Source organism: Streptomyces sp. NPDC056738 (genome assembly GCF_042790435.1).
GTDB lineage: Bacteria > Actinomycetota > Actinomycetes > Streptomycetales > Streptomycetaceae > Streptomyces.
Genome location: NZ_JBHTZF010000004.1, coordinates 130,704 through 187,824, shown reverse-complemented (window position 1 = coordinate 187,824; position 57,121 = coordinate 130,704). Strand labels below are relative to the sequence as shown.

The following is a 57,121-nucleotide window of genomic DNA, read 5'->3' as shown; positions in this document are numbered from 1 at the left end:
TCCGGCCGGTCGGGCCGGGCGAGGAGCCGGTCGGCGGCCACCGCTCCGGCGCACGGATCGTGCGCCGGATACGCCTCGTACACCGGATCCTGGCCCACGCGCTCGCACCAGCGAAGGTACGCGGTGGTGGAGAGGCGGGTGTACGTGTCCGTGGTGGTGCCGGTGAGGAGGCCGATGCGGCGGGCGCCGGCGTCGGCCAGGTGGTCGAGGATGCCGAGGACGGCGGCCTCGTGGTCGTTGTCCACCCAGGCGGTGACAGGGAGCGATCCCACGGGCCGGCCGTCGGAGACGACGGGCAGCCCCTGGCGGACCAGCTCGCTGACGACCGGATCCTGGTCGGACGGGTCGATGACCACGGTTCCGTCCAGGGCGACGTTCGACCACACGTCGTGGCGGGACGTCGCCGGGAGGATGACCAGGGCGTATCCCCGGGCGAGCGCGGCCGAGGTGGCGGCTCTGGCCATCTCGGCGAAGTACGCGAACTCGGTGAAGGTGAAAGGTTCATCCCCGTACGTGGTGACGGTCAGGCCGATCAGGCCCGACTTGCCGGTACGGAGGGTTCGGGCCGCGGCCGAGGGGCGATACCCCAGCCGGTCGGCGACTTCGCGGACATGGCGTCGGGTGGCGTCCGGGAGCCGTCCCTTGCCGTTGAGGGCGTCGGACACGGTTGTGATGGAGACCCCTGCTGCCGCGGCCACGTCTCTGATGCCCGCCCGGCCCGGCCGACCGCCTCGGCGGGAGGTCTCCGCCCGGCTCACCTGGTGCTTCCCTGCTGCTGTCATGGCGAGCCGATAGTAGGGCTCATGCGGTGGGGTAGTGCGGACGCATATGCACGCGTTGACAGGCACGTTTCTGCATGATCGAAATGCGCTAACTCCCTGCGAAGCGAAGGTAGTTGAACAATCCCATCCCGATACGTGACTTGTCGGCGCGTGCGAGCCTGCCAAGCGGGCCATGTTTCGAAGAGGTCTCAACTCACCTGTACGAGGGATGCGCGCCACGGCGCGAGCCACCGGCGCATGTGGTAGCAGTCGACGCGCCCCCTTTTCGTACGACTTCGTACGAGGAAGACCTCCCGGCGGGCGTCCGCGACGGCCCGGGCCGGTGTCGCCGGCGTCCGCGGACGATCACCCGGCGGGCACGTGGCGGTGTCGGGTTGTCCACAGGCCATTCGCAGGGGAGCGGAATCCTCATAAGGTGAGAAGCATTGGTAGCCGGTGGTGGTCATGAGCCGCTGGTGGTCACGAGGAGGACTGCGGTGAGCGACACGAACCCCAAGCTGCGTGCCGAGCTGGCGGGTATCCCCACCTACAAGCCCGGGAAGCCGGCCGCCGCCGGTGGCGCCGTGGCGTACAAGCTGTCCTCCAACGAGAACCCGTATCCGCCGCTTCCGGGTGTGGTGGAGAGCCTGACCGCGGCGGCCGGTTCGTTCAACCGCTACCCGGACATGGCGTGCACGGGTCTGATGAACGAGCTGGCGGACCGTTTCGGCGTGCCCGTCTCGCACCTGGCGACGGGCACTGGCTCGGTCGGTGTGGCGCAGCAGCTCCTGCAGTCCACGAGCGGCCCTGGTGACGAGGTCATCTACGCCTGGCGCTCCTTCGAGGCGTACCCGATCATCACGCAGATCAGCGGGGCGACCTCGGTGCGGGTGCCGCTGACCCCGGGCGAGGTGCACGACCTGGATGCGATGGCCGACGCCATCACCGACCGGACGCGGCTGATTTTTGTCTGCAACCCGAACAACCCGACCGGCACGGTGGTCCGCCGGGCCGAGCTGGAGCGGTTCCTGGACCGGGTGCCGAGCGATGTGCTGGTCGTCCTGGACGAGGCGTATCGCGAGTTCATCCGTGACGTCGAGGTGCCGGACGGTGTGGAGATCTACCGTGACCGGCCCAACGTCTGTGTGCTGCGCACGTTCTCCAAGGCGTACGGACTGGCCGGACTCCGGGTCGGTTTCGCGATCGCTCACGAGCCGGTGGCGGCCGCGCTGCGCAAGACGGCGGTGCCGTTCGGTGTGAGCCAGCTCGCCCAGGACGCCGCGGTGGCGAGCCTGCGGGCCGAGGACGAGCTGATCGGCCGGGTCGGCTCGCTGGTCTCCGAGCGCACCCGGGTGGTCGGCGCTCTGCGCGGTCAGGGCTGGACGGTGCCCGAGACGCAGGCCAACTTCGTGTGGCTGCGGCTGGGGGAGCGCACCCTCGACTTCGCCGCCCACTGCGAGCAGGCCGGGGTCGTCGTGCGTCCCTTCGCGGGCGAGGGCGTCCGCATCACGATCGGTGAGACCGAGGCGAACGACATCTTCCTGAAGGCGACCGAGAGCTTCCACAAGGAGCTGTAGTCGCCCGATCGACAACCGCCCTCCTTCCCGGACGGGCTCGTCCGTCGCCCGGGAAGGCGGCCGTCGCCGAGTGCGCAGGGGCCCGTACGCGTTGATCGCGTACGGGCCCCTTGGCGTTGGGGCCGTTCGGCCCCGGCTTAAGGACCCCCCACCCCTCCTCCGTCGAACGGGCATGCGTCATAATTGCTTGTGAATGTGAACGCGTTCACAAGCGTGTCCTGTTGCTCCCATGTTGTCCGGGATAAAGCGGGCACACTGCCGCTGTGACAACGGCGACGTAAGGAGACTGACGACGTGGAATTGGCTTTGGCGCCAGAGACCATGGCGCGATGGCAGTTCGGAATCATCACCGTCTACCACTTCTTCTTCGTGCCCCTGACGATCTCGCTCGCGGCACTCGTCGCAGGCCTGCAGACCGCCTGGGTACGCACGGAGAAGCCGAAGTACCTGAGCGCCACCAAGTTCTGGGGCAAGCTGTTCCTGATCAACATCGCGATGGGTGTCGTCACCGGCATCGTCCAGGAGTTCCAGTTCGGCATGAACTGGTCCGCCTACTCGCGCTTCGTCGGTGACATCTTCGGCGCTCCGCTCGCCTTCGAGGCCCTGCTCGCCTTCTTCTTCGAGTCCACCTTCATCGGGCTGTGGATCTTCGGCTGGGACAAGCTGCCGAAGAAGCTCCACCTCGCCTGCATGTGGATGGTCTCCATCGGCACCATGCTGTCCGCGTACTTCATCCTCGCGGCCAACTCGTGGATGCAGCACCCGGTCGGCTACCGCATCAACAAGGCGAAGGGGCGCGCGGAACTCACCGACTTCTGGCACGTGCTGACGCAGAACACCGCGCTCGCCCAGGTGTTCCACACCCTGACCGCCGCCTTCCTGACCGGTGGCGCCTTCATGGTGGGCATCGCCGCCATCCACCTGGCCCGCAAGCGGCACGTCGCCGTCATGAAGACCTCGCTGCGCCTCGGCCTGGTCACCGTCGTCATCGCCGGTCTCCTCACGGCGATCAGCGGCGACACCCTCGGCAAGATCATGTTCAAGCAGCAGCCGATGAAGATGGCCGCCGCCGAGGCGCTCTGGGACGGCCAGGACTCAGCGCCCTTCTCGATCTTCGCCTACGGAGATGTCAGCAAGGGCCACAACACCGTCGAGCTGTCGATCCCCGGGATACTGTCGTTCCTCGCCGACGACGACTTCAACTCCTACGTCCCCGGCATCAACGACACGAACAAGGCCGAGCAGGAGAAGTACGGTCCCGGCGACTACCGCCCCATCATCCCGGTCACCTTCTGGGCGTTCCGCTGGATGATCGGCTTCGGCATGGCCTCCTTCGTGATCGGCATCATCGGACTCTGGCTGACCCGCAAGAAGTTCATGCTGCCGCAGCACCTGAGGGTCGGCGAGGACGAGGCACCGCATCTGGTCCTGTTCAAGAACAAGGCGCTGGGCCCGAAGCTCACCAAGTGGGGCTGGCGCATCGCCATCTGGACCCTGGCCTTCCCGCTGATCGCCAACTCCTGGGGCTGGATCTTCACCGAGATGGGCCGTCAGCCGTGGGTCGTGTACGGCGTTCTGCAGACGCGGTACGGGGTCTCCCCCACCGTCTCGCAGGGCGAGGTCATCACCTCCCTGGTCGTCTACTCGCTGATCTACGCGATCCTCGCCGTCATCGAGGTCAAGCTGCTCGCGAAGTATGTCAAGGCAGGACCGCCCGAGCTCACCGAGTCCGACCTCAACCCGCCCACCAGGATCGGCGGCGACTCCAGGGACGCCGACAAGCCGATGGCCTTCTCCTACTAGGCTCGGGGAGCTGCTGAGTCATGGAACTTCACGACGTCTGGTTCGTCCTCATCGCGATCCTCTGGATCGGATACTTCTTCCTGGAGGGCTTCGACTTCGGGGTCGGCATCCTCACCAAGCTGCTGGCCCGCGACCGCGTCGAGAAGCGGGTGCTGATCAACACGATCGGCCCCGTGTGGGACGGCAACGAGGTCTGGCTGCTCACGGCCGGCGGCGCGACCTTCGCGGCCTTCCCCGAGTGGTACGCCACGCTCTTCTCGGGCTTCTATCTGCCCCTGCTGATCATCCTGGTCTGCCTGATCGTGCGGGGCGTCGCCTTCGAGTACCGGGCGAAGCGGCCCGAGGAGCACTGGCAGCGGAACTGGGAGACGGCGATCTTCTGGACCTCGCTGATCCCGGCGTTCCTGTGGGGTGTGGCCTTCGGCAACATCGTGCGCGGGGTGAAGATCGACCGGAACTTCGAGTACGTGGGCAACTTCTGGGATCTGCTCAACGTGTACTCGATCCTCGGCGGTCTGGTGACGCTCACTCTGTTCACCTTCCACGGAACGGTGTTCGTCGGGCTCAAGACGGTCGGAGACATCCGGGAGCGGGCCCGCAAGCTCGCGTTGCGGGTCGGACTGGCGACCGCCCTGCTGGCGCTGGCCTTCCTCATCTGGACGCAGATCGACAATGGCGACGGCGCATCACTGGTGGCGCTGATCGTGGCCGTGGTCGCGCTGGTCGCGGCGCTGGCGATGGTCAACGCCGGTCGGGAGGGATGGGCGTTCATCCTCTCGGGGCTCACCATCGTGGCCGCCGTGGCGATGCTCTTCCTGTCGCTCTTCCCGGACGTCATGCCGTCCTCGCTCAACGAGGACTGGAGCCTCACGGTCTCCAACGCCTCGTCGAGCCACTACACCCTGACGATCATGACCTGGTGTGCCGTGATCGCCACCCCGATCGTCCTGCTCTACCAGAGCTGGACCTACTGGGTGTTCCGCAAGCGCATCGGCACGCACCACATCGCCGTGGACGCGTCGCACTGAAACCGATGGATCGGCATGTTTCACGTGAAACGTGCCCTGATGGGCCAAAGGTGTGTTTCACGTGAAACCTATCGATCCGCGCCTCCTCCGGTACGCCCGGGCCACCCGCCGTTTCCTTGTCGCGGTCGTGGTGCTGGGCGTCGCCGGAGCGGCTCTGGTCATCGCTCAGGCGATGCTCATCGCCGACGTGGTGGTCGGCGCCTTCCAGCACGGACACTCCGCCGCCGAACTGCGCACCCCGCTGATCCTGTTGACGGTCGTGGCGCTCGGGCGGGCGCTGGTGGCCTGGCTCACCGAGCTCGCCGCGCACCGCGCGAGTGCCGCGGTCAAGTCGGAGCTCAGGGGACGGCTGCTGGAGCGGGCCGCGTCGCTCGGACCCGGCTGGCTCAGCGGCCAGCGAACGGGCTCCCTCGTCGCCCTCGCGACCCGCGGTGTCGACGCGCTCGACGACTACTTCTCGCGCTATCTGCCGCAGTTGGGTCTCGCGGTGGTGGTCCCGGTCGCCGTGCTCGCGCGGATCGTCACCGAGGACTGGATGTCCGCGGCCATCATCGTCGCCACCCTGCCGCTCATCCCCCTGTTCATGGTGCTGATCGGCTGGGCCACACGCAGCCACATGGACCGCCAGTGGCGGATGCTGTCCCGGCTCTCCGGACACTTCCTCGACGTGGTCGCAGGACTGCCCACGCTCAAGGTGTTCGGCCGGGCCAAGGCGCAGGCCGAGTCGATCCGGAAGATCACCGGTGAGTACCGGCAGGCGACCATGAGGACGCTCCGCATCGCCTTCCTGTCGTCCTTCGCCCTGGAACTGCTCGCCACCATCTCGGTCGCCCTGGTCGCGGTGACCATCGGCATGCGGCTCGTCCACGGCGAGATGGATCTGTACGTGGGGCTGGTCATCCTCGTGCTGGCGCCCGAGGCCTATCTGCCGCTCAGGCAGGTGGGAGCCCAGTACCACGCCGCCGCCGAGGGGCTCGCGGCCGCCGAGGCGATCTTCGAGGTGCTGGAGACCCCCGCGCCGCGGTCCGGTTCGCGGATCGTGCCCGCGGGGGAGATCGTCTTCGACGGCGTGACCGTGTGCTACCCGGGACGCACCACCGACGCGGTCTCGGACGTCTCCTTCACCGTCGAGCCCGGTGAGACGGTCGCCCTCGTCGGCCCCAGCGGCGTGGGCAAGTCGACCCTGCTGAACGTTCTGCTCGGGTTCGTGGAGCCCACCGCCGGCCGCGTGAGCGCCGGGGGAGCCGATCTCACGGACGCCGACCTCGTCGCATGGCGCTCGCGGATCGCCTGGGTGCCGCAGCGTCCCCACCTGTACGCCGGAACCATCGCCGAGAACGTACGGCTGGCACGGCCCGACGCCGACGACGCGGCGCTGCGCCGGGCGCTCGCCGACGCCGGCGCGGCGGAGTTCGTGGACGCCCTGCCCGCCGGGGTGGACACGGTCCTCGGCGAGGAGGGCGCCGGCCTGTCGGCCGGGCAGCGCCAACGCCTGGCCCTCGCGCGGGCGTTCCTCGCGGACCGGCCCGTGCTGCTGCTCGACGAGCCGACGGCCTCGCTCGACGGGGCGACCGAGGCCGAGGTCGTCGCGGCGGTCCGGCGGCTGGCCGTGGGGCGGACCGTCCTGCTGGTCGTGCACCGGCCGGCCCTCCTGGACGTCGCGGACCGGGTGGTCCGCCTGGAGGCCGCCGTCGTCGGCGCGCCGAGGCCCGCGCCCGAGGCCGACCCCTCCGGCTCCCCGAAGCCGACGGACAGCACCCAGCCGACCGCGCCGGAAAGCCTGTCCCCGGCCGAGGCACCCGTCGTGATGCCCCGGGGCCGCGACGGCGTGCTCGCCCGGGTCCGGGCGATGGCGGCACCCCGGCGGGGGCCGCTCGCGCTCGCCCTGTTCCTCGGCAGCCTCGCGCTCGGGAGCGCCGTCGGCCTGATGGCGACCTCCGGCTGGCTCATCTCACGAGCCTCCCAGCAGCCGCCCGTCTTCTACCTGATGGTGGCCGTCACGGCCACCCGGACGTTCGGCATCGGCCGGGCGGTGTTCCGGTACGCGGAACGGCTCGTCTCGCACGACGCCGTGCTGCGGATGCTGGCCGACACCCGGGTCGCCGTCTACCGGCGCCTGGAACGGCTCGCGCCCGCCGGGCTGCGGACCACCCGGCGCGGCGACCTGCTGTCGCGACTCGTCGCCGATGTCGACGCCCTCCAGGACTACTGGCTGCGCTGGCTGCTGCCGGCCGGAGCCGCGGTCCTGGTCTCCGCCGCCTCCGCTGGGTTCACCGCCTGGCTGCTCCCCGAAGCCGGCGCCGTGCTCGCCGTCGGTCTGCTGGCCGCCGGAGCCGGAGTCCCCCTGGTGACCGGTGCCGTCGCGCGCCGCGCCGAACGCCGGCTGGCCCCCGCCCGCGGGGCGCTGGCCACCCAGGTGGCCGATCTGCTCACGGGGACCGCCGAACTGACCGTCGCGGGCGCGCTGCCCGCCCGTACCGCCCAGGCGCGGCAGGCCGACGGCGTCCTCACGAGGATCGCCTCCCGCGCCGCCACCGCGACCGCTCTCGGCGACGGACTCACGGCACTGGTCTCCGGGCTCACCGTCGCGGCCACCGCCCTGGTCGGCGCCCAGGCGGTCGCCGCGGGCCGCCTGAACGGCGTGCTCATGGCCGTCGTCGTCCTCACCCCGCTCGCCGCCTTCGAGGCCGTCATGGGACTGCCGCTCGCCGTCCAGTACCGGCAGCGGGTGCGCAAGAGCGCCGAGCGCGTGTACGAGGTGCTGGACGCCCCCGATCCCGTACACGAGCCCGTACAGCCGCGGCCGGCGCCCGCGTCGCCGTTCCCGCTCCGCGTGTCCGGGCTGCGGGCCCGGTACGCGGGCCAGGACCGGGACGCGCTGGCCGGACTCGACCTGACCCTCGAAGAGGGCCGCAGGATCGCCGTGGTCGGCACCTCCGGAGCCGGCAAGACGACGCTCGCGCAGGTGCTGCTGCGGTTCCTGGACCCCGGAGCCGGGACGTTCACGCTCGCGGGGGCGGACGCGTACGGCATGGACGGGGACGCCGTGCGCCGGCTGATCGGGCTGTGTGCCCAGGACGCGCACCTCTTCGACAGCACCGTGCGCGAGAACCTGCTGCTCGCCCGCAAGGACGCGAACGGGGCCGCGCTGCGCGACGCGCTCGGGCGGGCCCGCCTCCTCGACTGGGTGGACGCCCTGCCCGCCGGGCTCGACACCCCGATCGGAGAACACGGGGCACGGCTGTCCGGCGGTCAGCGCCAGCGGCTCGCCCTGGCCCGTGCGCTGCTCGCCGACTTCCCCGTGCTCGTCCTCGACGAACCGGCGGAACACCTCGACCTGCCGACGGCCGACGCGCTCACCGCGGACCTGCTGGCCGCGACCGAGGGCCGTACGACCCTGCTGATCACGCACCGGCTGGCCGGACTCGACGCCGTGGACGAGGTGATCGTGCTCGCGCGCGGGCGCGTGGTCCAGCGCGGTCCGTTCGCCGAGCTGGCGGCCGTCGAGGGGCCGCTGCGGGAGATGGCGGAACGCGAGACGGCCGCGGACCGGCTGGTGGGCGTTGTGGCCCCCCACTAGGCTCGAGGCATGTCAGCGGCGAGGGGCTCCCCCGTCCCGGGCGACGACACGGGCGCGGCGTCTCGTGCTCCGGGAGGGCCGGCCGGCGAGCCGGACGCCCGGGTCCCACGGCTGCTGGAGGCCGTGCGGTCGGTCGGATCGGGACTGGAACTGCACTCCAAGCTCGGCCGGATCTGCGAGACGGCCGCCGAACTCACCGACGCGCGGTACGCGGCCATCGGAGTCGTGGACGAGAGCGGCGAGGGCCTCTCGGACTTCGTCCAGCGCGGCGTCGACGAGGAGACCGCCCGCCGGATCGGCCGGAGGCCCGACGGCCACAAGGGGCTGCTGGGCGCGCTCATCCGCGACCCCGATCCGGTGCGCCTGGCGAACCTGACCGACGACCCGCGCTCCTGCGGCTTCCCGGCCGGCCATCCGGCGATGCGCAGCTTCCTCGGCGTACCGATCCGGGTCCAGGGGGAGATCTTCGGAAACCTGTACCTCACCGAGAAGCGCGACGGCGGCGCCTTCGACGACGACGATCTCCACATGGTCCGGGTGCTCGCCACGGAGGCGGGTATCGCCATCGGCAACACCCGCCTGTACGAAGCGGCCAAGCAGCGGGAGCGCTGGATCGACGGCTCGGTGGCCGTCACCACCGCGCTGCTGGCGGGCGGCGACGCCGAGGACGCGCTGCAGATCGTCGCCGAACAGGCCCGCCGGCTCTCCGGCTCCGCGGCCGGGATCGTGCTGCTCCCCGCCGAGGAGGGCGGCCTTGAGGTCGTCGCGGTGGCCGCGGACCACCCGTCCGACGCGCTGGGCGTGATCGTTCCGCCGGAGAGCGAACTGGTCGCCGAACTCCGCGACGGGAACCCGGTGTTCCTGGCGGACGCGTCCGCCGACCCGCGGCTGCGGACGGATCTCACCCACGGCTACGGGCCCGTCATGATGCTCCCCCTGGAGAGCGACGGCAGGGTCCTCGGCGCCCTCCTGACCCCGAGGCCGCGCGACGGACGCCAGTTCACCGAGACCGAGCGGACCGTCGCCACGCAGTTCGCCTCCCAGGCGGCCCTGGCGCTGATGATGGCCGAGACCCAGCGCGACCGGGAACGGCTCGCGGTGTACGAGGACCGCGACCGGATCGCCCGCGATCTGCACGACCTGGTCATCCAGCGGCTGTTCGCCACCGGCATGATGCTGGAGAGCGCGCAGCGCCGGTCGAACGTGCCCGAGGTGCGGCGCGGTGTCGGCAAGGCGGTCGACGAACTCGACGTCACCATCCAGGAGATCCGCACCGCGATCTTCGCGCTCCGGCAGGGCCCAGCCGAGACGCCGTCCGGGCTGCGCACCCGCGTCCTGCGCGAGATCAACATGGCCGCCGTCCCCCTCGGGTTCCACCCCGGACACCACTTCACCGGGCCGGTCGACACGCAGGTCGGCGAACTCACCGCCAAGAACCTCATCGCCGCGCTGCGCGAAGCCCTCTCCAACGCCTTCCGGCACGCGGGGGCCTCCCGGATCGAGGTGTCCGTCGACGCGGACGTCCCGTTGCCGGACGGGCGGCCCGGTGTGCGTCTCGCGGTCGCGGACGACGGGGTCGGCATTCCCGAGGGCGGCCGGCGCAGCGGTCTGAAGAACCTCAAGCGGCGGGCCGAGTCGCTGGGCGGGGAGAGTTGGTACGGGCCCGGGCTCGGCGGGGACGGCGGCGGTACGACGGTGGTGTGGCAGGTGCCGCGCTGAATCGCCTTGCGCGGGTGCCTCGTTCATGATCGGTGGTGCCCGACGCGGCCCGCTCGCTGGGCCCGCATCAATCCGAACTCAACTCGTCGAGATCGGCCCCTGAGGAGCCGTCAGGCCCGGCCGCTGGGCCATTCGTGACGTCCTGTCCCCCAGGTGTACCCCTTGAACGGGCCGGGCCCGAAGGCGCGGGCCACGATCGCTGTCATGCGCTCCTCTCGCCGCCATCCCCTTCTCGTACCCGCTCTGCTGTCCGCTCTCGTGACCCTCGCGGCCTGGCCGGCGGTGGCCGACGGTGACGGCGACGGCGCGGACCTCGACATCAGCGCCCAGGTGGCGCGGCTGTACGAGGACGCCTCGGTCGCGACGGGACAGTACGAGGCGGGGCGGCAGGACGCCGAGGCGCAGCGGGGCCGGGCGGAACAGGCCGAGCGCCGTCTCGTCCGGGAGCGGCAGGAGATCGCGGTGCTGCACGAGGACCTGGGCCGTATCGTGCGCGCCCAGTACCGGCAGGGCGGCGGGCTGCCGTACACGGCACAGATCCTGTTCGCGAAGGACCCCGACGGTCTGATGCGCGGTCAGCACGCCGTGCGACGGGCCGATCTGGCCGTCGCCGGCGCCGTCGCGAAGAGCAGGCGTGCCGAGGTGCGGCTCGCGGCGGACGAGGCGAAGGCCCGCTCCGAGTGGCAGGTGCTGGAGAAACGGAGGGGGGAACTCGCCGCGGTCAAGCGGACCATCGAGGCCAAGCTGGACGAGGCGAGGTCGGCGCTGCAGAGCCGGGCGGACGCCTCCGTGGCGGCCGGTTCCTGTCGCGGGGCGGTCCGTCTCGACCAGCCGCCGACGGCGTTCACGAACGCGTGGGTCGCGCCGGTGGAGACGTACGAACTCTCCGCGGGATTCGGCAGCGGAGGCGAGCACTGGGCGCACCGGCACACCGGGCAGGACTTCGCCGTGCCCATCGGCACCCCGGTGCGGGCTGCCGGGGCCGGCCGGGTGGTGAGGGTGTCCTGCGGCGGCGCGTTCGGCATCGAGGTCGTGGTCGAGCACCCCGACGGCTACTACACGCAGTACGCGCATCTCGCGTCGGTCGCCGTCGACCAGGGGCAGCGGGTCGCGACGGGCGAGTGGATCGGCCAGTCGGGCACGAGCGGCAACTCGACCGGTCCGCATCTGCACTTCGAGGTGCGGGTGACGCCGGACATGGGATCGGCGGTCGACCCGGTCCCGTGGCTGGCGGAACACGGGGTCGTCGTCTAGGGCCGGGCCCGTCGAGTCCTCCGGCACGGATGCCGGAGGACCTCCGTCGGATCGGGCCAGGGCTACGCGCGGTCCGCCAGGATCCTCTCGATCACGACCGCCACACCGTCCTCGTTGTTCGCGACCGTGCGGCCGGAGGCGGCGGCGATCACGGCGGGGTGGGCGTTGCCCATGGCGTACGACCGGCCCGCCCAGGTGAGCATCTCGACGTCGTTCGGCATGTCGCCGAAGGCGACGACCTCCTCGGGCGTGATGCCCCGCTCGGCGCAGCACAGCGCGAGGGTGCTGGCCTTGGAGATGCCGGGACCGCTGATCTCCAGCAGGGCGCTGGGGCTCGACCGGGTCACGTTCGCCCGGTCCGCGATGGCGGGGCGGGCGACGGCGAGGAATTCGTCCGGGTCCATCTCCGGGTGGAACGCGAGCACCTTGAGCACCGGCTGATCGGCGTCCAGCGCGTCCTCGGCGAGGAGCTTCTCGGCGGGCAGGACGATCTCCGGGGGTTCCATGTGCATCAGGGGGTAGCCCGGTTCGAGGTGGAGGCCGTACGTCCGCTCGACGGCGCACACCGTGCCGGGCGCGGCGGTCCGCAGGATCCGGATGACGTCCAGCGCGGTGTCGGGCGTCAGTTCACGGATCTTGACGAAGCGGTGGCTGCCGGGGCCGCCGTGCAGGTCGACCACGGCGGCGCCGTTGCCGACGATGGCCAGGCCGTGCCCGTGGACGTGGTCGCTGACGACGTCCATCCAGCGGGCCGGGCGGCCGGTGACGAAGAAGACCTCGATGCCGGCCTGCTCGGCGGCGGCGAGGGCGGCGATCGTGCGGTCGGACACCGATTTGTCGTCGCGCAACAGGGTGCCGTCGAGGTCCGTGGCGATCAGCCGGGGCGGGACGGTGGAGGCCGGAGTCTCGGGCCGGCGAGTCGCTGAGGTCACGTGGTCATTCTCCCGCATATATGCGCACGGCCGTGCGGCGGTCCGCACACTTGAGTGGTTACCGTCCTCACCCCGGTTCACGCCGACTCATCCCGGCTCACCTCGCGTCACCCTCGCCCCGCCCGGACCGTCACGGCCCGGGTGTCGTCCCGCTCGTCCCCTCGCCCCGCCCCGCCGTGCCGTCGCATCGGCGGGACCACGGGCACGGCGGCCGGGTTCAGCGGAGCTGGGCCACCGCTTCCATGGCGATCCGCTCGAAGACCTTGGGGTCGGCGGCGAAGTCCGAGTCGGGGATCGGCCAGTGGACGACGATGTCCGTGACGCCCAGTTCGGCGTGCCGGCCGGCGAAGTCGACGAACGCGTCGACGGACTCCAGGGGCCGGCCACGGTCGGGGGTGAAGCCGGTGAGCAGGATCTTGTCGAGCTCCGCCACGTCCCTGCCGATCTCGGCGCAGGCGTCGGCGAGCTTGCCGATCTGTCCGCGAATGGCCTGAACCGACTGTTCGGGGGTGCCCGTCTCGTACAGCTTCGGGTCGCCGGTCGTCACCCACGCCTGCCCGTGCCGGGCGGCGAGCTTCAGCCCGCGCGGGCCGGTGGCGGCCACGGCGAACGGCAGCCGGGGGCGCTGGACGCAGCCCGGGATGTTGCGGGCCTCGTGCGCCGAGTAGAAGTTGCCGCCGTAGGAGACGGAGTCCTCGGTGAGGAGCCGGTCGAGCAGGGGCACGAACTCGGCGAAGCGGTCGGCGCGCTCCCGCGGGGTCCACGGCTCCTGGCCGAGCGCGGTGGCGTCGAAACCGGTGCCGCCGGCTCCGATGCCCAGCGTGATCCGGCCGTCGGAGATGTCGTCGAGGGAGATCAGATCCTTGGCGAGGGTCACCGGGTGCCGGAAGTTCGGCGAGGTCACGAGTGTGCCGAGGCGCAGCCGGTCGGTGACGGCGGCCGCGGCGGTCAGTGTCGGCACGGCCCCGAACCAGGGGCCGTCGCGGAAGGTCCGCCAGGAGAGGTGGTCGTAGGTGAACGCGGTGTGGAAGCCGAGCTGCTCCGCGCGCTGCCATGCGGAACGCCCGCCCTCGTTCCAGCGGACGTACGGCAGGATCACGGTGCTCAGACGCAGACTCATGCGTCGAGCGTAGACGGATCCGCGGCGCGCTCGCCTCAGGGCGGTCCGGGGGCCTGCCCGAGGGCTTGCCTAGGGGCCCGCGCGGCGTCCGGTCCCGCGTCCGGCGGCGGTACCGCCCGGAGTCCGGGATCAGTGCGGAGCGGGAAACCGCAGATAGCGCGGGGGTACGGCCGCGGTCAGCCAGACTCCGTTGGCGCTGACGTGGAAGACATGGCCGTCACGGTGCATGGCGGCGGCGTCCACGGAGAGGATGACCGGCCGGCCGCGGCGGGCGCCGACGCGGGTGGCCGTCTCCCGGTCCGCCGAGAGGTGCACGTCGTGCCGGTTCATGGGGCGCAGGCCCTCGGCGCGGATCGCGTCCAGGCTGCGGGCCACGGTCCCGTGGAAGAGGTACGCCGGCGGGGTCGCCGGGGGCAGTCCGAGGTCGACCTCGACGGAGTGGCCCTGGCTGGCCCGGATCCGGGTCCCCTCGACGGCGAAGCGCCGCTTGTCGTTCGTGGCCACCACGTGGTCGAGCTCGGCGCGGGTGATCCGGAAGCCGTGCGCGGTGGCCGCTGAGAGCAGCGTGTCGATCTCGACCCAGCCGCCCTCGCCGAGCGTGAGCCCGATCCGCTCGGGCTGGTGCCGCAGATGCTTCGAGAGGTACTTCGACACCTTCACGGTGCGTCGTTCGTCCATCGGTTCATCGGCCCGTCTGTCCGTCCGATCATCCGCCTGCTCATGTTCTTTCATCCTCCCAGCGTGCCTGGAGAGAGGCGGATCACGCATTTGATTTTGAGTCGGAGGTTTGATCCACAACCAAGTGACGTTATCCACAGGCGAATTGACGAATCTGTGGACAACGAGCCCGCGATTTACGGTGTTTCGTCAACAACTGCGGACAGAGGCCCGTTTGCCGCCAGTCGGTCCAACGTCCGCGTCTGCAGCTCCCGTTCGGTCGCGGCCGTCACGAACTCCGCCGCCTGCTCGACACCAACCAGGCGCTCCACGGCTCGCATTGTCCCGGCGGCCACCTCCACCGCACGCGTGCCTTCGGGCTCCACCGGCGACTGCCCCGCCACGAGATGGTTTCTCAGATGGCGGGTGGCGAACATCCTCATGGCTCGGGCCAGTTCGGCGTCCACCGTCTGCTGTGCGAGCGGTCGCAGCCGTCGTACGAGCGAGGCCGCCTCGGCCGCGTCCGCGTCGCTCGGCGGACGTTCCTCCAGATAGCGCGCGAAGACGTGCTCCGTCGTGAACTCCAGGAAACGGGAGGCGATGTGCTCGACCTGGCCCCTCAACTCCCGCAGATGGCAGGTGATCGCGGACAGCGGAACACCCGCACGGTGCAACTCGACCGCGGCGGACAGCTCTTGAGGGCTCGGGACGAGGAAGGTGTCCTCGTCGCCCGGAACGGGCTCCAGCACACCCAGCTCCACCGCCTCCGCCACCGCAGCGTCGTCGGGTCGGCCCCCGAACCGCTCCACCAGCTCGGTCCGCGAGATCCGGGCCGCCTCCTCGTCGGTCCACGGCCCGTGGACCTCCGCGACCAGGCCGAGTATCCCGCCCAGCCCCCGGCCCGCGTCCCAGGCCTCCAGCAGCTCCTTGATCGAGGCCAGTGTGTAGCCGCGGTCCAGGAGGTCGGCGATCTGCCGCAACCGCGCCAGATGGGCGTCCGCGTACACGTTGGCGCGCCCGCGCCGCTCGGGACGGGGCAGCAGCCCGCGGTCCTGATAGGCACGGATCGTCCGGACCGTGGCACCGCTGCGGTGCGCCAGGTCCTCGATGCGGTACGCGACACCGCCGGGTTCGTCGCTCATCTCTCCCGCCCTCCCGGCTCCGCGCAGCGGCCGCCCGCCCGATCGCCCCTGTCGCCGACGGCGGGCCGCCCGCTCACGGGCGCGGTTCCACGCGTGCGGTTCACAAGGGTGGCTCCATGCGGGCGATCGCGCGCAGTGCCCGGGGCGCGAAGCGGTGCAGCAGATGGGCGCCGCGCGCCTCCGGGGTGACCGGAACCACCGCCTCGTCGCGGACGACCGCGCGCAGGATCGCGTCGGCGACCTTCTCCGGAGGGTAGTTGCGCAGTCCGTAGAGCCGCGACGACTTCTTCTGGCGCCGCTTCTCCTCGGCCGCGTCGACCCCGGCGAAACGCGTGGTCGCGGTGATGTTCGTGTTGACGAAGCCGGGACAGACCGCCGAGACGCCGATGTCCTTCCCCGCCAGCTCCGCGCGCAGACACTCGCTGAGCATCAGCACGGCCGCCTTGGAGGTGCTGTAGGCGGGCAGCGCCTTCGAGGGCTGGTACGCCGCCGCCGAGGCGATGTTGACGATGTGTCCGCCCTGCCCGCGCTCGGCCATCTGCTTTCCGAAGAGCCGGCAGCCGTGGATCACCCCCCACAGATTGACGTCGAGGACCTTCCTCCAGTCCTCCGCCGTGGTGTCGAAGAACGAACCGGAGAGTCCGATGCCGGCGTTGTTCACCAGCACGTCCACCACGCCGTACTCGCCGGCGACCTTGTCGGCGAGCTTCTCCATGGCCTGCTCGTCGCCGACGTCGGCCGTCTCCGGCCAGGCCGCGGGCGAGCCGATCAGCCGGGCCATCTCCGCCGTGCGGGCCGCGGCCTCCGCGTCCCGGTCGACGGCCACCAAGCGCGCGCCCGCCTCGGCGAACGCGAACGCCGTGGCCCGGCCGATGCCGCTGCCGGCGCCGGTGACCAGCACGAGCTGTCCGCCGAACCGGTCCGCGTACCTGCCGGTGGCCGTCGGCTCGGGTGCGGGCACCCCGGCCTCGCGGCCCTCGTGGACGGTCACGAACTCGGATATCCAGGAGGCCAGTTGGTCGGGCCGGGTCCGCGGGATCCAGTGCTTGGCCGGGAGCGTGCGCCGCACCGCGTCGGGGGCCCACTTCTCCAGTTCGTCGTAGAGCCGCTCGGAGAGGAAGGTGTCCCCCAGCGGCGTGACGAGCTGCACGGGCGCGTGCGCGTACGCGTCGTCGCGGGGGCGGCCGAGCCGGGACCGGACGTTGTCGCGGTAGAGCCACGCTCCGTGCGCCGCGTCGGACGGCAGCGACGCGGTCGGGTAGTCGCCCGCGGGCACCTTCTCGATCCGCTGGAGGATCTTCGGCCACCGCCTGCCCAGGGGGCCGCGCCAGGCCAGCTCGGGCAGCACCGGCGTGTGCAGCATGTACACGTACCAGGACTTGGCGCCCTGCCCGAGGAGCTGGCCGATCCTTCGCGGAGTGGGCCGCCGCACCCGCCGCTTGATCCAGTGGCCGAAGTGGTCCAGGGACGGACCGGACATCGACGTGAAGGACGCGATCCGGCCCTGGGTGCGGGCGACCGTGACGAACTCCCACGACTGCACCGAGCCCCAGTCGTGGCCCACGAGATGCACCGGCTCGCCGGGGCTGACCGCGTCGATCACCGCCAGGAAGTCGTCGGTCAGCTTCTCCAGCGTGAACCCGCCGCGCAGGGGCCGCGGCGCCGTCGACCGGCCGTGCCCCCGTACGTCGTACAGCACGACGTGGAAGCGGTCGGCGAGCCGCTCGGCGACCTCGGACCACACCTCCTTGGAGTCCGGATAGCCGTGCACGAGCACCACCGTCGGCTGCCTGTCGTCACCCAGCTCGGCGACACACAGGTCGACCCCGCCCGTCCGTACCCGGCGCTCGCGCGCGCCCACGAGACTCACTTGTCCTCCGCCCAGCGCCGCACGTGCGGCAGATCGTCGTCGAGCCAGAACGCGCTCTGTTCGGGGTCCCGGGAGTCCGTGACGACCAGGAGCTCCTCGAACTTCGCGCCCGTACCCCGGAATCCGAGATGCGGTTCGACCGCCCACAGCCCCGGCCGGGGCGGGTGGTCGGAAAACGTGTACGGCGACCACAGCGGGGATCAGCCCTCCCGGTGCCCGCGCAGAGCGTCGCCCGCCAGCCCCTTGAGGGACTGGACCCCGAACCCGAACAGACGCGGCGACCAGGGCCGCTCCCGCACCCGGTCCACCTTGTGCGCGATCACGCCGAACGGATACGCCCGGTGCCGGTTGGCGTGGCCCTGCCGCACCATCAGCCGGTCCACGTCCTCGTAGATCTCCCGCAGCGACCGCCGCTCGCGCACCTCGCGCAGGATCAGCTCGCGGTGCGCCTCCAGGTCGGCCATGAGTCTGTCCTGGACGGGGTTCGGACCCAGCGAGCCCGAGTAGCCGATGTCCGCGGTGAAACCCCCGTGCACCGGCGCCATGTCGAGGATGAACGGCATCCCCGGCTCCAGCCGGCGATCGGTGGGGAAGAACTGCAGCGGGATCCGGAAGCCGGCGAAGGCCGTGCGGTCGCCGAACCAGGCGAACGGCAGATGGAACCAGTCCCGCACCCCGCGCTCCCGCAGCCACACCCGCTGCATACGCGCCGCCTCCCGCTCGGTGACGCCGGGCTTCAACTGCGCCGCGACCGCCTCCGCGCAGGCGTACGCCAGACGCTGGACCTCCCGGAACCCCCGCAGCTCCGCCGAGAGTTCACCCGTCATTGCCGTCGTCATGCCACCGCCCCACCTACTCCGCACCGACTGCGGTACGTGCCCGTAACGTGACACTGGCGAATGTGACAGTTGTTAGAGGCTGCGTCAATAGGCCCGGACCGCCTGTGGACGACCCGCCCGGACGGGACCGCGCGGCACGCGGAAGCCGTACCTGAGGCTGACCCCTACGGGCCCGTACGACTGGAGGCTGACGCCGATCCACCTCCGTGGGCTGACGACCCCTGTGGTGTGCGCCACTACCGTCGAACCGTGACTGTGATCGCGACCGAAAGCCTGAGCAAGCGGTACCCCCGGGTGACCGCGCTTGACCGGCTCTCCGTGGACGTCGGGCCCGGTGTGACCGGACTCGTCGGAGCCAATGGAGCCGGCAAGTCCACACTGATCAAGATCCTGCTGGGTCTGTCCCCCGCCACCGAGGGCCGCGCACACGTGCTCGGTCTCGACGTCGCCACCGAGGGCGCCGCCATCCGCGAGCGGGTCGGGTACATGCCCGAGCACGACTGCCTGCCGCCCGACGTCTCGGCCACCGAGTTCGTCGTCCACATGGCGCGGATGTCCGGACTGCCGCCGGCCGCGGCCCGCGAACGCACCGCGGACACCCTGCGCCACGTCGGTCTGTACGAGGAGCGCTACCGCCCCATCGGCGGCTACTCCACGGGCATGAAGCAGCGCGTCAAACTCGCGCAGGCCCTCGTCCACGACCCCCAGCTCGTCTTCCTGGACGAGCCGACCAACGGCCTGGACCCGGTCGGCCGCGACGACATGCTCGGACTGATCCGCCGCATCCATACGGACTTCGGCATCTCGGTCCTGGTCACCTCGCACCTCCTCGGCGAACTGGAACGCACCTGCGACCACGTCGTGGTCGTCGACGGCGGCAAACTCCTGCGCTCCAGCTCCACCACGGACTTCACCAAGACCACGACGACCCTCGCCATCGAGGTCACCGACAGCGACGAGCACCCGAACGGCACGAGCGCCGTGCGCGAGGTGCTCCACGCGCGCGGGATCGAGACCCACGACGGCGGCGGACTGCCGGGCGCCGGACACATCCTGCTGCTCACCACCGAGAGCGAGGACACCTACGACCTCGTCCGCGACGTGGTCGCCGACCTCGGCCTCGGGCTGGTCCGCATGGAACAGCGCAGGCACCACATCGCCGAGGTCTTCACCGACAGCGACGCCCAGCGGAAGGAGGCGGTCGGCCATGGCAGTTGAGCACCCCCTCACCCAGCCGGGTGAGCAGACCCGTATCCACAACATCGGCTACCGCAACTACGACGGCCCGCGCCTGGGCCGCGCCTACGCCCGCCGCTCCCTGTACTCGCAGTCCCTGCGCGGCGCCTACGGACTCGGCCGCTCGGTCAAGTCCAAGGTCCTGCCGATGCTGCTCTTCGTGGTCATGTGCGTCCCCGCACTGATCATGGTGGCCGTCGCCGTCGCCACCAAGGCGAAGGACCTGCCCGTCGACTACACGCGCTACGCGGTGATCATGCAGGCGGTCATCGGCCTGTACGTCGCCTCGCAGGGCCCCCAGGCGGTCTCCCGGGACCTGCGCTTCAAGACCATCCCGCTCTACTTCTCGCGCCCCATAGAGACCGCCGACTACGTACGCGCCAAGTACGCGGCCCTGGCCTCGGCGCTGTTCGTCCTCACGGCCGCGCCGCTGATCGTCCTCTACGTGGGCGCGCTGCTGGCCAAGCTCGACTTCGCCGACCAGAGCAAGGGCTTCGGGCAGGGACTGCTCTCCGTGGCACTGCTGTCCGTGCTCTTCGCCGGCATCGCCCTGGTCATCTCGGCGATCACCCCGCGCCGCGGCTTCGGCATCGCGGCCGTCATCGCCGCCCTGACCATCTCCTACGGAGCCGTCTCCACCGTCCAGGCCATCGCCTTCGAGCGCTCCAGCAGCGGAGCCGTCCCCTGGATCGGGCTCTTCTCGCCCATCACGCTCATCGACGGGGTCCAGACGGCCTTCCTCGGCGCGTCCTCCGCCTTCCCCGGCGAGGTCGGCCCCTCGTCCGCACAGGGCGTCGTCTACCTCGTCGTCGTCCTGGGCCTCATCGCCGGCTGCTACGGCCTCCTGATGCGCCGCTACCGAAAGGCCGGACTGTGACCACGCTCACCATCGACCATGTCTCACGCTGGTTCGGCAACGTGGTGGCGGTCAACGACATCACGATGACCATCGGCCCCGGCGTCACCGGCCTGCTCGGCCCGAACGGCGCCGGAAAGTCCACCCTCATCAACATGATGGGCGGCTTCCTCGCCCCCTCCACCGGCACCGTCACCCTCGACGGCAAGCCGACCTGGCGCAACGAGGACATCTACCGCCACATCGGCATCGTCCCCGAGCGCGAGGCGATGTACGACTTCCTCACCGGCCGCGAGTTCGTCGTCGCCAACGCCGAACTGCACGGACTGGGCACGAAGGCCGCCGACCGCGCGCTGGCCACCGTCGAGATGGAGTACGCGCAGGACCGCAAGATCTCCACGTACTCCAAGGGCATGCGCCAGCGCGTGAAGATGGCGTCCGCGCTGGTCCACGACCCCTCGCTGCTGCTCCTGGACGAACCGTTCAACGGCATGGACCCGCGCCAGCGCATGCAGCTCATGGACCTGCTGCGCCGCATGGGCGACGAGGGCCGCACCGTGCTGTTCTCGTCCCACATCCTCGAAGAGGTGGAGCAGCTCGCCGCCCACATCGAGGTGATCGTCGCCGGACGGCACGCGGCGAGCGGCGACTTCCGGCGCATCCGCCGGCTCATGACCGACCGCCCGCACCGCTATCTGATCCGCTCCAGCGACGACCGGGCACTGGCCGCCGCGCTCATCGCCGACCCGTCGACCTCGGGCATCGAGGTCGACCTCGCCGAGGGCGCGTTGCGCATCCAGGCCGTCGACTTCGGCCGGTTCACCGCCCTGTTGCCGAAGGTCGCGCGCGAGCACGGCATCCGGCTGCTGACGGTGTCACCGTCCGACGAGTCGCTGGAATCCGTCTTCTCGTATCTTGTCGCGGCGTAGGAGGCCGAAGATGTACGACCCCACAGTCGCCCGGCTCACCTACCGGGGCCTGCTCGGCCGCCGGCGGGCCCTCATCCTCGGCGTCCTGCCCGTCCTGCTCATCGTCATCTCCGTGGCCGTCCGGAGCTTCTCCGGAGCCGACGACCAGGTGGCCTCGGACCTGCTCGGCGGGTTCGCCCTCGCCACCATGGTGCCGATCATCGGCGTCATCGCCGGCACGGGCGCCATCGGACCCGAGATCGACGACGGCTCGGTGGTGTATCTGCTGGCCAAGCCCCTGAAGCGGCCCACGATCATCTTCACCAAGCTGATCGTCGCGATCGCCGTCACCATGGCGTTCTCCGCGGTGCCGACCTTCATCGCGGGCATGATCCTCAACGGCAACGGCCAGCAGATCGCCGTCGCCTACACCGTGGCCGCCCTGGTCGCCTCGATCGCCTACGCCGCGATGTTCCTGCTTCTCGGGACCGTGACCCGGCACGCGGTGGTCTTCGGACTCGTCTACGCGCTCGTCTGGGAGGCCCTGTTCGGGTCCCTGGTGTCCGGCGCGCGCACCCTCAGCGTCCAGCAGTGGGCGCTCGCCGTGGGCCACAAGGTGACCGGCGGCGACATCGTCACCTCGGACGTGAGCCTGCCGACCGCGACGGTCCTGCTGATCGTGGTCACCGTCCTCGCCACCTGGTACGCCGGGCAGCGGCTGCGGTCGCTGACGCTGGCCGGCGAGGAGTGAGAGAGGGCTCCCGCGCGCGGTGTCCGTCACGGGCACGCGCGCGCGGGAGCCCTCTTTTCCTTGACAGGGGCTTCACCCCCGCCCGGGCACACTGGCCGAACGGGGACGCACGGCCGGGAGGAACGGGGATGACGACCGAGGAACCGGGAAGGGAACCGGCGGAGGAGCCGTGGGACGACCTCGTGCTCGACGAGGACTTCGTACGGTCCGCCGAGACGACCGAACCGTCGGCCCGCGCGCGCATGCTCGCCGCCCGCTGGCGCGAGTCGGACCCCGATCCGCAGCCCTGGCGCTCCGACGAGCCGCCCGCCGGCTGGTTCTTCGCCAAGGGGCGCCGGCGCAGATGGCGCCGCAGGTGAGCCACCGGGAACGCGCCCTTTAATCGGTGGCGCCCAAGTCGGCGTACGGGCAGAGTGGTTGCTGTCCACGCCGCCGCGTCGAGCCGGCGCCGCACACTGGGAGAGGAGCGCGACGATGTTCATCAGGAGCAGTTCGTCGAGCTCCCGACAGGGCAGCCCGCGGCGGGTTCCGGAGTAGTCACTACCTCCGTCGAACCCGCTCGCAGGGGGAGTTGCCCGGGGCGGCCGCTTCGAGCGCGCGTTCACGCGCGGGCCGCCCACCCGGAGGATTGGCCGAGTGGAAAGGCACCGGCTTGCTAAGCCGTGGTCGGGGGTGAAACCCCGCGCGCGTTCGATCCGCGCATCCTCCGCACAACCGAGAAGCACCGGGAAGTACCGAGAAGCACCGGGAAGTACCGGGAAGCGCCACAGAACAAGGGGGCACAACCGCGTCGACGGTGGTGCCCCGGTGTCCCGCCGACGCTACGGACGCGCCAGCAACCGCTCCAGTACGACCGCGATCCCGTCCTCCTCGTTCGAGGACGTCACCTCGTCCGCGATCGCCTTGAGGTCGTCGTGGGCGTTGGCCATGGCCACCGAGTGGGCCGCCCAGGCGAACATCGGGAGGTCGTTGGGCATGTCCCCGAAGGCGATGGTCTCCGCGGCCTTGACGCCCAGGCGGCGTGCCGCCAGGGACAGCCCCGTCGCCTTGGAGAGGCCGAGCGGAAGCAGCTCCACCACGCCCGGGCCCGCCATCGTGACACCGACGAGTCCGCCCGCGACCTTCACGGCCACGGCCGCGAGCTCGTCGTCGGACAGCGTCGGATGCTGCACGTACACCTTGTTCAGCGGCGCCGACCACAGGTCCGCCGCGTCCTTGATCGGGACGACCGGCAGCGCGCCCTCCAGCCTGCGGTAGCCGGGGCCGACCAGCACCTCGCCGTCCAGGCCGTCACGGCTCGCGGCCAGCAGCAGGGGGCCGACCTCCGCCTCGATCTTGGCGAGCGCGAGACCGGCGAGCTGCCGGTCCAGCGTCACCGACGTGAGCAGACGGTGCTCTCCCGCGTGGTAGACCTGCGCGCCCTGACCGCAGACCGCGAGGCCCTGATAGCCGAGCGCGTCGAGGATGTGCCGCGTCCAGGGCACCGCCCGCCCGGTGACCACGATGTGGGCTGCGCCCAGCTCGGTCACCGCGGCGAGCGCGTCACGCGTGCGCGGCGAGACCGACTCGTCGGAGCGCAGCAGCGTCCCGTCGAGGTCGGTCGCGACGAGCTTGTAGGGGAACGCCCCGGGCCCGGTGGCCCCGGACGCTCCCGTCGAACCGGTGGTGCTGGTCACTTGGAGATCGGCTCCAGAACCTCACGGCCGCCCAGGTACGGGCGCAGCAGCTCGGGAACCCGGACCGAACCGTCGGCGAGCTGGTGGTTCTCCAGGATCGCCACGATGGTGCGCGGGACGGCGCACAGCGTGCCGTTCAGGGTGGCGAGCGGCTGGACCTTCTTGCCGTCGCGCATGCGGACCGACAGACGCCGGGCCTGGAAACCGTCGCAGTTCGAGGCCGAGGTCAGCTCGCGGTACTTGCCCTGGGTCGGGATCCACGCCTCGCAGTCGAACTTGCGGGAGGCCGAGGACCCCAGGTCGCCGCTGGCCACGTCGATCACCTGGAAGGGCAGTTCGAGGCCGGTCAGCCACTGCTTCTCCCACTCCAGGAGCCGCCGGTGCTCGTTCTCGGCGTCCTCGGGAGCGACGTACGAGAACATCTCGACCTTGTCGAACTGGTGCACGCGGAAGATGCCGCGGGTGTCCTTGCCGTACGTGCCGGCCTCGCGGCGGAAGCACGGCGAGAAACCGGCGTAGCGCATCGGCAGCTTGTCGGCTTCGAGGATCTCGTCCATGTGGTACGCGGCGAGCGGGACCTCGGAGGTGCCGACCAGGTAGTAGTCGTCCTTCTCCAGGTGGTACACGTTCTCCGCGGCCTGGCCGAGGAAGCCGGTGCCCTCCATGGCGCGCGGGCGGACCAGGGCCGGGGTCAGCATCGGCGTGAAGCCGGCCTCGGTGGCCTGGGCGATCGCCGCGTTGACGAGGGCGAGCTCCAGGAGCGCGCCGACACCGGTCAGGTAGTAGAAGCGCGAGCCGGACACCTTGGCGCCGCGCTCGACGTCGATGGCGCCGAGCGCCTCGCCGAGCTCCAGGTGGTCCTTGGGCTCGAAGCCCTCGGCGGCGAAGTCGCGGATGGTCCCGTGCGTCTCCAGGACGACGAAGTCCTCCTCGCCGCCGACCGGGACGTCCGGGTGCACCAGGTTGCCGAGCTGGAGGAGGAGCCGCTTGGTCTCCTCGTCCGCCTCGTTCTGTTCGGCCTCGGCGGCCTTGACGTCGGTCTTGAGCTGCTCGGCCTTCTTCAGCAGCTCGGCCCGCTCGTCCGGGGTGGCCCTGGGGATCAGCTTGCCGAGCGACTTCTGCTCGGAACGCAGCTCGTCGAAGCGGACGCCGGACGACCTGCGCCGCTCGTCGGCGGACAGGAGGGAGTCGACGAGCGCGACATCCTCTCCACGGGCGCGCTGGGAGGCGCGAACACGGTCGGGGTCCTCACGGAGCAGGCGAAGGTCAATCACCCCTCAAGGCTACCGGTGCGGATCTCCGGCCAACGACCCGATATTCCAGAGCGTGACGGCTGTCACGGTATGAGTGAATTGCCGGGCCGTGTCCCTTGATCGCCGAGCCGTGTCAAGGAAATGGGGCCTACTCCCTGAAACGGGGCAGACGGCGCTTCGCCGGTTGACCGGATTTCCTTGCGGGAAGCGGGACTTGCTGTGTGGGTTGTCCACAGGGGTAGGGCCGTGATGAGAGTTATCCACAGGGTGTGTGGATGATCTGTGGATGTCGGAATTGATCATTCCGATACCTCTTCGGCAGCCGTGGAATTCCCGGTTCAAACCCTCTGTACAGCCACTTTCGGGTGTAAATGATTCGCCCCATCGGGTTGATCAATGGAAAAGGGTAGACGAAGAGGGACGTGCGAGGGTGTGGACGGACTTGGGTCGAGTAGCCGATTTGTCGACCATGTAGTGCTTCGTTGTCGACTTGTCCCCAGGTCGAGAAGCATGCCTGTGGATAACTCTGTGGATGACGAGAATCGGCAGGCGGGACCTGGGGGAAACGCTCGGACGGGCGGGGAGGCGCCGCTCAGAACCGGCCGTCGGCGCAGCGGGCCAGCCAGTCCGAGGCGGAGGAGAACGCGTCGTCCGACGTCCCCGGCCGCAGCGGGCGTACGTCCCCCAGGGCGACACCGGCGCGCGGATAGGAACCGAGGAATCGCACCTGGGGACAAATCCGCTTGAGGCCCATCAACGCCTCGCCCACCCGGCGGTCGGTGATGTGGCCCTCGGCGTCGACCGAGAAGCAGTAATTGCCGATGCCCTGGCCGGTCGGGCGGGATTCGATGCGCATCAGGTTGACGCCGCGCACCGCGAATTCCTGGAGCAGTTCGAGCAGGGCTCCGGGGTGGTCGTCGCCGAGCCAGATGACCACGGACGTCTTGTCGGCGCCGGTCGGCGCGGCGGGCCTGGCCGGGCGGCCGACCAGCACGAAGCGGGTCTCGGCGTTCGCCGCGTCGTGGATCTCGGTCACCAGGGGTTCGAGGCCGTACGTGGCCGCGGCGAACTCGCCCGCGAAGGCCGCGTCGAACCGGCCCTCCTGGACCAGCCGGGCGCCGTCCGCGTTCGAGGCCGCCGACTCCCACACGGCGTCCGGCAGATGCGCGGCCAGCCAGTTGCGCACCTGGGGCTGGGCGACCGGGTGTCCGGTGACCGTCTTGACGTCTTTGAGCGCCGTGCCGGGCCTGACCAGCAGGGCGAACGCGATCGGCAGCACGACCTCGCGGTAGATCATGAGCTGGTCGCCCTTGGCGAGCTCGTCCAGGGTGGCGGTCACGCCGCCCTCGACGGAATTCTCGATCGGGACGAGCGCGCCGGCGGCCTGGCCGCCGCGCACCGCGTCGAGCGCGGCCGGGACGGACACCATGGGGACCAGCTCCCGCGTCGCGGCCTCGGGAAGCGTGCGAAGGGCGGCCTCGGTGAACGTACCCTCGGGGCCGAGATAGGTGTAGCGCGTCGCCGACATACCGTCACCCTAATGGGCCTCGCCCGACGCGTCAGACGCCCGCGGCGCCCCGGGATCGAGCCCGGTACGCAGACCGGTACCGCGGTACGGAACGCGGTACGGAGACCGGTGCGGAGACCGTCATCCCTCCAGCAGGCGCTGCCCCACGTACTCGCCCTCCGCCGCGCCGCCCGGCACCGCGAAGAGGCCGCTCGACTCGTGGCGGATGTACGTCGAGAGCGCGTCGCCCCGGTCGAGCTTGCGCTGCACGGGGACGAACCCGCGCACCGGATCGGCCTGCCAGCACACGAAGAGCAGACCGGCGTCCGGCGTCCCGTCGGCGTCGATGCCGTCGTGGAAGGAGAACGGGCGGCGCAGCATCGCGGCGCCGCCGTTCTGGTCGGGCCGGGTGATGCGGGCGTGCGCGTTGACCGGCACGACCAGGTTGCCCTCGGCGTCGGTCTTGTCCAGGTCCATCGCGGTGGTCTCGGTGCCGCCGCTGAGCGGGGCGCCCGTGGACTTCTTCCGCCCGATGACGTCCTCCTGGGCCTTGCCCGAGAGCTTCTCCCAGTCGTCGAGCAGCATGCGGATCCGGCGGACGACGGCGTAGGAGCCGTTCGCCATCCACTCCGGGGTGCCGGAGGCGGGGACGAAGATCCGTCCGTCGAAGTCGGGCTCGGAGGGCTTGGGGTTGCGGGTGCCGTCGATCTGGCCCATCAGATTGCGGGCGGTCATCGGTTCGGCGGTGGCACCCGGGGAACGGTTGAAGCCGTTCATCTGCCAGCGCACGCGTGCTGCCGCGCCCGCGTCCTTCTGGATCGCGCGCAGGGCGTGGAAGGCGACGAGGGCGTCGTCCGCTCCGATCTGCACCCACAGGTCGCCGTCGCTGCGCGCCTTGTCGAGGTGGTCCGAGGAGAAGCTGGGCAGGGGGTCCAGGGCGACCGGGCGCTGCTTCTCCAGGCCCGTACGGGCGAAGAAGCTGTGGCCGAAGCCGAAGGTCACGGTGAGCGAGGACGGGCCGGCGTCCCGTGCGACGCCCGTGTCCTCGTGCGCCGCGGCCTCGCCCGCCATGAGCCGCCGCGCCGTGACCGACCAGCGGCGCAGCAGGGCGGCGGCCTCCCCGCGGCCCGCGCCGGCCGTCAGGTCGAAGGCGACGAGGTGCCCGCGCGCCTGGAGTCCGGTGGTGATGCCCGGCTGATGTTTCCCGTGAAACATTGCCATGTCCGCGCCGACGGAGGTCAAGGGGACGGTTTTCGCGGGGGAGGGCGCCGCCGCGTAGCCCACGGCCGCGCCCGCCGCTCCGAGGGCGAGCCCGGTGGCGCCGGCGGTGCCGAGCAGCCGGCGCCGTGACATGACTCCCTGTGAGGCGTCGCCCGACGACGCCGTGCCGGGGGACGCCCCGGAGGACGGGTCCGTCCGGTCGGAGCGGGCGGAGGTCCCGGGGGTGGACTGGTCAGCCATGGTCAGGTTCAGCCGATCTGCGCGTTCTTGTTCACGGTGGCCTGGTCGATGTCGGAGGTGCGCACGGTCACCGCGATCTTCCAGTCGCCCGCCATGGGGATCTGCACGGCGCTCGCCGCCCAGTGTCCCGTGGCGACCCGGTCGGGGGTCACGGGCAGCGGGCCGATGTCCTTCGCCGTGAGGGTGAAGGCGACCTTCACCTCGGGGACGTCGAAGGCCTTGCCGTTCGGCCGGACCACGAAGACGTGCATCTGGTTGCCGCCGACGCGGGCCGGGTCGAGGGTGACCTCCACCGTGCCCTTGCCGTCCTCGCCGCCCGTGTCGAAGGGCATCTTCAGGGACAGCGGTCCGGAGCGCTGCGAGGCGGACGCGGTGGCCTGGCGGGCGGCCTCCGCCGTGCGTCCGGGCTCGGTGGTGGTCAGCGCGGTCGTGACCGCGAGCAGGACGACCGCGACCCCGGCCTCGGCGAGCACCGAGCGCCGCAGGCCCGAGCGCTGCGGGTCGGCGTCGCGGACCCGCTTGTCGCGCGTGGAGTCCACGGCGGCCTGCTGCCGGGCGAGCTGTGCGGCGCGCCGGGAGTCCGTCTCGGCGGGGACGGTGGCGGGCGTGCGCAGCTCGCTGCGCTGCTCCACGACCACGGCGGCGGCCTCGGGGGCGGCGGTCTCGGTGAGCTGGGCCGTCCAGCGCCGCGAGATCCACGCGATGCCCACGAGGACGGCCACCAGACCGACCTTGACGAGCAGCAGTTGTCCGTACGACGTGTCGGTGAGCGCCGACCAGGAGCCGAGCTGACGCCAGGACTGGTAGATCCCGGTGGCGACCAGGACGAGGACGGAGCCGAACGCCAGGCGGGAGAACCGCCGGACAGCCGCGGCCTCGACGGGTGTCCGCGCGGGAGCCCGGAACAGGGCCACCACGAGCGTCGCCAGACCGCCGAGCCAGGCGGCGACGGCCAGCAGGTGCAGGACGTCGACGGGCATCGCGATACCCGGCTGGACGCCGGTCGAGGCGTGCTCGGCCATGGCCCAGGTCGCGGCGAGGCCCGCGGCGACGACCGTGCCGCCGACGGCGAGCCCGAAGGTGAGGTCCTTCTTCTCCGCGGCCAGGTGCTCGGCCTCGGAGTCGGGGTCCTCGGTGGCACCGGCGTCCGTCGCCCCGGCCGGTTCCGCCTCGCCGCCGGTCTCGCCGGCCGCGCGCTCGTCCTCGTCGCGTCGGGCGAAGGCGCCGAACAACACCGCGATGAACAGCGCCGCGGCCGCGAGCAGGAGCAGCCTCGACACCAGCGCCGCGCCCGACTTGGTCTGCAGCACCTCACCGAGCAGGTTCAGGTCGAAGATGTCGCCGACCTTGCCGGACCCGACGTAGGAGCCGCGCAGGAGCAGCAGGGCGAGGGTGGAGGCGGTCAGCGTGAGCCATCCGCCGACCACGAGCCGCTGCACCGGCCGGATGCCCGATCCGCGCTGCCAGCAGGCCAGGACGAAGGCGGCGCCGCCGACGAGCACGATGAAACCGGCGTACGACAGGTAGCGCGCGGTTCCGTAGAGGAAGCCCACGGGGCCGCCGCCCACCGCCTGGCCGGACAGCGCGACGGAGGTCTGCGAGGGGGCGCCGACGGAGAAGGTGAAGGCGCCCGAGACGGGGTGGCTGTCCGCCGACACCACTTGGTAGGTGACGGTGTACGTGCCGTCGGGCAGCCCCGGACGGACCTTCAGGCCGTAGGTGTCACCGCCCAGGTCGCTCGCGCCGCCGGTGTCGACCCGCTCGCCCTTGGGGTCGAGCACCTGGAGTGAGCCGTCGTTCAGCGAGACCTGTTCGGAGAAGGTGAGCGAGACCTGGGTGGGTGCCTTGTCGACCACCGATCCCTGCGTCGGGTTGCTTCCGGTCAGCGCGGCGTGCGCGGAGGCGGGCGCGGCGCCCGCCAGGAGCGCTCCGGTGACGGCGAGGAACAGCAGCAGGAGGGTCCTGAAGCGGGGGGCGATGGTCGGTGTCACGGTGATGCCTACCTCAGCGTCCGGTCTTCGGGTTGTAGGTCGCGGGCTTCACCGGCATGGAGATCCTGACCGTGCCGGACTTGGCGAAGTGCAGTTCCACGGACACCTTCTCGCCCTGTCCGGGCTTGTGGGTGAGCTTTGCGAACATGAGGTGGTTGCCGCCGCTGGCGAAGTCCAGGGTGCCTTCGGCGGGTATGGCGAACGACTTCCTCTCCTCCATCGCGCCGTCCACGGTCGCGTGCATCGTCACGTCGTCCGAGAGGTCGCTGGTGACCGAGGTGAGGGTGTCGGCGCCGCCGGAGTTGGTGACGGTGAAGAAGCCCGCCGCCATGGTGTCCATGCTCGGGGCGGGCATGTAGGCGCCGGTGACCTCGATTTCGGGAGCGGCGGAGGACGACGAGGAGCCGTCCGCGCCGCAGCCCGCCAGTGTCCCGGCGGCCAGGACGAGGGAGCAGAAGGCGAGGAGTCCCGCGCGGCGGCCCGTACGGCGGCTCACGGGGTCTTCCCCTCGGCGATCTTGGGCAGGTCCTTGGTGTAGTCGTCGACGGTGGCGCTCTCGCCGTAGAGCACATAGCCCGCGTCGGTCTTCGGCGAGAAGGCGATGACCTGGGTGCCGTGCACGGAGACGGTCTTGCCGTTCTTGTCCTTGGTCGTCGGCTCGATGGTGATGCCGAGGCGGCGGGCGCCGGCCTGGATCGTGGCGAAGTCGCCGGTGAGGCCGATGAACTCGGGGTCGATGCCCTTGAGCCAGGTGCCCAGCGCGGCGGGTGTGTCGCGGGCCGGGTCGGTGGTGACGAACACGACCCGCAGCTTGTCCTGTTCGGCCTTGGGGAGCTGCTTCTTGGCGACGGCGAGGTTGTTCATCGTCAGGGGGCAGACGTCGGGGCAGTGGGTGTAGCCGAAGTAGACCAGCGTGGGCCGGCCCTTGGTCTCGGCGCGCAGGTCGTACTTCTTGCCGGCCGTGTCGGTGAGCACGAGGTCCGGCTTCTCGAACGGGTTGTCGAGGACCGTGGCGGCCTTGGTGGCGCCGGCCTGGGCGGACACGGCGGCGACCGGTTCGCCGTCGTCGCCGCCACTGCCGCAGGCGGAGAGGGTCAGAGCGGCGGCGGCGAACAGGGCGGCCGTCGCGTACGTCTTCTTGCGCATAGAAAAATGTCCCAGATGTGAGCGCTCCGGTGGGCACCGGGGGTCGGTCGGGCGGGTCCGGGGTGCCGGGCCGGCCGCGGCCGGGGAGCCGTGTCCGCGACTCCCCGGTGCCCACCAGGAGCGTGTGTGTCTCAGTGCCTCAGATGCGTGCGGGCACCTCAGGCCTCGGTACGCCGCCGGCCGGCCAGAACGCCGTACGCCACGCCCGCCAGGCCGACGAGGATGCCCACGACGCCGAGGACGCGCGCGGTGGTGTCGCTGCTGTCGGCGGCCGAGGCGGCCTCGTCGGTGTGTCCGGCGCTCTCCTCCTTGTGGGAGGCGTCCTCGGCGGCGGCGCCCCCGTGGTGGCCGCCCTCGGTCGCGGCGCTGAGCGCGAGGGCCGGGGCCGGGTGCTCGGGCTCCTCCGCGCCCTCCTTCTGCGGCTCGATCCAGCGCACGACCTCCTTGTCGGAGTACGTCTGGACGGCCTTGAAGACGAGTTCGTCGGTGTCCTCGGGCAGCGCGCCGATGGAGAGCGGGAACTTCTGGAAGAAGCCCGGCTCGATGCCCTTGCCGTCGGCGGTCCAGGTGACCTTGGTGACGGCCTCGTTGAGCTTCTCGCCGTGCGCGGTGACCGGCTTGTCCAGCTTGGACTTGGTGACCTTCACGGTCCAGCCGTCGAGGCGCTGGGGCATGACGGAGGCCAGCGGGTGGTCGGCCGGGAGGTTGACCTCGACCTGGGTGGTCGAGGCGTTGTCGCGCTCGTTGGGCACCTTGAAGTTGACGACGGTGTAGCCGCCCTTGGCGGCGGCGCCCTCGGGCTGCACGGTGACGTGCGCGAACGCGGGGGCGGACAGGGCGACGACGGCCGTGGCGGCGACGGTGCCGGCGACGGCGAGACGAGAAGCCTTCATATGAGGGAACTCCACTTTCGGTCCGGTGTTCGAAGGGGGCGCGCGGACGCCTCGGTGTCCCGTGGAAGGGGCGGAAGGAGGCCCGGGGGAGACCCGGCGGGCACGCGCGCGTGCGGCACGACCGCGTCCCCTTCCGGAAGGTCCGTGAAGTCCCGCTCGGGCCGGTGAAGTCGAGGACTCCGGGGACCGGGGGATTTCCGTGGATTTCCGTGAAGCGGCGCGTCGTGTCAGGCGACGAGGGCGAACGTGGAGGCGGGCGGCCCGCGCCGGACGACGGTGTGCTGCAGCGCGGTCGTCCGGGGGGTGAGGGGCGCGAGCAGCGCGGTGCGCGGCGTGCGCGCGATCTCGGGCGCCCCGGGAAGTCCCGTACGCAGGGCGCGTACGAGGGTGAGGGCGGCGCGCAGGGAACGTACGAGCGCCGCTTCCGTGACTCCGTGGGCCGACAGGCGCATGAGCCGCAGGAGGGCCAGGTCGCCGTGGCGCAGCACCCATCCGGCGGCGACGGCCGCGAGCACGTGGCCGAGCAGCATCGGCAGCGAGGGCAGCACCGGCATCGAGACGCCCGCGGCGGCGGGCACGGCGTCGGCGGCATGGTTCATGGACGACGTCATGCCCGGCATCCCGGTCGTGCCCGTGCCGATCCGCGCGTCGGTGAGGATCTTCATGGCCTGCGCGGGGCTGATCGCCGCCGCGGCCGTCCCGCACACCAGGCGGGCGGCCCGTTCGACGAGCGTGGCGTCGGACATCGGCATGCCCGGCGCCATCGCGCCCATGGACGACCCGCCGGCCGCCGTGCCGCCCGCCAGGCCCAGTCCGAAGAGGGTGTGCAGCACCGTCTGGCCGAGCGCGAGGAGCGCCACGATGCCCGGCAGTGTGCGTTCCCGGCCCGCCAGCGTCCCGGCGACCGCGAAGACCGCGAGGAAGCCGGCGCCCAGCGTCCACAGGGGGACGGTGGCGCAGGAGGCGATTCCGTGACCGGCCGCGGCCAGCACGACGCAGACCGCGGCGAACACCGCGGCCCTCAGGGTCCGGAGGCCTGCTCCGGAACGCGCCGAACGCTGGTGGGGGGCAGTCATGGCGGGCTCATCATCGCACTGGGCCCCGACGCCTCGTACGGCAGGTCCGATTGACGGCTTGTGACCGGTCCGTCCTCCGTGCGGGGGACCCCCGAAGGGCCGCCGTCCGGGCGACGGATCGCTCGCGCATACACCGTCGACTCAAGTGAGCGCGTCGGCCGTATGGGCGGCATCACGTCGCGTATGCGATTGCGCACGCGTGGTTGCGGCAATACGTATCGGTATGTCGAGCCGCGGCCGGGAGGCTGGAGCATGAGCATCTGGTGGTCACTCCATTTGCGGCGCGAGGCTGCGAGTGTCCCGCTCGCCAGACGCCTGCTGCTCGGCACGATGGAGAGCGCGGGCGTGGACCCGGACATCTCGTACGACCTCTCCGTCGCTCTCACCGAGGCCTGCGCCAACGCCGTCGAGCACGGCGGGGACGACGTCCGGGGCTCCTCCTGCGAGGCGTACCGCGTGACGGCCTATCTCGACGGTGACCAGTGCCGTATCGAGGTCGCCGACTTCGGCCCCGGTTTTCCGGCCGGCAGCGTCCGCGCCGTACCGCGCACGGCCGGCGAGGACGCGGAGCACGGCCGGGGGCTGTGTCTGATCCGCGAGCTCGCCGACCACGTCCACATCGGCAACAGGCCGGGACGCGGCGGCGCGGTGGTGAGCTTCGACAAGATCCTCAAGTGGAGGACGGCCCCCGCACTGCTGCCGGCCTGACCCGCCGGACGGCAGCCGGCCTTCGGCGGCCGCCTCCGCGTAGGCCGCGTCGGCACCACCCCGGGGTACGCCGGCAGACACGCCGGATCGGCACCACCCCCGGGTCACATCGGCTCCGGAAGCCGCCTCCGGACAGGCCGACGGCCGGGAGCCCCGGAAGGCGCCCGGCCGTCGGTGTCGCTCCGCGCCCTCGCGGGCACGGCGTCAGCCCTTGAGGGACGCCATCCAGGCCTCGACCTCGTCCGAGCGGCGCGGCAGGCCGGCCGACAGGTTCCGGTTGCCGTCCTCGGTGACCAGGAGGTCGTCCTCGATCCGGACGCCGATGCCGCGGTACTCCTCCGGCACGGTCAGGTCGTCCGCCTGGAAGTACAGGCCCGGCTCGACGGTCAGGCACATGCCCGGCTCCAGCGTGCCCTCGACGTACGTCTCGGTGCGCGCGGCGGCGCAGTCGTGGACGTCCATGCCGAGCATGTGACCGGTGCCGTGCAGGGTCCAGCGGCGCTGGAGGCCCAGCTCCAGGACCCGCTCGACGGGGCCTTCGAGGAGCCCCCACTCGACGAGCCGCTCGGCCAGCACGTGCTGCGCGGCGTCGTGGAAGTCGCGGTACTTGGCACCCGGGCGGACGGCCGCGATACCGGCCTCCTGGGCGTCGTACACGGCGTCGTAGATCTTCTTCTGGATCTCCGAGTAGGTGCCGTTGACCGGGAGCGTGCGGGTGACGTCGGCGGTGTAGAGGGTGTGGGTCTCCACGCCCGCGTCCAGCAGCAGCAGGTCGCCGGAGCGGACCGGGCCGTCGTTGCGCACCCAGTGCAGCGTGCAGGCGTGCGGACCGGAGGCGCAGATGGAGCCGTAGCCGATGTCGTTGCCCTCGACCCGCGCGCGCAGGAAGAAGGTGCCCTCGATGAAGCGCTCGCTGGTGGCCTCGGCCTTGTCCAGGACCTTCACCACGTCCTCGAAGCCGCGCACGGTGGAGTCGACGGCCTTCTGCAGCTCGCCGGCCTCGAACTCGTCCTTGACGAGCCGTGCCTCGGACAGGAAGACGCGCAGTTCGTCGTCGTGCTCGCGGGTGACCTTGTCGGTCAGCGCGGCCTCGATCGCGGCGTCGTAGCCCCGCACGACCCGGACGGGACCGGTGGCTTCCGTCAGCGCGGCGGGCAGCTCGCGGACGTCGGAGGCGGGGATGCCGTAGAGCTGCTCGGCCTCGGCCAGGGAGTGGCGGCGGCCGACCCACAGCTCGCCCTGCCCGGACAGCCAGAACTCGCCGTTCTCGCGGTTCGAGCGCGGCAGCAGGTAGATGGTCGCCTTGTGGCCCTCGGCGGCCGGCTCCAGCACGAGGACGCCGTCCTCGGTGAGGTTGCCGGTCAGGTACGCGTACTCGACCGAGGCACGGAAGGGGTACTCCGTGTCGTTCGAGCGGGTCTTCAGGTTGCCCGCGGGGATCACCAGGCGCTCGCCCGGGAAGCGCGCGGACAGCGCGGCGCGGCGGGCCGCGGTGTACTCGGCCTGGGCGATGGGCGTGAGGTCCCGCAGCTCGGTGTCGGCCCAGCCGGACTTCATGCTGGCGGCGAGCTCGTCGGACACGCCCGGGTACAGGCCGTTCTTGCGCTGCTTGATGGGCTCTTCCTCGCCCGCTTCGTCAGCGGCTTCGTCGAGCACGGCTTCCGGGGTCTCCGGGGTGAGCGCCTCCGACACGGTCTGCCTCCTTCATACGACTTTGGACCACCCCATCGTACGGTCGTACTGAAGGGGGCCCAGGGCCGGAAGGCCTGTTACACCGGGTGAGCGCCCTCTCAGTCGAAGCGGGCCGCCAGCAGGACGACGTCCTCGTCGCTGTCCGCCTCGTCGAGGCCGTCCGGCAGCACACCGCGCAGCACGTGGTCGGCGATCGCGCCCGGGTCGTCGCGCAGCGCCCTCGGGACGCTCGCCGCCGCCGCGTGCAGCTTGGCGAAGGCGCGGTCCATCGGGTCGCCGGTGCGGTGCAGCAGACCGTCGGTGTAGATGAGCACGGTCTCGCCCGGCTCGGCCGTCAGTTCGACGCTCGGCGCCTCCCAGCAGGCGAGCATGCCCAGCGGCGCGGACAGCGAGGTCTCCACGAACTCGGTGCGCCGCGGGCCGATCACCAGGGGCGGGCTGTGTCCGGCGCCGGCGAGCGTGACCTTGCGCAGGGCGGGCTCGCAGTAGGCGAACAGGGCGGTGGCCGAGCGCGCGGGCTCGGTGAGCCGCAGCAGCAGTTCGAGGTCGGAGAGGACGGCGACCGGGTCCTCGCCCTCCATGACGGCGTAGGCGCGCAGGGAGGCCCGCAGCCGGCCCATGGCGGCGACCGCGCTGGGGCCCGAGCCGGTGACGGAGCCGACCGCGAGGCCGAGCGCGGCGTCGGGCAGCGGCAGCGCGTCGTACCAGTCGCCGCCGCCGCGCGGGCCGGTGCGGTGCCGGGCGGCGAGCTGGACGCCGGAGACCCGGGGCAGCCGGGCGGGAAGCAGTTCCTGGGACATCGTCGTCACGCACGTACGGGCGCGTTCGAGTTCCAGCAGCCGGGCCAGGTGCTCGGTGGCGTAGCGGGTGTAGAGGCCGATGAGATGGCGCTGGCGTTCCACCGGCTCGGCGGGCTCGTCGTAGAGCCAGACGGCGGCGCCGAGACGCCCCGCCGCCTCGGTGGACAGCGGGAGCGCGTAACTGGCGGCGTAGCCGAGACGAGCGGCGACCTCGCGGTGGCGCGGATCGAGCCCGTCCTCCGAGAGGAGGTCCGGCTGGGTGATCTCGCCCTCGCCGCCCGGCAGTCCGTCCAGGATCTTCCCGTACGACATGGAGCTGCGCGGCACCGTCTCGATGTGGCCGAGATCTGCTCGGGCGAGGCCGAGGCCGATCGTGGTGTCCGGGCCCAGACCGTCGCCGGGTTCCAGCACGACGAGACCGCGCCGGGCGCCCACGAGGGCGGATCCGGCGCGCAGCAGTTCCTGCAGCGCGTCGTCCAGTGTCGCGGTGCCGGCGAGGCGCTCGGTGAGTTCGTGGAGCGTGGTGAGATCCGAGACCCAGCCCGCGAGGCGGTCCTGGAGCGCGGCTCCGGGGCCGGCCTGCGGGACGGCCGGGGACGCGCCCGCGGGGGCGGGCGCCGGCGCGACAGTGTGCGCGGGCGAAGGAACCGTTGAATCGATTCCGGCCACTTTAGGAAGGTGAGGGGCGGTCATGACGTCCGGCTTTCCGACCGGTGCGTTTTGCTCAATAGCATCGCAAACCCCCATGTCGTTCTGCGCCGCTAGCGGTGTCTCCACATGTACACGTACTCGTGAGGGGATGTCCAGCATTGTCCTGCCAGGATTCCTGGTGTCCGTGCGACCGGTGGTAACCCTTGCGGGAAATTAAATTTGGCCTAAAACTGACTCGGGCAACGGCTTATTGAGGTCGACTGGCCTCGTTCGACGGAGCGTCACAGCGGTCGTGATGGGTACGTACTCGGTGAAGGCCAGGGGTGGTTGAGATCCGCCCGGAACCTGGCGACGGACCCGGGCGTCTTAACCACCGACGACCGTGCCCCATCCTCCCGTGGCGGAGGCGGCTAGGAATACGCGGGACGTAAAACGCCAGGCGCCGCCACCCCACGCCATGCCCATGCTTTGGATGTACGCGGTATGGGCGCGGACACAGCCACATGCTCGGCCCAGAGGGGTTCCCCTTGTCTCCAGCAGGGGTGTGATGCGCCAGCAGGTACGCACAGTGAAGTGATCGACACATGGTGTGATGTGATCCTCGGTGTTGCCAGGCGTGCAACGGAAAGGAACGAGCGCTCATGCGCGAGATCCTCGGAAGGCGACGCAGGCTCCTGTCCAAGCGAAACAACGGGAGGCCTGAGATGCTCAGCGCGGCCCTGACGTTCGCGGCCGCATGGCGGTGGCCCGTACTCCCGGGTGTGGCGGCCGACCCGCAGGGGCGTGCCCGCTGCGGCTGCCCCGACCCGGAGTGCACGGTGCCGGGCGCCCATCCCTTCGACCCCGGCCTCCTCGCGGCCACCACGGACGAGCGCATGGTGCGCTGGTGGTGGACCAACCGGCCCTCGGCCCCCATCGTGCTGGCCACCGGCGGCGGCGCCCCGTGCGCGGTGAGCCTGCCCGCCGTCGCGGCGGCCCGCGCCCTCGACGCCCTCGACCGCACGGGCATGCGCCTCGGCCCGGTCGTCGCGTCCCCCTCCCGCTGGGCGATCCTCGTCGCCCCGTACTCCATGGAGCAGCTCGGCGAGCTGCTCTACGCCAAGGACTTCGTCCCCGGCTCCCTGCGCTTCCACGGCGACGGCGGCTACATCGCGCTGCCGCCGTCCGAGACGGGCCAGGGCCAGATCCGCTGGGAGCGCGCTCCGCTGCCCGGTTCGGCCGCCCCCTGGGTGCCCGACGTGGAGGCCGTGGTGGATGCCGTCGTCGAGGCACTCACTCGTACGGGTGTGAGCGCGCCCGAGTTGTAGGGGCGTCCGGCGCGCGGCGCGCCGCGCGCCCTCCCCCGCTCGTTATCGTCCGCCCATGCAGCGTCATTCCGGGGCTCACGGGGCCGAGGTGCCCTCGGGCGGTGGGCCGGACCCCCGAAGAGTCCGCCTGGTGGCCCTGGCCGGAGCCGTGGTGGTCGTCCTCGCCCTGCCGCTGGCCGTGGCCTCGGCCGGCCCGGCGGGCGACGCCGGCCCATCGGCGACCGTCCGCGCGGCGGCTCCGGCGGACGACCGGCCGCCCTCGCCCGGACCCCGGCGCTCTCCCCTGCGGCTCGGCCTCGGTCTCGCCACCGCCGCCCGGTGCGGCCCCGAACTCTCCTCGCCCGACGGCGTCGAGGCACAGACCTGCGTCCTGACGCAGGGCGAGGAGACCTGGGCGCGCACCTACTACCGCAACACGACCGGCGAGGCGCTGAGTTCCGCCCTGACGCTGATGGGCCCCGGCGGCCGCACCGTGCAGATGAACTGCGCCGTGGACGAGGAGGACGACCCGGGAGCGTGCGAGACGCCCAGGGAACGCGCGGCGGGGGATCCGGGGGTCTACTCGGCGGTAGCGGAATTCGCGAGGAGCGGCGACGGGCCGCTGCTGCTGCGCTCGGGAAGCAACTCGGTCCGCGGGCAAGCCGATTGATATTGTTCGGGATTCCGAACATGGAAAGACCCGGTTGCTGGCGACGGGGGATGCACCAGCAACCGGGCTACTCGAACGGTAACAAGAGATCGGCGGTTCGCAAATTCGATCTCGGCTATTCGGACACGGATTTACCTGTCACAACGGGGAGTTGTGACAGGAGTCACCCGTTTTCGAGGCCCTGACGAGCTGACCGGTCGGTCAGTTTCCCGTCCTGTGGGTTCGCTGTGGACTAGCTGAGGGTCACCTGGCGGTTGGTGAGCCCCCCGCGTGCGCGGCGCTCGTCCGCCGTCAGCGGCGCGTCCATGGCCAGAGCGGTGGCGAGGCGCTCGGCGAACTCGGCCGCCGGCTTCTCCACGTCGTCCGCCGTGACACCGCTCGGCAGGTCCCAGACCGGCACCGTCAGCCCGTGCGCGCGGAAGGAACCCACCAGCCGGGTGCCCTCCCCGAGGCTCGAACGACCCTCGGCGTGCAGCCGCGCGAGAGCGTCCAGAAGCCGCTCCTCGGCGTGGGGCATGACCCAGCGCAGGTGGTTCTTGTCCGGCGTCTCGCACCAGTAGGCGGCGTCCACCCCGGACAGCTTCACCGTCGGGATGGCGGCGGCGTTCGCCCGCTCCAGGGAGGCGGTCACCTCCGGCGTCGCGTTCTCCGCGTCCGGGACCCAGAACTCGAAGCCGCTGTGCACGACCGGCTCGAAGGGGCCTTCGGGGTCGAGCAGGTCCTGGAGACGGGGACCGTCCGCCGGGGCGCGCCGTCCCTCGACCGGGGTGCCGGGCGGCGCGACGAGCGCCCGCTGGAGGGTGTCGGCCAGGTCGCGGCTGATGTCGCCCGACGCCGTGTCGTTCTGCAGGCCGAGCAGCACCGAGCCGTCCTCGCGGCGCAGCGCGGGCCACGCCATCGGCAGGACCGTGGCGAGGGTGACCGAGGGGACGCCCTCGGGCAGGCTCTCCTTGAGCGTCAGCGCGACCGTCGCGGCGGGCACCAGTTCGCGCAGCGCGACCCAGTCGCCCTCGCCCGCCAGGCCCTCGAACGGGCGGTGCACCAGCTCGGTCGCCGCGTGCGCGGCGGTGCGGCCGTGGCAGGCCTTGTACCGGCGGCCGCTGCCACAGGGGCAGGGCTCGCGGGCTCCGACGACCGGGATCTCGCCGCCGTCCGTCAACTGCGGCTGCTTGGCCTTCGTCTGGGGTCGCTTCTTGGCCATCGTGGGTGTCTCCCGATCACGGCTCGTCTCGTACTGGCGCGAGCCTAGCCGTTCGTACGGAGACGGACGGGATCCTGTGGACAACGCACCGCGTCGTCCCATCCCCGGCGCCCCGTCCGCGCGTCCCGGTCACGCCCCGGGCGGGGGCCGTCCCGTCGCCGGGTCCGGCCCGGCCGAGGTCGTCGAAGGCGCTCAGTCGAGGTCGTCGAAGGCGTCCACGAATTCCAGATCGGGGATCCCGGACACCCTCGGTGACGCGACGCGCGTAGCGAAGTCGTCGTGCCGGTGCGCCCTTTGCACATCGTCCTGGACGACCACCCACACGGTGACCTCGCCGTGGACGTCGTCCCGGACGCCCCAGTCCTTGGCGAGCGCCGTGATGATGTTCAGCCCCCGGCCGCCGCGGGCCGTGACCGACGGGGTGGCGGGCACGGGGCGGGTCGGGCCGCCGCCGTCCGTCACCTCGACCGTCAGCCGGCCGGCCGGATCGACACGCCAGGCCGCGCGCACGTTCCCGTCGCCCGCGAAGGCGTCGCCCAGGGGCCTGCCATGACGGCACGCGTTGCTGAGCAGCTCGGAAAGGATCAGTACGGCATCGTCGATGACCGTTTCCGCCACGCCCCCCGAACGCAGTTGATCGCGCATCCGGTGTCTTGCTTCCCCCACGCCCGCAGGGCCATGGGGTACGGCCATGCTCGACGACGTGGGCACCTCCTGTGCCACCACCAACGCCACCCCCGAGACCTCCTTCACCCCACGCCACGGTGTGAATGCCCCTCTGGACTGGACCGGAAACCGGCCAGTCGACGTCTGCTGACGCACTCGTAACGATCGATTGCGGAAAGAACGCGCCGGAGCACTCCCTGTGACCGGGTGGCCGGTTCTTGATGGTTTCCGATGAACGATCACGGTGTTTTCCGGGGGGTTGCGGGCCCCGGGCCGGGCCAGGTCAGCGGCCCAGTTGGCGCAGCACGGCGCGCGGGCGGTTGGTGATGATGGCGTCGATGCCCAGCTCAACGCAGAGATCGACGTCCTCGGGCTCGTTCACGGTCCAGACGTGCACCTGGTGACCGGCGCGTTTCAGCCGTTCGATGTACCCGGGGTGGTTGCGGACGATGCGCATCGAGGGGCCCGCGATCCGGACACCGGCGGGCAGCCGTCCGTCCCGCAGCCGGGGGGATACGAACTGGAGCAGATAGACCGTCGGCAGCGTCGGGGACGCGGCCCGGACGCGGTGCAGCGAGCGCGCCGAGAAGCTCATGACCCGTACCGCGGACTCGGCGGGGGAGGCGGGGGCGTCCAGGCCGAAACGCTTCAGCAACTGGAGCAGCCGCTCCTCGACCTGGCCCGCCCAGCGGGTCGGGTGCTTGGTCTCGATGGCCAGTTCCACGCGGCGGCCGGCGTCGGCGACGAGTTCGAGCAGGCGCTCCAGGGTGAGGACGGAGGTGTCCGTCAGGCTTCCCGGCGCGTGTTCCCAGTCGGGCGACTCGTCGCGGTTCTTCCACGAGCCGAAGTCCAGTGCGGTGAGTTCGGCGAGTTCCAGGGCGGAGACGGCTCCGCGGCCGTTGGACGTCCGGTTCACGCGGCGGTCGTGGACACAGACGAGATGGCCGTCGGCGGTCAGCCGTACATCGCACTCGAGGGCGTCCGCACCGTCCTCGATCGCCTTCTTGTAAGCGGCCAGCGTGTGCTCGGGAGCCTCTTCGGAGGCTCCGCGGTGGGCGACGACCTGGATCGGGTGCTGTCGTGCGAGGGTCACCGCGTCATGGTGCCATCGTCGCCGGACTCGTGTGAGGTGAGATATGTCGCAAGACATCCCTTTTGGTAATAAAAGTCCGTTATAAAGGATGGCCTCGGACGCACAGCCACCGCTTATGGTGCCCTGACGCCCTGTGGGAAAAGCTGACGGCGTACAAAAGCACATGCACAGCTGAATCGCGCCGGGCCATCGACAAGTGTGAGTGGGCGTGACCGAGTGCGACCGAGAACAACAGCCGTGGATCGAGGAGAAGAGCTGTGAGCACCGAGAACGAGGGCAACGCAGTACCCCCGGCCCCGTCCGCACCCCCCGTGCCGGTGGAAACTCCCGCTGCTTCCGCGCAGGGCGCCTCGCACCCGGGGGGCGCGCCGACCGCTCCGATCCCCGCGGTGCCCGGCACTCCCGGCGCACCGCAGCACGAGTCGGCGCCCGCGGGCATGCCGGCGTACGCGTCGAACGGCGCCGGACAGGGGGCCGACCCCTACGGACAGGCGCCGACCCAGGGCTCCGCCCCCGAAGCGGGCTGGCCGCCTCCGCCGCCCGCCACCCCGTCGTACGCCGACGGCGGCGGCTCGGGTGACGGCGGGGGGTGGGGTTCCTCCTACCAGCAGCCCGCGCCGAAGCCGAGGAACAAGCGCGGCGGTCTGATCGCCGCCGTCCTGGTGGCCGCGCTGGTCGCCGGCGGTGTCGGCGGCGGCATCGGCTACTCGCTGGCCAAGAACGACGACAGCTCCACCGACTCGACGACGGTCTCCGCCCCGAGCAGCAGCGGCGAGGTCAAGCGCGCCTCGGGCACGGTCGCGAACGTCGCGGCCAACGCGCTGCCGAGCACCGTCACCATCGAGGCCCAGAGCACCAACGGCGAGGGCGGCACCGGCACCGGCTTCGTCTTCGACAAGCAGGGCCACATCCTCACCAACAACCACGTGGTGGCGGACGCGGTCGACGGCGGCAAGCTCACCGCCACCTTCCCGAGCGGCAAGAAGTACGACGCCGAGGTGGTCGGCCACGCGCAGGGGTACGACGTCGCGGTCATCAAGCTGAAGAACGCGCCCTCGGACCTGAAGCCGCTCGTCCTCGGCGACTCCGACAAGGTGGCCGTCGGCGACTCCACGATCGCGATCGGCGCTCCCTTCGGCCTGTCCAACACCGTGACCACGGGCATCATCAGCGCCAAGAACCGCCCCGTCGCCTCCAGTGACGGCAGCGCCAGCAGCAAGTCCTCGTACATGAGCGCCCTGCAGACGGACGCCTCGATCAACCCGGGCAACTCCGGCGGTCCCCTGCTCGACGCCTCGGGCGCGGTGATCGGCATCAACTCGGCGATCCAGTCGTCGAGCAGCGGCGGTCTCGGCGGCTCCGGCCAGTCCGGTTCCATCGGCCTCGGCTTCGCGATCCCGATCAACCAGGCCAAGCACGTGGCCCAGCAGCTCATCCAGACCGGCAAGCCGGTGTACGCGAAGATCGGCGCCTCGGTCTCCCTGGAGGAGGGCACCGGCGGGGCGAAGATCACCGAGCAGGGCGCGAGCGGCGCCTCGGCGGTCGAGTCCGGCGGTCCGGCCGCCAAGGCGGGCCTCAAGCCCGGCGACGTCATCACCAAGCTCGACGACATGGTGATCGACAGCGGCCCGACCCTGATCGGCGCGATCTGGACCCACAAGCCGGGCGACACCGTCAAGCTCACCTACACGCGCGACGGCAAGACCCACACGGTCGACGTCACCCTCGGTTCCCGCGAGGGCGACAGCTGACCGTCCGGTCCTGAACGTGAAGGGGTGCCTCCTCGGGGAGGCACCCCTTCCGCGTATGGTCCGGGCGCCGGGAGCGAGCCGCGCCCCGATACGGGTTGCACGGGCCGCGCCCCGGGACGGGTCAGACGCGGGGCTTCTTCGTGGACGACGCCCCTTTCTTGCCGCTCGCGCGCTCGGGGGGTGCGGGCGGCACGGGGCGCTGCCGGTGGCGGGACGTGCTCTGGCGGGGCGGCCGGGTCAGCGTGATCTGACGGATTAACTGCTGGAAGCAGGTCAACGACGCGAGGGCGGGGACGACGGCGGTGGCCACACCGGTGATCGTCTGGTGGGCGTCGGCCACGCAGAACATCATGGCGACGGACGAGAACAGCAGCACCACGTACCACGAGTGCACGGCCCGGCGCTGGTGCAGGGCCGCTCGCAGGATGGAGAGCGAGGCCACCATCCAGGGGCCGTAGATCAGAAGCGGCCACCAGGGCCCGGTGCCGCTCTGCGCGTTGGAGGCGATGCGCTGCAGCGGTGAGTAGGCCACCATCCCGCTGAAGACGCTCACCATCGACACGGTGGCGGCGGCGACCGCGGCGAGCACGAAGCTGACGGTCTGCAGCCAGTTGCGGGGATTGCGGACCCGAACCTTGCGGTGCCCGGCCGAGGAGCGCCGGATGGGCGGCAGCTCGGCGGTGATCTGCACGAGGTTGTCCATCGGGTCGCCGGTGAGGTCGCCGGTGAACTCGTCCGTGTAGTCCGGCTCGCTGCGCGGGGGCGGCACGGTGGCCTCCTGGTCCGCCGCCGCGGCGTCCTGCAGGAGGTAGGTGAGTTCCTCGACGGGGTCCCAGCCCTGTTCGTTCAGGCCGGTCACGGGATCGCCGTACGGGCCGGTCTCCGTCCCGGCGGGATACCCGGGATGCTGGCCGTAGCGGGCGAACGAGAGGTTCGGGTAGTCGTCATTCACCGGAGTTCGCCCCGGTCGTGTGAGCGCTGTGGCGACGGCGTGGGCGGGCCGCGGGCGAAGGTCTGCTGCCCGCGGCCGGGGCGCACGCGGTGATGCGCGCGCCCGCCCTCCGCCCGGCCGGTACGGCGGGGGACGGGTCCGGGGCCGAGGCCGTGCGGGCCGATGCCGCGAGGGTCGGGACCGGCCGCTCTGTCGTCGCTCCAGAGACGGTCGGAGCGAGAGATCTTGCTTTCGCCATGCTCCGCTAACGCGGCTCCCCCGCCTCCAGGTGTGCGGCAATCGAGTGAGCGCGCGGCGGCGGAAGTATTCACCAAAGCGGCTTTTCGGGTACGTCGGCCGAGGTCGTCCGGCGTGGCGCCGGGCGGCCCCCGCGGGTGCCCGGCCGGTGACTCCCGCGGGCCGGATCGGCACTGGTGGATCCGCTGTGGACCATGCCCCCGCGACCCGCTCGCAGCCGGGTACTCTGTACCCGCTCCACCCGCCTGGGCGGGAGCGGGGTGGGTTGCCCGAGCGGCCTAAGGGAACGGTCTTGAAAACCGTCGTGGCGCGAGTCACCGTGGGTTCAAATCCCACACCCACCGCATGCAGGTCAGCGTAGGTGCTGGTCAGAAGGGGTGCTCCCGTCACCGGAGCACCCCTTTCGCATGCGGGTTGTCTCACCCTTTCTCGCCCGTATCCCAGCTTTGACCAGTGCGTATGGGCCATCTGTGGGCCAGGATCAGGGGGTCTCCCCCTCGTCGAGCGCGCGGGAGATCAGGTCGTTGGAGTGCTGTTGGCCGCCTTTGAGGATCTTCGCGTAGAAGCGGTACAGCACGGCGATGCTGTGGCCGGCGCGGGCGGCGACTTCCGCCGGGTCCACCCCGGACTTGATCCACAGGGAGACTCCCGCGTGGCGCAGGGAGTACGGCACGGCGGCAAGTTCGGACTTGATCTCGCCGGGGGACAGAACCTTTTTTCGTGCCCCCTCCCACATGTCGCAGTACTCGGTGGACGGAACCCGCCCTCCCCGAGCCGCCCGAAACAGCCGGCCGTCATCGGCTGTGCCGTAACGCGCGATGTGCTCTCGGAGCAGGTGCACGAGGACGGGCGGGATCGGCACGCTGCGCGTCGCGCCGCGTCTACGTCGCTTGAGCCCACGCGTCTCGTACGACGTGCCCTCGTCTGTCCATCCCCCGCCCACTTCCGGGCGGCTCTCTCCGAGGATCAGTTCGCCCCATTCCTTGATCGTGTCAGGCGAGGCAGGCGGCAAGGTGCAGTCCGATTCTTTGAGCGCGACGATTTCCCCCGGACGCATGGACGCGTAGTACAGGCAGCCGAAGAACGCGTGAAGGTGCTCCCCGCGGGCTCCGGAGTCGCGGACGGCTCCGAGCAGCGACCGAGCCAGAACCGGATCCGGCACGTACCGGAAGTCAATTTCGTCGTCGTTCTCGGGAGGGGTCCAGTCCACGCTGAGAAGCGGGTTGGCGGTCAGCAGCCGCCTTTCCTCCACCGTGTACCGCAGGACGTTGCTCAACACCATGCGCTTGCGCCTGGCTGTGTTCTCGGCGGCTTTACCTCCGTCGAGACGGAGTGACAGCGCCTCCAGAGCGGGGCGGAGAAGGGTCGGGTCCTCCAGAGCTTTGACCTTTATGGAGTGGGCGGCGATCCACTCCAGGGCGCTGCGGATGTCCGCGGGCGGCTCTTCTGCCGTGTGACGCGACACCCAGACCCCTTCGGGGGACCGGACTGCCCGGAACGCCCACTGGTACAGAGCTGTACGCAGCACTGCCGTGCCGGGCGCTCCCCTTCTGGTAGTGACGAGCGCGGGGGTTACGACGGCGAGCGATTCCGCGATGCTCGCGCGGTGCTTCGCGGCGGCCTGCGGCCACTTCATCAGGACGTACGACGTCACGTGCTCGTACCAGGAAGGGGAGTTGCGGGCAGCCAACTCGGGTGCGGGGAGCCCACTTTCCTCGTCGAACTGTTGCCGGTCACGCAAAGCGGCCATCAACTCCGCTCGTCGGCCGTCTGCCTGTGGCTTGAGCTTGAAACTGCGGGAGTGCGGACGCTCGCCGACTCGCCAACGCAGCTCCCAGGGCTTCGGCCGGCCGGCGCGCTTGCGGATCGACCAGACGTCGACGTCGTACGTGAGCATGTCTCTCCAAGCAGAATGAGGGGCCCGCGCTCAGCGCGGGCCCCGGTGGATCAAGCGGATTTACGCGGCGGACTGCTCGCAGCGGTCCCACCACGTGTCCAAGTCGGCGCGGCTGACGCGGACCTGGCCGTTGGGGAGCTTGCGGAGGCGGGGGGCCTGTCCGCGGGCGCGCATGCGGTAAAAGGCGGCGCGGCTCATGCCGATCTCGTCAAGGACTTCCGGGAGCTTGAGCATCTTGGGGCGGGCCAAGGCGGGACTCCTCTGCTGTTCTCTCGGGGTGTGGTTGGCGTCACAGTGCTGTGGGTCGCGGACCATCGCGGACCACCCCTGTTGACCTGCGGCTTTGTTGACGTCGCGTCCGGGCCATCGCGGACCACCGGTGGACAGGTGGTCCGCGATGGTCCCGTTTCCGGGGTTGATGAATGCGCAGGTCAGGCCGGGTGGTCCGCGATGGTCCGCGACCCGGCGGAATGTGGTCGGCGCTCTACTCGGGTGAGTCCGGAGAGGGGCGCAGGGCGAGCCCGAGGTATGTGCGGATGCGGGTGCCACCCTCGCGAGGGCGAGTGAGGCTGAGCTGAGGGACCACGGAAAGGAGGTTGCGGCCGAAGATCTGTTTCGTGCCGTGGCGGACGCCGTTGTCCTCGGTCCACTCTCGCCATACGTTCCACAGGTCGTCCACGGCGACGGTGCATGCCGGGCCGGTGGTGCAGCGTTCGCGGACGAATGCGCTGGTCGGTGAGGCCGTGTCCTGCATGGTGGTGATCGCCTCGCGGCTGGACGGTGGCTGTGTGATCCGTCCGTTGCGCTGGAGTCGGGCGAGCCCGTCCAGGGCCCAGTTGAGGATGCCGGGCATCTCTGCGGTGAGGCGGTCGGTGAGGGTGGGATCTTCCTTGCCGAGCCAGGACACGCGCATGCTGAGCAGGATGAACCGGTTGGCGATGACGCCGGATGAGTCGCCGAAGTGCGGCAGCTCGTTGGACAGGATCATCAGCCGCGAGGGCACCCGGCCTGTCCACGGTTCGCGGAACTTGCGGTCGATGTCGATCGTGTCGTCACCGGAGATCGTCAACAGCCGCTCCACCACCTGACTGTTGTCGTTCCCGGACAGACGGGCGTCCGAGATGATCGCGAGGGACTTGCCGATCAGCGTGGACAGACCGAAGTTCGTCCCGAGCCCGGCCAGGGTCGGGCCGGCCAGATTCTCCTTGCCGACCAGCGCTTTCAGCACGCGGGCGATGGTGCCCTTGCCGGAGCGGGACGGGCCGACGATGAGCAGAATCTTTTGCTGGTCGGTCCGGCCGGACAGGGCGTAGCCGAACCACTCCTGAAGTGCGGCGATGCTGTCCGGGTCGTCGGGCCAGAGCTGCGCGAGGAACCGTTCCCACGTCGACGCGGTGGCGTCGGGGTCGTAGGCGAACGGCACGGACACGAGGTTGAAGAACTCCGGACCGTGCGGCAGTAGCGCACGGTCCTGAATCCGCAGGAGTCCGTTCTCACAAGCCACGATGGGCCCCTCATCCTGCCCCGTCGCCCCCTGCCCGTCGATCCATGCCGGGACGTCGGTATCCGTGGGCAGCAAGGTGATCGCCCCGAGCGCATCGAGCAGGTTGCCGATCTTCTGCTTTGTCGGGGCCCACTGGTGCGGTTCCGGCTCTCCCTTCTTGTTGACGCCGATGTAGATGGCGTGTTCGAGACGGGTGTACATGCCGGCGCGGATCTGTGCGTCGTCCATCTCGCGCCAGCAGGAGCCGTTCCAGCGCATCCACGATGCCCGCCAGCGCCGGCACACGAGCCGTCCGTCCTCGGTCTGCCAGTCCGCCAGCAGCCGGCGGGCGACGGCCAGGGGGTTGGTGGGTGGGGGCAGTTCCTCGGTCTCGGTGTCGGTTGCGGGGCGGTTCATCATGCGGCCGTCCTCCCTTCGGCGAGCGGGGCGGGTGTTCCGGTGCAGACGGATCGGTGGGCGCCGTAGTCGGCGACCAGTGCGGCCACGGCGTGGGCTCCGGTAGCGGTGCGGGTCTGCCCGCACGGGCAGGCGTAGGCGGCGTTCGGGGTGCTGCCGTGCCGCTTTGACCAGCGGGCCCCGTCGTTGGGGTGGCGGTAGACGGGCGGGGCGAAGATGCGGATGCCGGGGCGGTCTGGTGTGGGGTTGTTCGTGTCGCTCGTGTGCGGGTCAGAGCTTGTTCGGACGCCCTGACGGGCGGCGCCTTTCGGCTCGCCCACGGCCACGGTGTCCACAGGCTGTGGAGCGGCGTGCGGGGTGGTGGTGATGCTCTTCAGAGGGGGATGGCGGGGGATGCTCATGCCGTCCGCCGGCTGCTCTGGTTGTGGGCGATCGACCAGTCCAAAGCGCTCCGCAGCGTGGAGCGGCATTCGGACGCGGACAGTCCGGCCGCTTCGCCCCCCGCCTGAAGAGCCTGCTCCACCACGTCCCGGGGTAGGTCGCCCCACGCGACGAACCGTCCCAGAGCGCGTGCGGCTCGGAACAACTTTGCTTCCCGCGACCCGACTTGAGCCGCGGCCACATTCCGCGTCTCCGCGGCAAGCGCTACATCCGCATATCGACGGGATTGCCCCGCTACGGCCCCTGAGGGCGCCTGTACGGGCTTGGGGGCCGGTCGGAGGATGCTCAGCAGCCATGACGGCACCGGGGCCACCAGGGGGCCGCTGACGGCTTCGTAGGGTCCGGTGGGGGTGATGCTGCCCGCGGCGACGACGTAGCCGCCCCATGCCCGGGTGTCGACCAACGGGGCGATGGTTCCTGCGGTGTTGGTCAGCCGTGCCCCCGCCGGCGCGGTGAAGTACAGGTGCCCGCCACCGCTTGCGGTCCGCGTCCGGTAGGTGTCGGGGACGGCATGGCCGGTGCGCTCGCAGAGCGCCCCAAAGGTCGCCGCGCCGTCAGGCGTTCCCTTGTTGCTGTTGTCCTTGGGCACGTCGAGGTCGACCACCAAGAGACCAGAGGGGCCGGTGGCGATACCGACGTTGAACGGCCCGCGGGACCAGGTGGCGCGGATGCGGTCCGCATCAGTGGTGGCGCGTTGCTCCCACTTGCGGTGGCCGGCCGCGCACACTCCGGTGGACGGGCAGGATGCCTCCCCGTGCAGCGCGGGGCGCTTCGTGGCGGGACGGAGCGGGAAGACGTGCCAGCCGCGTTCCGCGGCTGTCAGGGCCGCGGCGAGTAAGGCCTCTCGCGGACTGTCGGTCGGTTGCGTCATGCTGGTGACCTCCAACAGGTCTGTTGCGGACTTGGTTGGCAAGGGCGGTCCCGGACTTTGGCGAGACGGGGACCGCCCTTGGGCTTGTGGGATGCTGGGCGCTCGCGCCGGGCAAAGGCCGCGGACGCTGGGTAATTGGGGGTGGCGACGTGGGTCGCACAGTGCTGGTCAGGAACACGCTCCTTGCCTTGGCCGGGGCTGTGGGGGGCGCGTTGGCCAGCACGTTGCTCGACGACATGCCGTTGTGGCGGTCGATGCGGACTGCCGTAGTGGTGTTCGTCGTCCTGATCGGGGCGTCAACGGTCCTGGCCTGGTGGCGTACTCGCAGGTCCGCAGCCGCGACGTAATGCCTCGGGCGCGGCGAGAAAGCTGCGCTTTGCCCCGCCAGATCAGCCGTGGAAGTGGCTGCGCTTGATCGCAACCTTGCGGATGTTGACCGTGCTGCCCGTGCCGCCGCCGATGGCTCGGGCGGGTGCGCGCAGGGCGAGGACGATGGCGGCGACCCACACGAGTGCTCCGCCGCTGATTCCGGCGGCGGCGCTGACGATCTCGCCGACGCCGTAGCCGATGCCGGCCGCGAGCGCCCCGCCCCCGAGACCGGCGCCCAGGAAGCGTTGGGCGAGCGGGTCCAGGAGCGGGAGCGGGGTCAGGTCGCGCGGCTCGGGCGCGAGCATCGGGGCGGGGGCGAGGTGCTTGGGCATGGGGACCATGCGCCCGTAGGCGTCGGGCACCCAGACCACCGGCCCGCGTTCGGCGGCCAGTTCGACGGCCGCCGGGGTGGGCGCGTACAGGGTCAGTGATGCCGGGTCGTACGCCGGTGCGGCCGTCGGGTCGGTCCGCAGGGCGGGGGCGTGTCCGTTCACGGCGGTCTCCTTCTCTAGCGGCCGGTGTCGGCGAGGGCGCCGGTCACGGCGGTGACGAGTTGGTTGACGGTGTCGGCGGCGCCGGTGTCGGCGAGGTAGAAGCCGAAGAGGGTGGCGGCGACGGCCGCGCCGGCGCCGAGGGCACGGAAGCGCAGCAGCAGGGCAAGGACGGCGGCGAGCAGCAGGACGAGCGGGATCGTGAGGGTCACGGGTGTCTCCCGGCGGGGGTCAGCGGGTGCCGGCGCGGTAGGTGCGCGCGGCGCGGTTGTAGATCCAGCGGCCGACGCGTATGCGCTTGCCGGTGGCGTGGCAGCGTCGGCAGTCCCGGCCTCGCCGGGTCCGGCCCTTGCGGTCGGTCTTGAAGGCGTGGCCCATGCCGTGGCACTTGCGGCAGTCGCCGAACGGACTCAGCCAGCACTTGCCGACATAACCGAACGTGACGATGAGCAGGCATGCGATAGCGAGGAGGGGAAGGCTCATCGGGGGCCTCTCAGAGGGTTTTCGAGGGTTTCCGCAGGTCGGCCGCTATCTGCTAGCAGCCTGATCAGGGGCGGTTTGGGCTGCTAGCAGGGTTGCTACCGGTAGCGACGTGTGCCGCTACCGGTAGCACCCTCGGGGACCTATCCGGCATCCCTGTTCTGGTTGCGCTGTGTAATCGCGGTGGCGATGTCGTCGCGCTTGATGCCGCGCTTGTTGACCTGTTCGCCGTCGATGCGCCGGCTGATCTGCCCGGTGCCGATCCCGAACGGCTTGAGCGCGGCCGTGAGCGCTTCCGCCTTCGGCTTGGGCTCCAACTCCGCCCACGGCCCGTAGGTCTCGGGGCGCAGGTCGGCGAGGCGGTCCACGATGGTCTCGGACCACACCTTGGCCTCGCCCTTGCCGAGGACCGCGGCGACGTCGTCCAGGATCGTCGCGGACGTCTCCGGGGCCGGGGCCTCGCCGACCGCGTCGCCGGACAGGGTTCCCTCGGCCTCGCGCAGGGCGGCGGCGCGGGTGAGGATGCGCTCCGCGTCGCGGCCATCCGCGAGGTAGGTGCGCACGATCCCGGCGTCGTCGGACATGCCCTTGAGCAGCCCGACACCCTTGTGGGACTTCAGGAGCTTGGACGCGTCCAGGCCCTCGGAGTAGGAGCCGGCGCCGAGGATGGTGTCGGAGACCTGGTAGGCGCCGACCCGCAGCGCGAACCGGGCCTGATGCTGGTCACGCAGCTCCGAGGGGCACGCCTTGTCGTCCGGCTTCTGCGTCGACGTCATCACGCTCACGCCGACGGCCGGGGCGACCCGGGCGAGGTAGACGAGCAGGGCCAGGATCTCCTTGCCGTGCTCGGGGTGCTGCAAATACTCCTGCACCTCGTCGACCACGAACAGGATGAGGGGCATGTTCAGCTTCGGGTCCCGGCTGATCTCCGGGGTCAGCTTGCCCTCCGGGCAGATATGAAGGGGCAGTTCCGAGAGCCGGTGGTAGCGGTCCTCGACGTCCGCCTTCAACTCCCGCAGCGAGGTGAGCAGATGTGCCACCGGGTCGATGCCGTTCTTCGGCACGATGCCGAACCCGATCCGGTGCGCGACCAGGGCGAACTTGCGCCAGTCCGGCGACGCCTTCCCGTCGAACACGTACAACCTGACGTACGGGTCCAGCGCCGCGGCGAGCGCGATCGTACGGGCAGAGAACGTCTTGCCCTGCCTCGGTACGGCGCCGACCAGCAGCGACAGCCACAGCATGGTGGCCATGACCGGGTTGCCTCGCTCGTCCACGCCCCACGGGAACGGCTTCCAGAAGTCCACCCGCGTCGCCCCCAGCAGCGGGGACTTGCCGGACGGGACGGCGAGCGGGTCACGGTCGGCGATCCAGTACGACACCCGGCGCTCGCTCGTCTCGTCCTTGTCGAGGAAGAGCTGAGTGGCGGCGATGTCCATGCCTGATGCCACCTTGGTATGAGCGTTGAGCGCGTCCTTGAAGGACTTGCCGTAGGGCAGATCCACGATCACGCGCCACCCGTCGCCGTCACGACCGATCGGCCGCGGGAACGCGATGGACTGATCCTTGCTGGTCAGTCCCGCCACCTCGTGAGCGCGGATCACGATGTCCGAGGACAGCTTGCGCTTGCGGAACGTCACCTTGGCCATGTCGATCAGCGGCCGGTCCGCCGGCGCACCCACCACACCGAGGGTGGTGGTCAGGGTGGCGACGGCCAGCAGGAGCAGCCACGACGGCGCCATCACGTACAGGGTCAGGGTGGCGGCGAGACCGACCATGGACGCGATGGCGGCGACGATGCCGCGCAGCCTCACGCGGTCGTTGCGCTGCCGCGAGAGCTTCAGGTACTCCGCCGCGTCCTCAGCAGCCACGGCCGCGAGCCGCAGGGACTTGCCTTCCGCGTCGAACACCCACCGGCCGGTCGCCGTCGACCAGCGCCACGCGCCGCGCGGTGCGTACAGGCAGATCTTCGGCGTGTAGACCAGCGGCAGGCGGACCGCGTGATAGCCGACCACGGCCGAGTAGTGTCGGACCGCCCACTTGCGTACCGCGGTGCGCTGGTCAGGGAGTTTGACCCAGTCCGGCAGGACGGGAAGGCGGGTCTTGTCCCGCTCCTGCATCCATTCCGCGGCCGAGGGCGGGTAGACCTCGCGCGGCGGGTCGACCGGGGCGCCCTCGGTCAGGCCGTCGGCCTCCGGGTCGTCGGTGTCGGGGAGTTCGGCCTCCCACTCCCCCGGCTTCACCACACCCGCACTCGGGCCGGTCGGGGCAGGGTCGGTCTCCTTCTTCAGCGGGAACGGCAGCACGGCCGCCGCCGGCCGCTCGATGCCCTCCGGGTCCCCGGCGGGCGTGAAGGTGGTCGTCTCGGTCACGATGTACGTACTCCTTCGGGAGTCGACGGGTCCGGCCGGCTTGCTGTGGAAGGTCGGGCGGCCGGACCCGGGGATGTAAGGCAGTTCAGGCAGCGCGCTGTTCTTCGGGATAGGCGCAGGTCACGCACGATCCGAGCGAGGGCGGGATGACGTATCCGGCATCCCGGTGGCACTCGGGGCAGGTGCGGCGGGCGCGCATCATCGCGGCGTGAGCCCGCCACCGGGCGGGAGTCATCGGCCGCACCGGTTGGGCGAGGTCGACGCGGTACAGGTAGGCGACCAGCGGCGGACGGCCCCGCCGCCGGGGGCGTTCGAGCTGAGCGGCGACGTCCTGCCCTCCCGGCCGTAGTCCGCGGGCCCGGAGTTGGCGGCGAGTGGCGTAGCCGTCCGGGGCGAGGTGCCACCGGAAGACCGGCAGCGTGCTCACGCCGCCCCGCGCCGTCCGGGACGACGGCCCGCCACCGACCCGAGCAGCCGACCGAGCCGGGCCCGGCGAGGACCAGACCGGCCGGAGCGCTTGGCCGCGTACATCGCCTCATCGGCGTGGCGCAGCAGCGTGGACAGGTCCTCGCCCGGGTGGTCGGTGGCCCGTACCCACCCGAGCGAGACGGTGGTGTGCACGTCGGGAGCGGTGTCGACGGGCCGGGCGAGGACGCGGGCGAGGGTGTCCAACCGGTCGGCGGCCGTGCCGTCGCGGTCGACCAGGACCGCAGCGAATTCGTCCCCACCGAGCCGGCCCACGACCCCGCCGGCGCCGGTGCCGTGGGCGAGCCGGGCGGCGACCGTGGTCAGCAGGACGTCACCGGCCGCGTGGCCGTGGGTGTCGTTGATCTGCTTGAAGTGGTCGACGTCTGCCAGTACGACAACGGCGCGCGGGTCGCGCAGCAGGCGGCGGGCCCGGCGGGTGAACGCGTCGCGGGTCCACAACCCGGTGAGCGGGTCGCGGCGGGCCGTGGTCAGCCTGCCGTGCAGCCACCGGGCGTGCACCGCCCACCCGATGACGGGCGGCACGGCCGGTAAGAGGGCGGCGAGGGTGTTCATGCCGCCACCCGCTTCCACGCAGCCCGCAAGCGGACTTCGGATGCGGAGTGGCCGGCGGTGCGGAAGCGGGTCGCCATCTCGCGGTAGGACAGGGCCGGAACGCGGCTGGTACGGATCTCGTCCACGACCGCGTCAAGTTCGGCGTCGGTGAGGGCTGGCCCGGATTCGAGGGCGGTCAGCGTCTCGGTGGGTCCCCAGACGGGCAGTTCCCAACTCGGTGTGACGTCGGGCGTGACGCGGCTCGTCACGCTGGTCAGCGCCCTGCCAGTGTCCTCACCATTGCGTGCCGTCTCCAGCGTCGACCAGGCCCGGGAGAGCCTCTGAGCGGTTTTAGCCTGGACGCGTGCGACGCGGGCGCCGGCCTGAGTCACGGCCGTCAGCCGGGTCTCCTCCGTCGTGGCTTCTGCCCGCAGTTGGGCGCGGGCCACGGCCGCGTTGTCCCGGGCTTCCTGCTGAACCCCACGGATCACGTCGAGTGCGCGCGGGGTGAGGGCGGTGCGCTCCCACATGCCGTGCACCAGCCACAGGGCCTTTGCCGCGAGCGGCAGCCACGCCACGGCCAGCCACGCGCCCGTGTTCGCTTCCGCCATGAGGGCGTGAGCGACCAGGACACCGGTGGCGACCAGCCCGAACGACCAGCCAACGCCGGTAACGGCGTTGCTGTGGTCGCCCTGGGCTGCGAGGCGCCGTTCGTAGGCGAGGGTCGCCAGCCATCCCCCGTCGATACCCAGACCGACCACCAGTGCGACGGGCCACGGCATCGCCGTGCCCAGCCACATCACGACCACGGCCAGGGTGAGGACCATGGACACCGCCGTCATCGTGACGGCGGGAAGGGCGGTCTTGGCCTTCACGCCGCGCCCCCAGCCGCCATCTCGCCGGCGGTGCGGTTGGCGAGGACGCGGTATTCGGTGAGGACCCGGGCCAGGGCCCGGCGCACGCGGCGGGTGTCGACCTCGTTCGGGGTGTGGTCCATGGCGGTGATCTGTGCGTCGATCAGGTCGACGTCCGCCAGGATCAGCGGCATCTCCCGATCGATCGCGTCCAGCTCCGCATCCGTCGGCTCGTTCCAGTCGGCGAACGCGGTAACGGCTTCCTGAACAGTGACGATGGGACTCATTGGGTCGTGGTTCCTCTCAGGGTGGTACGGCCCGAAGCGGTCCCCGGGGGGCAACCCGGGGACCGCGCGCCGTTGTGGGTGGTGGTGAGGGTCAGCCGCGTTCGTTCTTGCTGCTGCGGCCGTAGGTGTCGTTCAGCTCCGCCGTGACGTCCTTGCACTCGCCGGACACCATGCGGGCGTAGACCTGCTGGCCCTTCTGCACGTTCTCCGGGGTGGTCAGGTCGGACGGCTGCTGCGACTTCTTGCCGGACATGCGGGTCTCCTGACGGTTCGCGGGTCGGGCCTGGCCGGACGGTTCCGGCCCCGGCTCCCTGCCACCCCGCCCGTACGACCGAAAAGGCCGGACGGGCGAGGGAGGCAACCGGCCACAGCGCTGCACGCTGCGGCGGCGAGATCGGCTTTTGCCAGCCGGCCATTGCGTGGCAGGCCGGCCCCGAGCCGGTGAATCGGGCGCGTCATCGTCACTGCTCTGACGCCAGCAGGGCGGCGCATACCAGGTGGCAACCAACGGGCTGACCTCCCGTGAGGGAGGGATGATCCCGATGGCTGGTCTCCAGAGCTGACATGCGAGGAAGTGGCCGCCGGCGGCCGTTACCCGGGCCGTTGCGGGGGACGGGGATTCTCTCCCCCGTCGATTCAGACACGCTGTTGAGTTCTCAACCAATCGACGCTCCCTTTGTACTCACCCCCTCGGGCTTTCCTCCGGTGCGTCATACGTGCAGGTCAAGCGATCTTTCGAGCAAGTGACCTAGGTCGCCTGCTGGTGAGAGAGAAGCTACCTAGGTCGCTTATTCGCTGTCAAGGAGTCGGTACATCCAGATTCCGAGCGACCTAGGTCAAGTACGCTTTCGGGGTGGACTCACAGCCGAAGAGGAAGCCCAACGCCCGCGAGATCGCCGCAAGGATCAGAGGCGAGATCGCCGCGGGGACGTTCGGCCCCGGGGACCGTCTCCCTGGTGGCCGCGCCTACGCCAAGAAACTCGGCGTATCGCTGATGACCGTGCAGAACGCGTACGTGCAGCTCCGTGAAGAGGGGCTGGTGGAAGGCGTCGCCGGCAGCGGCACCTACGTTCGAGATGCCGCCCCGGGCGAGCAGGGCCCCCGCGAGTCGGCCAAGCGACTGACTGAGCTCCAGGCCGAAGTTGCGCGCGTTTCGGCAGAACTGGCCGGCCTCGTCGAACGCATCAAGCAGCTTGAGGCGGTCGTGGGTCCCACCGAGGGGAAGCCCGGCGCCTAGCGTCTTTCGCGGTGCGTTCGTCGTCATACCCATAGCGTGTCCCGACGGGGGCGCCATGAGTACGTACTCCCGCCGCCCCCGCACCGAACTAATCCGAACTTTGGCTGCTTCCCAGGGTTTTGGCGGTTCGTCAGAGACGGTAAGACTGGCCCTATGGCT

52 protein-coding genes, 2 tRNA genes and 1 pseudogene (2 of these 55 only partly in view) are annotated in these 57,121 nt (G+C 71.0%); 19 read left to right on the top strand and 36 right to left on the bottom strand.

The genetic code is table 11. The annotated features are described in order from the left end of the window. Positions 1-782, bottom strand: the 5' portion of a protein-coding gene (locus ACFRIC_RS11920) for a LacI family DNA-binding transcriptional regulator (RefSeq protein ID WP_382783169.1). The gene continues 331 nt to the left of window position 1, outside the view; only the first 782 of its 1,113 coding nucleotides appear in the window; its start codon is at positions 780-782; the stop codon falls past the left edge of the window. Positions 783-1,258: 476 nt separating this feature from the next. Here ACFRIC_RS11920 and hisC point away from each other — a divergent pair, with 476 nt between their 5' ends. From hisC to ACFRIC_RS11890, 6 genes are all read left to right on the top strand, one after another. Continuing rightward, positions 1,259-2,338 carry a histidinol-phosphate transaminase gene (gene hisC, locus ACFRIC_RS11915; protein ID WP_382783166.1) on the top strand — a complete coding sequence of 360 codons (1,080 nt, stop codon included), beginning with the start codon at positions 1,259-1,261 and terminating at the stop codon, positions 2,336-2,338. A 294-nt stretch (positions 2,339-2,632) separates the two neighbouring features. Next, positions 2,633-4,141 carry a cytochrome ubiquinol oxidase subunit I gene (locus ACFRIC_RS11910; RefSeq protein WP_382783163.1) on the top strand — a complete coding sequence of 503 codons (1,509 nt, stop codon included), beginning with the start codon at positions 2,633-2,635 and terminating at the stop codon, positions 4,139-4,141. 20 nt (positions 4,142-4,161) lie between these two features. Beyond that, positions 4,162-5,169, top strand: coding sequence for a cytochrome d ubiquinol oxidase subunit II (gene cydB / locus ACFRIC_RS11905; protein WP_382783161.1), 1,008 nt, complete (start codon positions 4,162-4,164; stop codon positions 5,167-5,169). Positions 5,170-5,221: 52 nt separating this feature from the next. Beyond that, complete coding sequence (cydD, locus tag ACFRIC_RS11900) at positions 5,222-8,749, top strand: thiol reductant ABC exporter subunit CydD (protein ID WP_382783158.1); 3,528 nt, start codon at positions 5,222-5,224, stop codon at positions 8,747-8,749. Between the two features lie 9 nt (positions 8,750-8,758). Continuing rightward, on the top strand, positions 8,759-10,468 hold the full coding sequence (locus tag ACFRIC_RS11895; RefSeq protein ID WP_382783155.1) for a GAF domain-containing protein: 1,710 nt from the start codon (positions 8,759-8,761) through the stop codon (positions 10,466-10,468). 204 nt (positions 10,469-10,672) lie between these two features. Continuing rightward, positions 10,673-11,722, top strand: a complete 1,050-nt coding sequence (locus ACFRIC_RS11890) for a peptidoglycan DD-metalloendopeptidase family protein (protein WP_382783153.1) — start codon at positions 10,673-10,675, stop codon at positions 11,720-11,722. 62 nt (positions 11,723-11,784) lie between these two features. Here ACFRIC_RS11890 and ACFRIC_RS11885 read toward each other — a convergent pair whose 3' ends face one another. The 6 genes and pseudogenes from ACFRIC_RS11885 to ACFRIC_RS11860 form a co-directional block, all read right to left on the bottom strand. Next, a complete protein-coding gene (locus ACFRIC_RS11885) occupies positions 11,785-12,672 on the bottom strand; it encodes a Cof-type HAD-IIB family hydrolase (RefSeq protein WP_382783150.1) in 888 nt (295 codons plus the stop codon). 199 nt (positions 12,673-12,871) lie between these two features. Beyond that, positions 12,872-13,774 (bottom strand): LLM class flavin-dependent oxidoreductase, encoded by a 903-nt coding sequence (locus tag ACFRIC_RS11880; protein ID WP_382783147.1) that lies wholly within the window; start codon positions 13,772-13,774, stop codon positions 12,872-12,874. Positions 13,775-13,903: 129 nt separating this feature from the next. Continuing rightward, complete coding sequence (locus ACFRIC_RS11875) at positions 13,904-14,452, bottom strand: RNA 2'-phosphotransferase (protein ID WP_382783144.1); 549 nt, start codon at positions 14,450-14,452, stop codon at positions 13,904-13,906. Between the two features lie 176 nt (positions 14,453-14,628). Then, positions 14,629-15,573, bottom strand: a complete 945-nt coding sequence (locus ACFRIC_RS11870) for a MerR family transcriptional regulator (protein WP_382783141.1) — start codon at positions 15,571-15,573, stop codon at positions 14,629-14,631. A 100-nt stretch (positions 15,574-15,673) separates the two neighbouring features. Further along, entirely contained in the window at positions 15,674-17,443 is a 1,770-nt protein-coding gene (locus tag ACFRIC_RS11865; RefSeq protein WP_382783138.1) for an SDR family oxidoreductase, read from the bottom strand. Further along, positions 17,440-18,282: pseudogene (locus ACFRIC_RS11860) on the bottom strand (M24 family metallopeptidase). The gene ACFRIC_RS11865 and the pseudogene ACFRIC_RS11860 overlap by 4 nt, the downstream one beginning before the upstream one ends. A 255-nt stretch (positions 18,283-18,537) precedes the next feature. Between ACFRIC_RS11860 and ACFRIC_RS11855 the strand changes: the two are divergent. From ACFRIC_RS11855 to ACFRIC_RS11830, 6 genes are all read left to right on the top strand, one after another. After that, positions 18,538-19,500 carry an ABC transporter ATP-binding protein gene (locus tag ACFRIC_RS11855; protein WP_382784239.1) on the top strand — a complete coding sequence of 321 codons (963 nt, stop codon included), beginning with the start codon at positions 18,538-18,540 and terminating at the stop codon, positions 19,498-19,500. After that, positions 19,490-20,395, top strand: coding sequence for an ABC transporter permease (locus ACFRIC_RS11850; protein WP_382783135.1), 906 nt, complete (start codon positions 19,490-19,492; stop codon positions 20,393-20,395). Before ACFRIC_RS11855 ends, ACFRIC_RS11850 begins: the two co-directional genes overlap by 11 nt. Next, a complete protein-coding gene (locus ACFRIC_RS11845; RefSeq protein WP_382783133.1) occupies positions 20,392-21,303 on the top strand; it encodes an ABC transporter ATP-binding protein in 912 nt (303 codons plus the stop codon). The genes ACFRIC_RS11850 and ACFRIC_RS11845 overlap by 4 nt, the downstream gene beginning before the upstream one ends. A gap of 10 nt (positions 21,304-21,313) precedes the next feature. Next, positions 21,314-22,033 carry an ABC transporter permease gene (locus ACFRIC_RS11840; protein WP_382783130.1) on the top strand — a complete coding sequence of 240 codons (720 nt, stop codon included), beginning with the start codon at positions 21,314-21,316 and terminating at the stop codon, positions 22,031-22,033. A 128-nt stretch (positions 22,034-22,161) separates the two neighbouring features. Then, a complete protein-coding gene (locus ACFRIC_RS11835) occupies positions 22,162-22,392 on the top strand; it encodes a hypothetical protein (protein ID WP_382783128.1) in 231 nt (76 codons plus the stop codon). A 263-nt stretch (positions 22,393-22,655) separates the two neighbouring features. Then, a tRNA-Ser gene (locus ACFRIC_RS11830) sits at positions 22,656-22,742 on the top strand. Between the two features lie 112 nt (positions 22,743-22,854). Here ACFRIC_RS11830 and ACFRIC_RS11825 read toward each other — a convergent pair. The 9 genes from ACFRIC_RS11825 to ACFRIC_RS11785 form a co-directional block, all read right to left on the bottom strand. Next, a complete protein-coding gene (locus ACFRIC_RS11825) occupies positions 22,855-23,709 on the bottom strand; it encodes an HAD family hydrolase (protein ID WP_382783126.1) in 855 nt (284 codons plus the stop codon). After that, a complete protein-coding gene (gene serS, locus ACFRIC_RS11820; RefSeq protein ID WP_382783123.1) occupies positions 23,706-24,983 on the bottom strand; it encodes a serine--tRNA ligase in 1,278 nt (425 codons plus the stop codon). Before serS ends, ACFRIC_RS11825 begins: the two co-directional genes overlap by 4 nt. Before the next feature lie 571 nt (positions 24,984-25,554). Continuing rightward, positions 25,555-26,490 carry a prephenate dehydratase gene (gene pheA / locus ACFRIC_RS11815; RefSeq protein ID WP_382783120.1) on the bottom strand — a complete coding sequence of 312 codons (936 nt, stop codon included), beginning with the start codon at positions 26,488-26,490 and terminating at the stop codon, positions 25,555-25,557. Between the two features lie 120 nt (positions 26,491-26,610). Beyond that, positions 26,611-27,930: an iron uptake transporter deferrochelatase/peroxidase subunit gene (gene efeB, locus ACFRIC_RS11810; RefSeq protein WP_382783117.1), complete on the bottom strand. Its 1,320-nt coding sequence runs from the start codon at positions 27,928-27,930 to the stop codon at positions 26,611-26,613. A gap of 8 nt (positions 27,931-27,938) precedes the next feature. Further along, on the bottom strand, positions 27,939-29,921 hold the full coding sequence (locus tag ACFRIC_RS11805; protein WP_382783114.1) for a copper resistance protein CopC: 1,983 nt from the start codon (positions 29,919-29,921) through the stop codon (positions 27,939-27,941). 13 nt (positions 29,922-29,934) lie between these two features. After that, positions 29,935-30,417, bottom strand: a complete 483-nt coding sequence (locus tag ACFRIC_RS11800) for a copper chaperone PCu(A)C (RefSeq protein ID WP_382783111.1) — start codon at positions 30,415-30,417, stop codon at positions 29,935-29,937. After that, the gene (locus tag ACFRIC_RS11795; RefSeq protein WP_382783109.1) at positions 30,414-31,067 is read right to left on the bottom strand and encodes an SCO family protein; all 654 of its coding nucleotides are present in this window, start codon (positions 31,065-31,067) and stop codon (positions 30,414-30,416) included. Before ACFRIC_RS11795 ends, ACFRIC_RS11800 begins: the two co-directional genes overlap by 4 nt. A gap of 158 nt (positions 31,068-31,225) precedes the next feature. Then, on the bottom strand, positions 31,226-31,960 hold the full coding sequence (locus tag ACFRIC_RS11790; protein WP_382783107.1) for a YcnI family protein: 735 nt from the start codon (positions 31,958-31,960) through the stop codon (positions 31,226-31,228). 227 nt (positions 31,961-32,187) lie between these two features. Next, positions 32,188-33,036: a hypothetical protein gene (locus ACFRIC_RS11785; protein ID WP_382783105.1), complete on the bottom strand. Its 849-nt coding sequence runs from the start codon at positions 33,034-33,036 to the stop codon at positions 32,188-32,190. A gap of 252 nt (positions 33,037-33,288) precedes the next feature. Here ACFRIC_RS11785 and ACFRIC_RS11780 point away from each other — a divergent pair, with 252 nt between their 5' ends. Next, positions 33,289-33,744, top strand: a complete 456-nt coding sequence (locus tag ACFRIC_RS11780) for an ATP-binding protein (protein ID WP_382783102.1) — start codon at positions 33,289-33,291, stop codon at positions 33,742-33,744. 204 nt (positions 33,745-33,948) lie between these two features. Here ACFRIC_RS11780 and ACFRIC_RS11775 read toward each other — a convergent pair whose 3' ends face one another. Continuing rightward, positions 33,949-35,436 carry an aminopeptidase P family protein gene (locus ACFRIC_RS11775; protein WP_382783099.1) on the bottom strand — a complete coding sequence of 496 codons (1,488 nt, stop codon included), beginning with the start codon at positions 35,434-35,436 and terminating at the stop codon, positions 33,949-33,951. A 98-nt stretch (positions 35,437-35,534) separates the two neighbouring features. Further along, positions 35,535-37,046, bottom strand: a complete 1,512-nt coding sequence (locus tag ACFRIC_RS11770) for a PP2C family protein-serine/threonine phosphatase (RefSeq protein ID WP_382783097.1) — start codon at positions 37,044-37,046, stop codon at positions 35,535-35,537. Positions 37,047-37,528: 482 nt separating this feature from the next. Between ACFRIC_RS11770 and ACFRIC_RS11765 the strand changes: the two genes are divergently transcribed. After that, a complete protein-coding gene (locus tag ACFRIC_RS11765) occupies positions 37,529-38,194 on the top strand; it encodes a bifunctional DNA primase/polymerase (protein ID WP_382783094.1) in 666 nt (221 codons plus the stop codon). A 55-nt stretch (positions 38,195-38,249) separates the two neighbouring features. After that, positions 38,250-38,843: a hypothetical protein gene (locus tag ACFRIC_RS11760; protein WP_382783091.1), complete on the top strand. Its 594-nt coding sequence runs from the start codon at positions 38,250-38,252 to the stop codon at positions 38,841-38,843. A 232-nt stretch (positions 38,844-39,075) separates the two neighbouring features. Here ACFRIC_RS11760 and ACFRIC_RS11755 read toward each other — a convergent pair whose 3' ends face one another. The 3 genes from ACFRIC_RS11755 to ACFRIC_RS11745 all read right to left on the bottom strand — a co-directional run bounded on the left by ACFRIC_RS11755 (position 39,076) and on the right by ACFRIC_RS11745 (position 41,803). Continuing rightward, positions 39,076-40,044: a DUF5926 family protein gene (locus tag ACFRIC_RS11755; RefSeq protein ID WP_382783089.1), complete on the bottom strand. Its 969-nt coding sequence runs from the start codon at positions 40,042-40,044 to the stop codon at positions 39,076-39,078. A 192-nt stretch (positions 40,045-40,236) separates the two neighbouring features. Then, complete coding sequence (locus tag ACFRIC_RS11750; protein WP_382783086.1) at positions 40,237-40,797, bottom strand: ATP-binding protein; 561 nt, start codon at positions 40,795-40,797, stop codon at positions 40,237-40,239. 196 nt (positions 40,798-40,993) lie between these two features. Continuing rightward, the gene (locus ACFRIC_RS11745) at positions 40,994-41,803 is read right to left on the bottom strand and encodes a glycerophosphodiester phosphodiesterase (RefSeq protein ID WP_382783083.1); all 810 of its coding nucleotides are present in this window, start codon (positions 41,801-41,803) and stop codon (positions 40,994-40,996) included. 257 nt (positions 41,804-42,060) lie between these two features. Here ACFRIC_RS11745 and ACFRIC_RS11740 point away from each other — a divergent pair, with 257 nt between their 5' ends. Then, positions 42,061-43,554, top strand: coding sequence for a trypsin-like peptidase domain-containing protein (locus ACFRIC_RS11740; protein WP_382783081.1), 1,494 nt, complete (start codon positions 42,061-42,063; stop codon positions 43,552-43,554). A gap of 121 nt (positions 43,555-43,675) precedes the next feature. Here the strand turns inward: ACFRIC_RS11740 and ACFRIC_RS11735 are convergent, their stop codons facing one another. Then, positions 43,676-44,506, bottom strand: a complete 831-nt coding sequence (locus ACFRIC_RS11735; protein WP_382783078.1) for a DUF2637 domain-containing protein — start codon at positions 44,504-44,506, stop codon at positions 43,676-43,678. 496 nt (positions 44,507-45,002) lie between these two features. Here ACFRIC_RS11735 and ACFRIC_RS11730 point away from each other — a divergent pair. After that, a tRNA-Ser gene (locus ACFRIC_RS11730) sits at positions 45,003-45,087 on the top strand. Positions 45,088-45,224: 137 nt separating this feature from the next. On the opposite strand, the gene ACFRIC_RS11725 is transcribed toward ACFRIC_RS11730, so the two are convergent. From ACFRIC_RS11725 to ACFRIC_RS11660, 14 genes are all read right to left on the bottom strand, one after another. Further along, a complete protein-coding gene (locus ACFRIC_RS11725; RefSeq protein ID WP_382783075.1) occupies positions 45,225-46,640 on the bottom strand; it encodes a tyrosine-type recombinase/integrase in 1,416 nt (471 codons plus the stop codon). A 60-nt stretch (positions 46,641-46,700) separates the two neighbouring features. Next, complete coding sequence (locus ACFRIC_RS11720; protein ID WP_382783073.1) at positions 46,701-46,889, bottom strand: helix-turn-helix transcriptional regulator; 189 nt, start codon at positions 46,887-46,889, stop codon at positions 46,701-46,703. 235 nt (positions 46,890-47,124) lie between these two features. Beyond that, positions 47,125-48,540 carry a phage/plasmid primase, P4 family gene (locus ACFRIC_RS11715; protein ID WP_382783070.1) on the bottom strand — a complete coding sequence of 472 codons (1,416 nt, stop codon included), beginning with the start codon at positions 48,538-48,540 and terminating at the stop codon, positions 47,125-47,127. Beyond that, positions 48,540-48,941 (bottom strand): hypothetical protein, encoded by a 402-nt coding sequence (locus tag ACFRIC_RS11710; RefSeq protein ID WP_382783068.1) that lies wholly within the window; start codon positions 48,939-48,941, stop codon positions 48,540-48,542. The genes ACFRIC_RS11715 and ACFRIC_RS11710 overlap by 1 nt, the downstream gene beginning before the upstream one ends. Then, positions 48,938-49,852 (bottom strand): bifunctional DNA primase/polymerase, encoded by a 915-nt coding sequence (locus ACFRIC_RS11705; protein WP_382783066.1) that lies wholly within the window; start codon positions 49,850-49,852, stop codon positions 48,938-48,940. Before ACFRIC_RS11705 ends, ACFRIC_RS11710 begins: the two co-directional genes overlap by 4 nt. Before the next feature lie 389 nt (positions 49,853-50,241). Beyond that, positions 50,242-50,715, bottom strand: coding sequence for a hypothetical protein (locus tag ACFRIC_RS11700; RefSeq protein ID WP_382783063.1), 474 nt, complete (start codon positions 50,713-50,715; stop codon positions 50,242-50,244). Positions 50,716-50,729: 14 nt separating this feature from the next. Continuing rightward, positions 50,730-50,924, bottom strand: coding sequence for a hypothetical protein (locus ACFRIC_RS11695; protein ID WP_382783060.1), 195 nt, complete (start codon positions 50,922-50,924; stop codon positions 50,730-50,732). A gap of 19 nt (positions 50,925-50,943) precedes the next feature. Continuing rightward, complete coding sequence (locus ACFRIC_RS11690) at positions 50,944-51,195, bottom strand: hypothetical protein (RefSeq protein ID WP_382783057.1); 252 nt, start codon at positions 51,193-51,195, stop codon at positions 50,944-50,946. A gap of 140 nt (positions 51,196-51,335) precedes the next feature. Then, a complete protein-coding gene (locus tag ACFRIC_RS11685) occupies positions 51,336-53,564 on the bottom strand; it encodes a cell division protein FtsK (RefSeq protein ID WP_382783054.1) in 2,229 nt (742 codons plus the stop codon). 85 nt (positions 53,565-53,649) lie between these two features. Continuing rightward, a complete protein-coding gene (locus ACFRIC_RS11680; RefSeq protein ID WP_382783051.1) occupies positions 53,650-53,991 on the bottom strand; it encodes an RRQRL motif-containing zinc-binding protein in 342 nt (113 codons plus the stop codon). After that, entirely contained in the window at positions 53,988-54,605 is a 618-nt protein-coding gene (locus ACFRIC_RS11675; protein ID WP_382783048.1) for a GGDEF domain-containing protein, read from the bottom strand. Before ACFRIC_RS11675 ends, ACFRIC_RS11680 begins: the two co-directional genes overlap by 4 nt. After that, positions 54,602-55,459 carry a protein spdB gene (locus tag ACFRIC_RS11670; RefSeq protein ID WP_382783046.1) on the bottom strand — a complete coding sequence of 286 codons (858 nt, stop codon included), beginning with the start codon at positions 55,457-55,459 and terminating at the stop codon, positions 54,602-54,604. The genes ACFRIC_RS11675 and ACFRIC_RS11670 overlap by 4 nt, the downstream gene beginning before the upstream one ends. Beyond that, positions 55,456-55,725 carry a DUF6284 family protein gene (locus ACFRIC_RS11665; protein ID WP_382783043.1) on the bottom strand — a complete coding sequence of 90 codons (270 nt, stop codon included), beginning with the start codon at positions 55,723-55,725 and terminating at the stop codon, positions 55,456-55,458. Before ACFRIC_RS11665 ends, ACFRIC_RS11670 begins: the two co-directional genes overlap by 4 nt. A gap of 91 nt (positions 55,726-55,816) precedes the next feature. Further along, positions 55,817-55,978 (bottom strand): hypothetical protein, encoded by a 162-nt coding sequence (locus tag ACFRIC_RS11660; protein ID WP_382783040.1) that lies wholly within the window; start codon positions 55,976-55,978, stop codon positions 55,817-55,819. Positions 55,979-56,578: 600 nt separating this feature from the next. Here ACFRIC_RS11660 and ACFRIC_RS11655 point away from each other — a divergent pair. Together ACFRIC_RS11655 and ACFRIC_RS11650 are read left to right on the top strand one after the other, a co-directional pair. Then, positions 56,579-56,962, top strand: coding sequence for a GntR family transcriptional regulator (locus tag ACFRIC_RS11655; RefSeq protein ID WP_382783037.1), 384 nt, complete (start codon positions 56,579-56,581; stop codon positions 56,960-56,962). A gap of 153 nt (positions 56,963-57,115) precedes the next feature. Continuing rightward, positions 57,116-57,121, top strand: partial view of an aminotransferase class IV family protein gene (locus ACFRIC_RS11650; RefSeq protein WP_382783034.1) — the start only. Its footprint extends 780 nt past the window's final position; the window shows 6 of its 786 coding nt (coding positions 1-6); it begins with the start codon at positions 57,116-57,118; its stop codon lies beyond the right edge, outside the window.

Coding starts and splice junctions, on each gene's coding strand:
- ACFRIC_RS11755 (WP_382783089.1), bottom strand. CDS start 40,044: ATGGCCAAGAAGCGACCCCAGACGAAGGCCAAGCAGCCGCAGTTGACG.
- ACFRIC_RS11705 (WP_382783066.1), bottom strand. CDS start 49,852: ATGACGCAACCGACCGACAGTCCGCGAGAGGCCTTACTCGCCGCGGCC.
- ACFRIC_RS11765 (WP_382783094.1), top strand. CDS start 37,529: ATGCGCGAGATCCTCGGAAGGCGACGCAGGCTCCTGTCCAAGCGAAAC.
- ACFRIC_RS11880 (WP_382783147.1), bottom strand. CDS start 13,774: ATGAGTCTGCGTCTGAGCACCGTGATCCTGCCGTACGTCCGCTGGAAC.
- pheA (WP_382783120.1), bottom strand. CDS start 26,490: ATGTCGGCGACGCGCTACACCTATCTCGGCCCCGAGGGTACGTTCACC.
- ACFRIC_RS11835 (WP_382783128.1), top strand. CDS start 22,162: ATGACGACCGAGGAACCGGGAAGGGAACCGGCGGAGGAGCCGTGGGAC.
- ACFRIC_RS11895 (WP_382783155.1), top strand. CDS start 8,759: ATGTCAGCGGCGAGGGGCTCCCCCGTCCCGGGCGACGACACGGGCGCG.
- ACFRIC_RS11795 (WP_382783109.1), bottom strand. CDS start 31,067: ATGCGCAAGAAGACGTACGCGACGGCCGCCCTGTTCGCCGCCGCCGCT.
- ACFRIC_RS11660 (WP_382783040.1), bottom strand. CDS start 55,978: ATGTCCGGCAAGAAGTCGCAGCAGCCGTCCGACCTGACCACCCCGGAG.
- ACFRIC_RS11780 (WP_382783102.1), top strand. CDS start 33,289: ATGAGCATCTGGTGGTCACTCCATTTGCGGCGCGAGGCTGCGAGTGTC.
- ACFRIC_RS11715 (WP_382783070.1), bottom strand. CDS start 48,540: ATGAACCGCCCCGCAACCGACACCGAGACCGAGGAACTGCCCCCACCC.
- ACFRIC_RS11890 (WP_382783153.1), top strand. CDS start 10,673: ATGCGCTCCTCTCGCCGCCATCCCCTTCTCGTACCCGCTCTGCTGTCC.
- ACFRIC_RS11760 (WP_382783091.1), top strand. CDS start 38,250: ATGCAGCGTCATTCCGGGGCTCACGGGGCCGAGGTGCCCTCGGGCGGT.
- ACFRIC_RS11790 (WP_382783107.1), bottom strand. CDS start 31,960: ATGAAGGCTTCTCGTCTCGCCGTCGCCGGCACCGTCGCCGCCACGGCC.
- ACFRIC_RS11785 (WP_382783105.1), bottom strand. CDS start 33,036: ATGACTGCCCCCCACCAGCGTTCGGCGCGTTCCGGAGCAGGCCTCCGG.
- ACFRIC_RS11870 (WP_382783141.1), bottom strand. CDS start 15,573: ATGAGCGACGAACCCGGCGGTGTCGCGTACCGCATCGAGGACCTGGCG.
- cydB (WP_382783161.1), top strand. CDS start 4,162: ATGGAACTTCACGACGTCTGGTTCGTCCTCATCGCGATCCTCTGGATC.
- ACFRIC_RS11875 (WP_382783144.1), bottom strand. CDS start 14,452: ATGGACGAACGACGCACCGTGAAGGTGTCGAAGTACCTCTCGAAGCAT.
- efeB (WP_382783117.1), bottom strand. CDS start 27,930: ATGGCTGACCAGTCCACCCCCGGGACCTCCGCCCGCTCCGACCGGACG.
- ACFRIC_RS11675 (WP_382783048.1), bottom strand. CDS start 54,605: ATGAACACCCTCGCCGCCCTCTTACCGGCCGTGCCGCCCGTCATCGGG.
- ACFRIC_RS11850 (WP_382783135.1), top strand. CDS start 19,490: ATGGCAGTTGAGCACCCCCTCACCCAGCCGGGTGAGCAGACCCGTATC.
- ACFRIC_RS11710 (WP_382783068.1), bottom strand. CDS start 48,941: ATGAGCATCCCCCGCCATCCCCCTCTGAAGAGCATCACCACCACCCCG.
- ACFRIC_RS11770 (WP_382783097.1), bottom strand. CDS start 37,046: ATGCTGGACATCCCCTCACGAGTACGTGTACATGTGGAGACACCGCTA.
- ACFRIC_RS11840 (WP_382783130.1), top strand. CDS start 21,314: ATGTACGACCCCACAGTCGCCCGGCTCACCTACCGGGGCCTGCTCGGC.
- ACFRIC_RS11690 (WP_382783057.1), bottom strand. CDS start 51,195: ATGAGCCTTCCCCTCCTCGCTATCGCATGCCTGCTCATCGTCACGTTC.
- ACFRIC_RS11725 (WP_382783075.1), bottom strand. CDS start 46,640: ATGCTCACGTACGACGTCGACGTCTGGTCGATCCGCAAGCGCGCCGGC.
- ACFRIC_RS11665 (WP_382783043.1), bottom strand. CDS start 55,725: ATGAGTCCCATCGTCACTGTTCAGGAAGCCGTTACCGCGTTCGCCGAC.
- ACFRIC_RS11885 (WP_382783150.1), bottom strand. CDS start 12,672: ATGCGGGAGAATGACCACGTGACCTCAGCGACTCGCCGGCCCGAGACT.